The 57671-nt window shown below is 48.4% G+C and carries 53 protein-coding genes and 1 pseudogene (2 of these 54 running past the window's edge); 12 read left to right on the top strand and 42 right to left on the bottom strand.

Annotated features, from left to right (window positions below; translation table 11 throughout):
• Positions 1 to 1499 carry the 5' portion of a murein biosynthesis integral membrane protein MurJ gene (murJ, locus tag ACUUHJ_RS09105; RefSeq protein ID WP_472298734.1) on the bottom strand. It extends 28 nt beyond the left edge of the window, so 1499 of the gene's 1527 nt are visible here — the first part of the coding sequence; its start codon is at positions 1497 to 1499; its stop codon lies off the left edge, out of view.
• 189 nt (positions 1500 to 1688) lie between these two features.
• Here murJ and ACUUHJ_RS09100 point away from each other — a divergent pair, with 189 nt between their 5' ends.
• Genes ACUUHJ_RS09100 through ACUUHJ_RS09090 form a run of 3 tightly spaced genes read left to right on the top strand, consistent with a single transcriptional unit; the run spans position 1689 to position 5395 of the window.
• Positions 1689 to 2951, top strand: coding sequence for an O-antigen ligase family protein (locus ACUUHJ_RS09100; RefSeq protein ID WP_289676983.1), 1263 nt, complete (start codon positions 1689 to 1691; stop codon positions 2949 to 2951).
• Between the two features lie 4 nt (positions 2952 to 2955).
• Entirely contained in the window at positions 2956 to 4584 is a 1629-nt protein-coding gene (locus ACUUHJ_RS09095) for a hypothetical protein (RefSeq protein WP_472298733.1), read from the top strand.
• Positions 4577 to 5395: a hypothetical protein gene (locus ACUUHJ_RS09090; protein ID WP_472298732.1), complete on the top strand. Its 819-nt coding sequence runs from the start codon at positions 4577 to 4579 to the stop codon at positions 5393 to 5395. The genes ACUUHJ_RS09095 and ACUUHJ_RS09090 overlap by 8 nt, the downstream gene beginning before the upstream one ends.
• A 153-nt stretch (positions 5396 to 5548) precedes the next feature.
• On the opposite strand, the gene ACUUHJ_RS09085 is transcribed toward ACUUHJ_RS09090, so the two are convergent.
• Positions 5549 to 6898, bottom strand: coding sequence for a glycosyltransferase family 4 protein (locus tag ACUUHJ_RS09085; RefSeq protein ID WP_472298731.1), 1350 nt, complete (start codon positions 6896 to 6898; stop codon positions 5549 to 5551).
• Positions 6899 to 7108: 210 nt separating this feature from the next.
• Here ACUUHJ_RS09085 and ACUUHJ_RS09080 point away from each other — a divergent pair, with 210 nt between their 5' ends.
• Complete coding sequence (locus tag ACUUHJ_RS09080) at positions 7109 to 8245, top strand: glycosyltransferase (RefSeq protein WP_289676979.1); 1137 nt, start codon at positions 7109 to 7111, stop codon at positions 8243 to 8245.
• A 163-nt stretch (positions 8246 to 8408) separates the two neighbouring features.
• On the top strand, positions 8409 to 9236 hold the full coding sequence (locus tag ACUUHJ_RS09075; protein ID WP_173625353.1) for a M55 family metallopeptidase: 828 nt from the start codon (positions 8409 to 8411) through the stop codon (positions 9234 to 9236).
• Positions 9237 to 9418: 182 nt separating this feature from the next.
• Here the strand turns inward: ACUUHJ_RS09075 and ACUUHJ_RS09070 are convergent.
• The 7 genes and pseudogenes from ACUUHJ_RS09070 to ACUUHJ_RS09040 form a co-directional block, all read right to left on the bottom strand.
• Positions 9419 to 9931 (bottom strand): annotated as a pseudogene (locus ACUUHJ_RS09070) (hypothetical protein); the annotation flags it as partial.
• 250 nt (positions 9932 to 10181) lie between these two features.
• Positions 10182 to 10382 (bottom strand): cold-shock protein, encoded by a 201-nt coding sequence (locus ACUUHJ_RS09065; RefSeq protein WP_012685372.1) that lies wholly within the window; start codon positions 10380 to 10382, stop codon positions 10182 to 10184.
• A gap of 106 nt (positions 10383 to 10488) precedes the next feature.
• The gene (locus ACUUHJ_RS09060) at positions 10489 to 11253 is read right to left on the bottom strand and encodes a DUF4179 domain-containing protein (RefSeq protein ID WP_289676976.1); all 765 of its coding nucleotides are present in this window, start codon (positions 11251 to 11253) and stop codon (positions 10489 to 10491) included.
• Positions 11232 to 11819 carry a sigma-70 family RNA polymerase sigma factor gene (locus tag ACUUHJ_RS09055; protein ID WP_472298730.1) on the bottom strand — a complete coding sequence of 196 codons (588 nt, stop codon included), beginning with the start codon at positions 11817 to 11819 and terminating at the stop codon, positions 11232 to 11234. The genes ACUUHJ_RS09060 and ACUUHJ_RS09055 overlap by 22 nt, the downstream gene beginning before the upstream one ends.
• Positions 11820 to 11964: 145 nt before the next feature.
• Complete coding sequence (locus tag ACUUHJ_RS09050) at positions 11965 to 13263, bottom strand: nucleotide sugar dehydrogenase (protein ID WP_472298729.1); 1299 nt, start codon at positions 13261 to 13263, stop codon at positions 11965 to 11967.
• A gap of 281 nt (positions 13264 to 13544) precedes the next feature.
• Positions 13545 to 13955, bottom strand: coding sequence for a DUF350 domain-containing protein (locus tag ACUUHJ_RS09045; RefSeq protein ID WP_007728502.1), 411 nt, complete (start codon positions 13953 to 13955; stop codon positions 13545 to 13547).
• A gap of 17 nt (positions 13956 to 13972) precedes the next feature.
• The gene (locus tag ACUUHJ_RS09040) at positions 13973 to 16330 is read right to left on the bottom strand and encodes an endonuclease MutS2 (RefSeq protein WP_064200969.1); all 2358 of its coding nucleotides are present in this window, start codon (positions 16328 to 16330) and stop codon (positions 13973 to 13975) included.
• A gap of 245 nt (positions 16331 to 16575) precedes the next feature.
• Between ACUUHJ_RS09040 and ACUUHJ_RS09035 the strand changes: the two genes are divergently transcribed.
• Positions 16576 to 16950 (top strand): phage holin family protein, encoded by a 375-nt coding sequence (locus tag ACUUHJ_RS09035; RefSeq protein ID WP_041749319.1) that lies wholly within the window; start codon positions 16576 to 16578, stop codon positions 16948 to 16950.
• A 94-nt stretch (positions 16951 to 17044) separates the two neighbouring features.
• On the opposite strand, the gene zapA is transcribed toward ACUUHJ_RS09035, so the two are convergent.
• From zapA to pheS, 3 genes are all read right to left on the bottom strand, one after another.
• Positions 17045 to 17320 (bottom strand): cell division protein ZapA, encoded by a 276-nt coding sequence (gene zapA, locus ACUUHJ_RS09030; RefSeq protein WP_289676972.1) that lies wholly within the window; start codon positions 17318 to 17320, stop codon positions 17045 to 17047.
• Positions 17321 to 17402: 82 nt separating this feature from the next.
• Positions 17403 to 19826 carry a phenylalanine--tRNA ligase subunit beta gene (gene pheT, locus ACUUHJ_RS09025; RefSeq protein WP_472298728.1) on the bottom strand — a complete coding sequence of 808 codons (2424 nt, stop codon included), beginning with the start codon at positions 19824 to 19826 and terminating at the stop codon, positions 17403 to 17405.
• 15 nt (positions 19827 to 19841) lie between these two features.
• Complete coding sequence (gene pheS, locus ACUUHJ_RS09020; RefSeq protein WP_087345341.1) at positions 19842 to 20876, bottom strand: phenylalanine--tRNA ligase subunit alpha; 1035 nt, start codon at positions 20874 to 20876, stop codon at positions 19842 to 19844.
• Positions 20877 to 21334: 458 nt separating this feature from the next.
• Between pheS and ACUUHJ_RS09015 the strand changes: the two genes are divergently transcribed.
• A complete protein-coding gene (locus tag ACUUHJ_RS09015) occupies positions 21335 to 22054 on the top strand; it encodes a DUF2225 domain-containing protein (protein WP_199929149.1) in 720 nt (239 codons plus the stop codon).
• 87 nt (positions 22055 to 22141) lie between these two features.
• Positions 22142 to 22399, top strand: a complete 258-nt coding sequence (locus ACUUHJ_RS09010) for a hypothetical protein (RefSeq protein WP_289676970.1) — start codon at positions 22142 to 22144, stop codon at positions 22397 to 22399.
• Between the two features lie 161 nt (positions 22400 to 22560).
• On the opposite strand, the gene ACUUHJ_RS09005 is transcribed toward ACUUHJ_RS09010, so the two are convergent.
• Both ACUUHJ_RS09005 and ACUUHJ_RS09000 read right to left on the bottom strand, forming a co-directional pair.
• The gene (locus ACUUHJ_RS09005) at positions 22561 to 23376 is read right to left on the bottom strand and encodes a TrmH family RNA methyltransferase (protein ID WP_472298727.1); all 816 of its coding nucleotides are present in this window, start codon (positions 23374 to 23376) and stop codon (positions 22561 to 22563) included.
• 4 nt (positions 23377 to 23380) lie between these two features.
• Complete coding sequence (locus tag ACUUHJ_RS09000; protein WP_007728524.1) at positions 23381 to 24034, bottom strand: potassium channel family protein; 654 nt, start codon at positions 24032 to 24034, stop codon at positions 23381 to 23383.
• Positions 24035 to 24204: 170 nt separating this feature from the next.
• Here ACUUHJ_RS09000 and sspI point away from each other — a divergent pair, with 170 nt between their 5' ends.
• Positions 24205 to 24441 (top strand): small acid-soluble spore protein SspI, encoded by a 237-nt coding sequence (sspI, locus tag ACUUHJ_RS08995; protein WP_012685360.1) that lies wholly within the window; start codon positions 24205 to 24207, stop codon positions 24439 to 24441.
• A gap of 42 nt (positions 24442 to 24483) precedes the next feature.
• On the opposite strand, the gene ACUUHJ_RS08990 is transcribed toward sspI, so the two are convergent.
• The 10 genes from ACUUHJ_RS08990 to ACUUHJ_RS08945 form a co-directional block, all read right to left on the bottom strand.
• Positions 24484 to 25614, bottom strand: coding sequence for a GerAB/ArcD/ProY family transporter (locus ACUUHJ_RS08990; protein ID WP_289676967.1), 1131 nt, complete (start codon positions 25612 to 25614; stop codon positions 24484 to 24486).
• A gap of 13 nt (positions 25615 to 25627) precedes the next feature.
• Complete coding sequence (locus ACUUHJ_RS08985; protein ID WP_289676966.1) at positions 25628 to 26758, bottom strand: Ger(x)C family spore germination protein; 1131 nt, start codon at positions 26756 to 26758, stop codon at positions 25628 to 25630.
• On the bottom strand, positions 26751 to 27911 hold the full coding sequence (locus ACUUHJ_RS08980; protein WP_472298726.1) for a GerAB/ArcD/ProY family transporter: 1161 nt from the start codon (positions 27909 to 27911) through the stop codon (positions 26751 to 26753). Before ACUUHJ_RS08980 ends, ACUUHJ_RS08985 begins: the two co-directional genes overlap by 8 nt.
• Positions 27908 to 29449 carry a spore germination protein gene (locus ACUUHJ_RS08975; RefSeq protein ID WP_289676964.1) on the bottom strand — a complete coding sequence of 514 codons (1542 nt, stop codon included), beginning with the start codon at positions 29447 to 29449 and terminating at the stop codon, positions 27908 to 27910. Before ACUUHJ_RS08975 ends, ACUUHJ_RS08980 begins: the two co-directional genes overlap by 4 nt.
• Before the next feature lie 119 nt (positions 29450 to 29568).
• Positions 29569 to 30861, bottom strand: a complete 1293-nt coding sequence (gene kynU, locus ACUUHJ_RS08970) for a kynureninase (protein WP_472298725.1) — start codon at positions 30859 to 30861, stop codon at positions 29569 to 29571.
• Positions 30862 to 30955: 94 nt separating this feature from the next.
• Entirely contained in the window at positions 30956 to 31339 is a 384-nt protein-coding gene (locus ACUUHJ_RS08965) for a DUF1294 domain-containing protein (protein ID WP_041749318.1), read from the bottom strand.
• Positions 31340 to 31342: 3 nt separating this feature from the next.
• Entirely contained in the window at positions 31343 to 31960 is a 618-nt protein-coding gene (locus ACUUHJ_RS08960; RefSeq protein ID WP_012685353.1) for a DedA family protein, read from the bottom strand.
• A gap of 171 nt (positions 31961 to 32131) precedes the next feature.
• The gene (locus tag ACUUHJ_RS08955) at positions 32132 to 32803 is read right to left on the bottom strand and encodes a DNA alkylation repair protein (RefSeq protein ID WP_472298724.1); all 672 of its coding nucleotides are present in this window, start codon (positions 32801 to 32803) and stop codon (positions 32132 to 32134) included.
• A gap of 41 nt (positions 32804 to 32844) precedes the next feature.
• Positions 32845 to 34623 (bottom strand): B12-binding domain-containing radical SAM protein, encoded by a 1779-nt coding sequence (locus ACUUHJ_RS08950; protein WP_472298723.1) that lies wholly within the window; start codon positions 34621 to 34623, stop codon positions 32845 to 32847.
• A gap of 121 nt (positions 34624 to 34744) precedes the next feature.
• Positions 34745 to 35251, bottom strand: coding sequence for a MogA/MoaB family molybdenum cofactor biosynthesis protein (locus ACUUHJ_RS08945; protein WP_472298722.1), 507 nt, complete (start codon positions 35249 to 35251; stop codon positions 34745 to 34747).
• 174 nt (positions 35252 to 35425) lie between these two features.
• Here ACUUHJ_RS08945 and ACUUHJ_RS08940 point away from each other — a divergent pair, with 174 nt between their 5' ends.
• Both ACUUHJ_RS08940 and ACUUHJ_RS08935 read left to right on the top strand, forming a co-directional pair.
• Positions 35426 to 36868, top strand: coding sequence for an aminotransferase-like domain-containing protein (locus tag ACUUHJ_RS08940; RefSeq protein ID WP_472298721.1), 1443 nt, complete (start codon positions 35426 to 35428; stop codon positions 36866 to 36868).
• Positions 36869 to 36954: 86 nt separating this feature from the next.
• Positions 36955 to 38301, top strand: coding sequence for a TrkH family potassium uptake protein (locus ACUUHJ_RS08935; protein ID WP_472298720.1), 1347 nt, complete (start codon positions 36955 to 36957; stop codon positions 38299 to 38301).
• Between the two features lie 71 nt (positions 38302 to 38372).
• Here ACUUHJ_RS08935 and leuB read toward each other — a convergent pair whose 3' ends face one another.
• From leuB to ACUUHJ_RS08885, 10 genes are all read right to left on the bottom strand, one after another.
• Positions 38373 to 39467, bottom strand: a complete 1095-nt coding sequence (gene leuB / locus ACUUHJ_RS08930) for a 3-isopropylmalate dehydrogenase (protein WP_472298719.1) — start codon at positions 39465 to 39467, stop codon at positions 38373 to 38375.
• Positions 39468 to 39546: 79 nt separating this feature from the next.
• Complete coding sequence (locus tag ACUUHJ_RS08925; RefSeq protein ID WP_472298718.1) at positions 39547 to 41085, bottom strand: 2-isopropylmalate synthase; 1539 nt, start codon at positions 41083 to 41085, stop codon at positions 39547 to 39549.
• Positions 41086 to 41142: 57 nt separating this feature from the next.
• Positions 41143 to 42165: a ketol-acid reductoisomerase gene (gene ilvC / locus ACUUHJ_RS08920; RefSeq protein ID WP_012685345.1), complete on the bottom strand. Its 1023-nt coding sequence runs from the start codon at positions 42163 to 42165 to the stop codon at positions 41143 to 41145.
• A 56-nt stretch (positions 42166 to 42221) separates the two neighbouring features.
• Complete coding sequence (ilvN, locus tag ACUUHJ_RS08915; RefSeq protein WP_289676952.1) at positions 42222 to 42728, bottom strand: acetolactate synthase small subunit; 507 nt, start codon at positions 42726 to 42728, stop codon at positions 42222 to 42224.
• Between the two features lies 1 nt (position 42729).
• The gene (gene ilvB, locus ACUUHJ_RS08910) at positions 42730 to 44466 is read right to left on the bottom strand and encodes a biosynthetic-type acetolactate synthase large subunit (RefSeq protein ID WP_472298717.1); all 1737 of its coding nucleotides are present in this window, start codon (positions 44464 to 44466) and stop codon (positions 42730 to 42732) included.
• 664 nt (positions 44467 to 45130) lie between these two features.
• Positions 45131 to 46270: a sulfate adenylyltransferase gene (gene sat / locus ACUUHJ_RS08905; RefSeq protein ID WP_472298716.1), complete on the bottom strand. Its 1140-nt coding sequence runs from the start codon at positions 46268 to 46270 to the stop codon at positions 45131 to 45133.
• The gene (locus ACUUHJ_RS08900) at positions 46252 to 46953 is read right to left on the bottom strand and encodes a phosphoadenylyl-sulfate reductase (RefSeq protein WP_472298715.1); all 702 of its coding nucleotides are present in this window, start codon (positions 46951 to 46953) and stop codon (positions 46252 to 46254) included. Before ACUUHJ_RS08900 ends, sat begins: the two co-directional genes overlap by 19 nt.
• 212 nt (positions 46954 to 47165) lie before the next feature.
• Complete coding sequence (locus ACUUHJ_RS08895) at positions 47166 to 47399, bottom strand: hypothetical protein (protein ID WP_016739055.1); 234 nt, start codon at positions 47397 to 47399, stop codon at positions 47166 to 47168.
• 160 nt (positions 47400 to 47559) lie between these two features.
• A complete protein-coding gene (locus ACUUHJ_RS08890; protein WP_472298714.1) occupies positions 47560 to 47814 on the bottom strand; it encodes a hypothetical protein in 255 nt (84 codons plus the stop codon).
• A gap of 176 nt (positions 47815 to 47990) precedes the next feature.
• Positions 47991 to 48884: a R2-like ligand-binding oxidase gene (locus ACUUHJ_RS08885; RefSeq protein ID WP_256973727.1), complete on the bottom strand. Its 894-nt coding sequence runs from the start codon at positions 48882 to 48884 to the stop codon at positions 47991 to 47993.
• A 213-nt stretch (positions 48885 to 49097) separates the two neighbouring features.
• Here ACUUHJ_RS08885 and ACUUHJ_RS08880 point away from each other — a divergent pair, with 213 nt between their 5' ends.
• Positions 49098 to 49784: a LuxR C-terminal-related transcriptional regulator gene (locus ACUUHJ_RS08880; RefSeq protein WP_289676944.1), complete on the top strand. Its 687-nt coding sequence runs from the start codon at positions 49098 to 49100 to the stop codon at positions 49782 to 49784.
• A 65-nt stretch (positions 49785 to 49849) separates the two neighbouring features.
• Here ACUUHJ_RS08880 and ACUUHJ_RS08875 read toward each other — a convergent pair whose 3' ends face one another.
• The 8 genes from ACUUHJ_RS08875 to ytxC form a co-directional block, all read right to left on the bottom strand.
• Positions 49850 to 50215 carry a hypothetical protein gene (locus ACUUHJ_RS08875; protein WP_041749316.1) on the bottom strand — a complete coding sequence of 122 codons (366 nt, stop codon included), beginning with the start codon at positions 50213 to 50215 and terminating at the stop codon, positions 49850 to 49852.
• 158 nt (positions 50216 to 50373) lie between these two features.
• Positions 50374 to 50733, bottom strand: coding sequence for a 50S ribosomal protein L20 (gene rplT, locus ACUUHJ_RS08870; RefSeq protein WP_289676942.1), 360 nt, complete (start codon positions 50731 to 50733; stop codon positions 50374 to 50376).
• A 91-nt stretch (positions 50734 to 50824) separates the two neighbouring features.
• Positions 50825 to 51022: a 50S ribosomal protein L35 gene (gene rpmI, locus ACUUHJ_RS08865; RefSeq protein WP_012685334.1), complete on the bottom strand. Its 198-nt coding sequence runs from the start codon at positions 51020 to 51022 to the stop codon at positions 50825 to 50827.
• Between the two features lie 30 nt (positions 51023 to 51052).
• Positions 51053 to 51559, bottom strand: coding sequence for a translation initiation factor IF-3 (gene infC, locus ACUUHJ_RS08860; protein ID WP_035984450.1), 507 nt, complete (start codon positions 51557 to 51559; stop codon positions 51053 to 51055).
• Between the two features lie 266 nt (positions 51560 to 51825).
• Entirely contained in the window at positions 51826 to 52845 is a 1020-nt protein-coding gene (gene moaA, locus ACUUHJ_RS08855; protein ID WP_289676941.1) for a GTP 3',8-cyclase MoaA, read from the bottom strand.
• Between the two features lie 212 nt (positions 52846 to 53057).
• Positions 53058 to 55112, bottom strand: coding sequence for a methyl-accepting chemotaxis protein (locus ACUUHJ_RS08850; RefSeq protein WP_234127409.1), 2055 nt, complete (start codon positions 55110 to 55112; stop codon positions 53058 to 53060).
• A gap of 149 nt (positions 55113 to 55261) precedes the next feature.
• Entirely contained in the window at positions 55262 to 57175 is a 1914-nt protein-coding gene (gene thrS, locus ACUUHJ_RS08845) for a threonine--tRNA ligase (protein ID WP_472298713.1), read from the bottom strand.
• Between the two features lie 321 nt (positions 57176 to 57496).
• Positions 57497 to 57671 carry the 3' portion of a putative sporulation protein YtxC gene (gene ytxC / locus ACUUHJ_RS08840; RefSeq protein WP_289676938.1) on the bottom strand. 746 nt of this gene lie beyond the right edge of the window, so 175 of the gene's 921 nt are visible here — the last part of the coding sequence; its start codon lies beyond the right edge, outside the window; the stop codon is at positions 57497 to 57499.

The following is a 57671-nucleotide window of genomic DNA, read 5'->3' as shown; positions in this document are numbered from 1 at the left end:
CGCTTGCGTACTTTTTGCAGCAGCTCTGAAACAAGTGGCTCGCGAACCAAAATGAGCACAACAAGATATAAAAGAGCTGCACCCATAATTCCCAGCGATAAGTACAACCAGACAGGCAAAACGGATAACCATGGATCGACGAACAAAATAGCACCAGCCATGACTGCGCAGCCCAGAATGGTTTTCCCCGTAGTCATGAGAAAATTCGCTCGTACAGGGCTGCCTACTGCCCTCCACAGCAAAATAAACAGCAGGAGTGCTTGACTGATAGCTGAAACCGCATTGGCGAGAGCAATTCCGCCATGACCAAGCAGCGGAATGAGCAACCAGTTGGCAAGGGCATACACACCGATCCCAATCGCCCCGATTATAACGGGTGTCTTCGTGTTTTCCAGTGCATAAAAGGCGCGAGTCAGCAAGTCTCTCGACGCTAAAAAGAAAAGTCCCACGCCGTAAAACGGTAGTGCCCACGCTGTTAAAGCGACAGAATGCTCATCGAACGCACCGCGCTCAAAAGCTAGACGGATGATCGGCTCTGCGTATAGCGCAAGTCCAACTGTCACGGGCAGCAGCAAAATGAGGAGATAGGCAAGTCCCTTTTGCAGGATTTGCTTCATCTCCGTCATTTCCCCCCGCTTGACATGACTAGCCAACAGTGGGAATAACGGCAACGTAAACGCCCCGACAAAAATAGCCAGAGGCAATTGCATGATCTGGTTCGCATTGGCGAGAGCGGAAACGACACCCGTTCCGAGCCCTTCCGCGAAACCTCGCTCCAAAAAGGTAGTCGCCTGAGCAACAACCGCACCAATTAAAATCGGAATGACGCGCTCGCCCATGCCTTTGAGAGCAGCGTCCTCACGCCAAGCGAAGGAGAAGCGCTGCTGATAACCGAATCCGCGCAAAGTCGGGAGAATCGGCAACAGTGCAGCCAAGTAACCGATTGTCGTAGCCATCGCCAAACCAATGGGTCCATACATCGGAACGAGCACATACATGCTGACAATTACCAAAGCACCATTGGCTACCGTGCCGAGCGTCGGTGTAAAGAAATGTTGGTGAGCATTACATATACTCGACCACAACCCTGTTAACCCGATGAAAATAGCTGATGGCCACATCCATTGCAGCATGCAAGCCGTGAGTTCCAGCTTCTCACCTGTCAGTCCAAACATTGCAGCAAGCTGATAAGAAAAGACCACGCCTAAGACAGACAGAGCAACGAATATCCCCAAAATGATCGTGAGCATTTTTTGATACAAGTCAGTCGTCCGCTCTCCTTTTTCCATCATGCCGCGCATGGTCGGAATCAGTACAGCATTGACCGCTCCCGGTATGACCAAGAACAGCGTCAGCGGGATCGTTGCCGCGATATTAAACGCATCTGCCTCCATACCAGTACCGTACAAGTTGGATACATACACACTGCGAAAAAAGCCCAGAAGCCTTCCAACGAGAGTCAGCACGACAATCATGGAAGCAATTTTTAACAAACTCATGTCCACTTTTCTCCTATCCCTATTTGAAACCCTACGTTCCAGGCTTGGTTCTAACCCCTCAAACTACCTAGTTATCATATCTTATTTCTACCGTTCCTACCAACCTCTTTCCCCCCGGCTTGCTACCGGGTTGCCAGATTCATTATAATAGGTAGGTTAATCCCTACCTGTAGGAGGACTACAATAAAAATGAGAGAAACCGTGTTGAAGTGGGGAAGCCAATCAACTACATGGTTGTATTTGCTGTTGGCCTATCCAGTAATTGATTACGTCTTGCGACAGATTCTACCGATTCCAGTCATATCTTCTTTGTGGGATGAAGCACTGCTCATCGTTCTGATGCTGTTTACGTTTGGAGCCTTTTTGCAATCAAACAGAACGATGCCTGGAATCAAACATTGGCTGGGAGCCTTTTTCGTCCTGGGTGTTGCCATCATGGTGACAGACATGGCGAACTGGGAAGCGACTGTAGAAGGATTCCGCTCTGTCTACCAGTACATCCTCGCCTTTTTCATGGGCTTCTATTTACTGAAGTCGATGGAAGACCTGAACAAGTTCATGAAGGTACTAGTGCTGGTTGGTTTCGTAGCGGCACTGTATGGTGTCTTGCAAGTCATCGTGGGCGTCAAAACACCTGAATCATGGGTGCAGGAAGGGGAAGCAGTTACAACGCGTGCATTCTCCTTCGTAACGAGCCCGAACGTATTGGGCAGCTATATGGCGTTGGTTACACCGATTGCCGCTGGTCTGTTCATGACTGCTACTACTCTCAAGCAAAAATTGATTTGGGCCATTGTAGCACTGACCACCGTGCTTGCTTTGCTCTTAACCGGGTCCCGCGGTGCCTGGTTCGCTCTTGCCTTTGCCGTGTTCGTTTGCTTCTACATCTGGAACAAACGAGTAGCAGGATATTTGGTGATCGCAGGGATTATCGGGGTTGTAGCCCTGTTCTTCGTTCCTGATTCAGTTCCGCTTGTCGGAAAAGTAAAAGATCGCATTTTCACGCTGTTTACACCTGAATACTTCGAATCTAGCAGTGAAGGTGGACGCATCGGGCGCTGGGGAAAAGCATACGACAATATGCGTATCGAGCCATTGTTCGGTGTCGGACTCGGTCATCACGGCGGAGCAGTTGCAGCTCGCCATTTCGGTACCATTTATTCAGACAGCTACTTCTTTAAAAGTTTGGCGGAATATGGTCTGATCGGGATCATCCTGTTGATCGGAACCGTGATCACGATGTTCAAATACGGAGCTGGGCTCATCCGCAACATCCAGGGTTCTCCGCACTTTTTTGCGATTCTCGGATTGCTGGGCGGACTAATCGCGGTAGCAACACATAACCTCGTGGAAAACATTTTCGAGGTGCCGTTCGTGGCCCTCTATTTCTGGCTGTTTGGCGGCTTCCTCTGCGCATTATTCGTCGACCAGACACAAAATAAAAGGTGGTGAGGGCATGCGCCGGAATCCTATTCTCGATACGATAAGCTGGGCGCTGTACGCAATTGCCCTGTTTCTGATTTATCATTTGCTCGTGAAACCCGCGTTCCTTGATTTAACGTGGATTGCTGTACTCATTTTCCTGCCACTGCTAGCATTTTGCTACTTTGTGGTACATCCGTCGGAACGTCGACAAGTGCTTGTGTTTACCATCGGCTTCTTGCTCTTGGATCGCGCACTGACACGTGTCGATGTGAAAACGACCGCCGCTCTGTTGATCGGTGGTGCAATCGCAGTCATCGTGATTGCGCTTCTCGTGAAATGGTATGGGCGCCTCAACTGGCGTGCAGTCGGCTCGTTGGTTCTGATCGCCCTTTTGGCGAACGTGACGTTCAACAGAGATACGCTGACTGCACTGAGCCACTTTACCGTGACATACGAATCTGATCGTTTGTACAACGGCGATTGGGTAGATTATTTCCCGATCACGCTGCAAGACGTCAATGGCGATGGCAAGATGGAGATCATTACGTACGGCAATGCCGAGGAGCTTCCACTGCCGGAAAAAATTGAAAAGCCAGAGACGGAAGAAGAGAAAAAAGCAATGGCGGAGAAGCTGCGCCATTTGCAGGCGGAACCTGTTTCTCTTTACGTCCTGACCTGGAAAGATGGTCAAATGGTGCGGATGCCGAATGATCAGATTCCGGCAGAAACCATGAAGATCATCCAGGAAAAATTGCCGACCGATTATCCGGGCTTCCCGTATTACACGATGAAAGACGGTCAATTGGTACCGAATGTCCAACGCCAACCATATGCGGAAGGCATGATGCAAATCGGAACGGCACCGTATCGTGCGTTTATGCTTGATATGGAGAACATCGCAAACCAACTGGCAGATAACGCAGGCAGTATGGACGTACGACAAACATTGGGTTCCAAGTACACGGATCTACACATCAAGGATGGTATGCTGACAGGCAACTACGACGGCAAGCCTTTTGGCGGCACGACAAAAGCAACCAAGCTGATGACCACCATGATGCTGCCAGATGGCCGCGAAGGAATCGTTGTCATGGGCGAGCACCTGAGTGTACTGTCTGTTGAGCCAGATGGTACACTGACAGAATCGTACACACTGACACGCAAACAGGCTGAATTGGCAACTGGCGAGTTCATTCCTGCCGATATCGACAACGACAAGGTTGATGAGCTACTCGTGGCTGGCAAGCCTTCGTACATCTTGAAACCAAAAGCAGACGGTACGTGGGAAATTTTGTGGGCAAGCGGTGACCACGATAAGAGCTTCCGCTTCTCCAACTTTGCTACGATTGGTAACAACGCCAAGCCTGAGATCGTAGCCAAAGCGAAAAGCTGGGTAAGTACCACAGATACTCGCTATTTGGCTGGCTATGACTACACGCCAGAGGGCTTGAAACAAACCTGGCGCATTTACATGCCGCTGATCAATGTGCAAATCGGCGACATCGATGGAGACAAAGAAAACGAAATCGTGGCCAACATGTACAATACGCATCGTATTCTCGTGTTTAAGCAGCACAACATTCCGGTACTCGGACTCACAATCGCGCTATTCGTGGGACTCTTGGGATACGGAGTCGTAAGGAGGTTTCGCCATGCGTAAAGCGACGAAAGCATGGGCATTGCTCGCTGCCATCTGCACAGCCTCCCTGCTCGGTGGCTGCACGTATGAATCAGGGACGAAGGCTTTTGCCACTACCAATTTTGACCAGAAGCCGGATCAAACGACAACGGTCCAAACCGAGTCAGGGGCCGAGTGGTTGAAAACAGCCCTAGAAAAGGGCAAAACGGATAAAGAGGCACAGACTTACTGGTATAAGGGGTATGTAAAAAACACAATCCTGTCTCGTACCACGACGAGTATGTTCAATGGAGCCGTCATCAACGGGAAAGGCTACAATGTGGATGCACGCATCGCGGCCCAGCCTTATTCGTACTATCGAATTAACGACAAACGCTACATCAAGGCAAATGAGCAGTTTGTAACCGCTCCGGATGAGCCGCTAGCATTTGATGTATTGAAAGGCTTCGAGGACTGGCTGCCTCTCATGGACAAGGCCGTTCAATTGCCTGAGGAAAAAGTTATCGGTGTAGTCAGCGTTCCGTTCCAATTGAAAATGACAGGAGCAGAATGGCTGAAAAATAGCCAAAGCCCACTGTTTGAACCATTGAAAAAGCAATTGGGAGAACGCCCCGATCTGGACTATATCTTGAAGGAATCCACGATCAAAACAACGTTTTGGTTCGGTAAGGAAGACCGTCTGATCCACCAATACGAGACCTGGATCATTCTCCCACTCCCTGAAGCCGGAACGATGGACCAGCAAGTGATGTTCAACCTGTTAAAATACGGCGATACTGGTGGCATTCACATCAAGGAACCGGAAGAAGTAGAGAAATATTTGCTGTACTAAAAAAAGCCTGCTACCTTAGCTTGGCAGCAGACAAATCAGTACGAATCAGGACCTGGCGAACATCGTCAGGTCCTTTTATTTTGAAGCAGAAGAAGTATTCCTGCCAAACGAAGAAAAACCCGAAGCCTTCATTGGCTTCGGGGCGATGCTGTACTATTTTTTCACCAGTTCATCCATCAATTCCGCCAATTGCTTCGCCTGTTCACGGCGCTCATACGGTTTCACACGCTCTGCAAAATCAGCTCCGCGTTCCTCGCTACCCGTTTGTCCTTGCGCTTTCCACTCCTGATACAGCTTCAGGTATGCTTGCTTGATCTCGTCTTTTTGCTCAGGATCGGCTACCTGACCGAGACGGAAATCTTCAATAATCTCTGTCGCTTCGCCTCTTTTGTTCAGAGCAAGGATCGGGTTGCCAATCCCCATGTATTCGTAGAGCTTGCCCGGAATATACGCGCCGGCGTCAGCGGACACATCCCCGATCAGCAAGAGGGCATTCGCGCCTTTCATCAGTCCGAGTGCTTCTTTATGCGGCAGGTTCCCCAACACACGAACAATGTCACTCAGCCCCAATGCTTCTACACAGTCGCGATTTTCGGAATACCCCGGGTAATCGAACACCCCGGCAAAGCTGAGCAAGAGATCATTTCGGTCTACTGCTTTTTCATCGATGAGCTCCCTGATGGCTTGCAGGAGAAGGCGTGGGTTGCGCTTTTGGTACAAAATACCTGCGTACACCGCATGGAACTTGTCCGGAGCAGCATGGTTGGGAGCCAGCCCTTGAAAATCAGCCTGATCAAACCCATTGTAGATCAGCTCCATCCGCTTGATGCGGTTCTGATGCTTCTCGCCAAAATTATAGGCGAAGGTCGCAGTGACGGTCGTGATCGCATCCGCTTGGGACATCACCGCCTCCTCCATTCGCTCTTCCATGCGCTCTCTCCATTCAATGCCAGAGGTGTGCATATTTTGCGTCCATGGATCACGGAAATCCGCTACCCATTTGCAACCAAACTCACGGGAAAGCTTTTTCGCAATCAAATGGTTCGTTACTGGTCCCGATGTAGAAAAAATCACGTCGATCTTTTCACGTCGCATGATTTCTCGTCCTAGCTTGAGCGCATTCGGCATCCACAGGATTTGGTCGTCTGGAATCAACAAGTATGGCTTCACTTTTTTCAGCACATTGACGATCTGTTTTTTTACCTTCGCCTTAAATGATGGCTGTGATGGTGTAGACGTTGTATTGGCACTTGCTGATGGGGCTTGTCCCCCTCGATTCGGCAGCAGCTGCCACTCCTTCGCACGGTGAATGGTGACATCACTCGGCAGTTGTGCCAAAAGGGATGGATCGAGCGTCGCATGATAAGCAGGATCTACTGTCAGTACATGGACATTCCAGCCAAACCCCCCCAAATATTTGGCCATTTTCAACGGTCTTGGCACGCCGCCTCCCCCAATAGGAGGAAATATGTAGCATATGATCAACACGTTGTGCGTATTCATTTACGTAACCGTCCTTCTCCATTTCAATTTTCCATCATCAACGATACCATAAGTGCTGTCTTATTGCGAATCTAGCAGGCATCTGCTATAGTGAAAATGGCTTTGTTTATAAATGATCGTTTATTTTTTCGGTACACCGCCTCTATTCGGTCGTGCCTCCATGTACATAACCTCAGTAGGGGTTTTTAATTACGATTCGGGTGAATTCAGATGAGCAAATTACGAGTCCTCCACGTGATTGGCGGGGGGGAATTTGGCGGTGCTGAACAACATATTCTCAATTTGGTCACTACTTTTCCAGTCGACGAAGTAGAAGTCGCAGTCGTATGCTTCTATGATTCTCTTTTTGCGAGTAAATTGCGGGAATCAGGCATCCAAGTCATTACACTGAATCAGTTCGGACGTTTTGACTTACGATTGCTACAGGCTCTGCGGAATGCCTTTACCACATTCCAACCAGCAATCATTCATACGCATGGGATTAAAGCCAATTTCTTTTCCCGACTGGCCGCTCGCGGTATGAAGGTGCCTTTGCTGACCACTGTTCACAGCTCACTCCGTTATGATTATTCAAGCTCCTTGGCCTATGCCATTGTCAGCATGATGGAAATGAGCACGAGACATTGGAACCGTCATTACATCGCGATCAGTGGTGCGATTGCCGATATTTTGCGGGGGCAGGGTGTTCGCTCGTCTGACATTAGCGTGATTTATAACGGAATGGACATGAAGCCTTATCGGCAAAACCATTTACGGGAAAATGACCGCAATCGACTGCGTGCAGAATGGAACATACCAGAGGACGCCTTTTTGTTCGGGACAGCAGCTCGCTTTGTTCCTGTAAAAGGGCTCCCGATTCTGCTCGATGCTTTTCATACGCTTGTGGCGAACACGAAAGAGGCGTCTCCTTATCTCGTGTTGATCGGAGACGGTTCTGAACGTGCAATGCTTGAAGCGAAGGTAAAAGAATTGGGGCTGGAATCGCGTGTTCGCTTTGCTGGATTTCGGCAAGACATTCCTGCGTGCTTGCATGCCTTAGATGGCTTTGTTCACTCTTCCTTGTACGAAGGGCTTGGTTATACCATCATCGAGGCAATGGCTTCGGAGGTTCCTGTCGTAGCAAGCAATGTCGGTGGTGTGAAAGAGTTTGTTTTCGATGGTGAGACGGGGCTGATCGTCGAACCGGGAAATCCTGCTTTGTTGGCGCAAGCAATGGAACGACTTTGGACTTCACCACAATTGCGTGAGATCTTGGTGCAAAACGCGTTGAACAAAGTAGAATCGACTTTTACCATTCAACTCATGACCGAACAAATTGTTGCTCTTTATCGTACGTTACTGAAATGACGAAAGGCACGGTGAAACGCGAACAGCGGGCATCGTGCTTTTTTTATATGATTTATTTGAAGAATCTGTTTTTATGGTTGCCTACTCATGATCAATCTGGTTACATATGAATTGGGACTATTTTGTATAGCAAGCTGCACCAGACAGAAAGGGTGAAAATGAGATGAAACTATTTCTATCGGTAGACATGGAAGGTATTTCAGGCATTGTAGATACGAGCTATATTAACCCGAATTCGGGGGTTAACTATCAGCGTGGACGCCAATTTATGACAGATGATGCCAATGCGGTTATTGAAGCTGCACTTGAGTCTGGCGTAACGGAAATTGTCGTAGCAGACAGCCACAACACAATGAACAACATTCTCTGGGAAAAGCTCCATCCGAAAGCGAGACTGTTGGCAGGTTCTCCACGCGATTCATCCATGATGCAGGGAATCGATGAGAGCTTTGATGCAGCGATGTTTATCGGCTATCATACTCGCCAAGGGATTCCTGGTGTGCTCAGCCATACGATGTCCGGTGTGGTTCACAATATGTATATCAACGGACAAGTCGTGGGTGAGTTCGGCTTTAACGCCGCGATCGCGGGTATGCATAACGTTCCTGTTGTCATGGTGTCTGGTGATAATCTCATCGCCGTCGAAGCACAGGAACTGATTCCAGGCATCCAAACAGCGATCGTGAAGGAAGCGGTATCCCGCACAGCTGCTATCTGTCTCTCGCGCGAAGAAGCGACCGCTGAACTGAAACGCAAGACAGCCAATGCCTTGCGCAACCGGAACAACATCCAGCCATTCCGTACAGCTGTACCTGTAGAGCTGGCGATGGAATTCTCGCACGCAGGACAAGCCGAGATGGCCGCAATTGTCCCGGGCACGCGCTATGAAACAGCAACAAACACGGTCTATTACAATGCAGCCAATCCGCAGGATATGTACAAAACAATGCGCGCTATGCTGAACCTGGCATCCGGTGCTGAATTTTTTTAAAAAGAATAAGGAAGGAACGGAAGGGCTGAAATCAGTTCTTCCGTTCTCCATTTTGGCGGTAGATTATTCAAGCCCGCCCATTCTTCCGTTTCCGCGCTACTTGTGGCCGGAGGCCTCTTTTCCCCTTTCTTGCTTTTGCTTTTCCTTTTGCTTTTCCCTTCACTTTCTCCTTCTGTCTGTTGTTCATTCTTTCGATTGGATGCCCGAGAGCCTGGCCCTCCTCCAACAGCGTGCTGTTGCTCCGTGTTGGAGCTTTCAATCGCAGCATTCGTACCACCTGTACTGTACGTGCCACCCCCACCTGCAACTTGTGTGGCGGAAGCATTTGCAAGGCGTCTTGCCAGCTTGACTACTTGGTCGTTTATCACCACAATGGCTTCTTTTCCATTTTTCTTTTTGCCCTTATGATGACCATGATACTCTGATTGCTTGCTGGCCATTCCCCGATTTCGCGCAATCCCACCAGCTCCCACGCTCTGTTGTTGCAGTGTGTTCGATGAATCGATGGCGGCATCATTACCGGCAGCACCGCTTCGTCCTGCTCCGCTGGCAATTTGGGTGGTGTTTGGGGCATTCGTAAACTGCGTATTTAGTACGACAACCACTCTACTGGTTTCACGCAAAAATGTCTTTACGACTATTCGCTTTTTACCCTTTTGGTAAATGACTGTCAGTTTATCCTTCCGACGGGACATGTGCAGTTCATTCCTTTACATGAGACTACTACATGTAAAGGCGAAAGACGGACAAAGCGTGTTGGACAAATGCTGTGGATTTGCAAAAAATATACTTTTATTCGTATTCCGAAGCGGACAGTCAATCCCCCTTTGGGCTGGGCGTAGGCCGAAGCGCAGACTGGAAATTCACTTCTTTCCTCCACTTTAGCTACTTAAACCCAAATAAAAAAGCAGACCCATTATCTGAGTCTGCTTGTCGTTTCAGCTTTTATAATTTCCGAACGTTCGTCGCTTGAGGACCGCGTTGACCGTTTTCTACGTCAAACTCAACCTCTTGCCCTTCGTCCAAGGATTTGTACCCTTCGCCCTGAATTGCGGAGAAATGAACGAACACGTCATCTCCACCATCACGCTCGATAAAACCGAAACCTTTTTCACTGTTAAACCACTTTACTCTTCCACGTTCCATTTTTGCCTCCTAGCATGTAACCCTTACATGACATTTGAAATATTGTCTTACCTCGGTTACTATTGCCATTTACGAGGCTTATTATACGTGACCGAATTTTTTTCTCCTACTTCGCAGCCTCTGTTGCTTCTTTGGCTTTGCTCTGGTCCACAATAAATTGTCCCTTCCAGTTGCCCTTTGTTTTGCCGATCCGGTTCACATCGATATTTAAGGTGAGTGGTTGTGGTAGCTTGAATTCACGCGAGGTGAAGGCAAGAACGCCCTCTGGCTTGTTATGATCGGCTATTCCCACCTCTACTTCCTTACCGGACTCATCTGTTAAGTAGAAAGGCAAATAACCCTCTTTGCTGGCCCCGAAAAAGCTTAGGAAACTTGTACCTTCCAAACCTTTATCCTGGTACACAGGATTGCCATTTGCTTCGCCTACCACATCTAAACCTGTCGTATCGAATTCGAAAGGCACCAGTTCTCCATTTTGTTGTTCAATGCGATAGTGCAGCAGAACCTTGCTATCTTCCGCATACACTTCCGTAAAATGAATCGTAATCCCCTGATCGGTAATTTTTTGATCGATCGGAATGGACAATCCTTCTGCCGCTGCTCGCTTAACCCCTTCACCCACCAACTTGTTCAAGTCTTTTGGATTGTCTGCAAAATAAGAGGTTCCATTTAAAGCCGCATATACTCCAGTCGGCAGTATAATAGCAGCAATTAACCCCATCATAACTAATTTTTTCTTCATCGATACAGTCTCCTTTTTTTTGTGATAGCGATGAAAGGACTGCCTGACGCGCTGATCGAGTTCATCAGGGATCGTGGTTTCGTCCATTTGCTTGGTGAGTGACTGTTTTATGATTTTTTCGATAGACATATTTGGAGTTCCTCCTCATTCCATTCGACGTCAATCCACTCGCGGATTCGCTTTAATGCTAGATGATTTCTCGATTTTGCTGTCCCCACAGGTATTTGCAGCAGTTCGGCTATCTGGTCGTACGTATAATCGTAGTAATACCGATAAATGACGACGATCCGCAGCTTGAACGGCAGCATTTGGATTGCTTGCTGCATCTCTGTGGCAGACTCCATCGCAAGCATTGGCTCATCCGGCGTTTCGACATATTGCTCTTCTTCCAAGCTCTGTTTTCGTTCTAACAGACGGAATCTTCTCCAAATCTGTCTACGCCAGTTTTTCACCTGTCTAATGACAATCCCATTCACCCAGAAAAGAAACGGACGCTTGCGATCATAAGCAGGCAGTGATCTCCATAGATGATAGTAAATTTCGCTTACAATATCATGAACATCTTCTTTATTCGTGACCATGGCTGCTACGGTACCGTAAATTTTTGTCCGCGTCATGCTGTAGATCACCTCAAAAGCTTCTTGATCTCCATCAAGCAAACGGTCCAGCCACAGTTCTAACATTTGATCATTCATCGGAGGGCCCCCTGAAATTGTATACACCATGTATTGGCTCTCTCGTTCAATATGGTTCACTACTTTATGAAAAAAACCTCTCCAAACGCTTTTACGTGCGTTTAGAGAGGTTTTGGCATTCAAATCAGTGGAACTTGTTCAAGAATTAAATGCGCACCACTGTCGCCTTGCTGACAAGGTCACGCGGGATGCGGTTCTTTGTATCGAAGAGGATCGGTGCGTCAGCCATCTTTTCAGCAACCTGTGCCCAATCTGCCTCAGCAAATTCCGTTTGAACAGCAGTCAGGAACAACGCATCTGCTCCATTCACTGCTTTGTCCAAACTCTCAACCTTGTGATCATACACAGTCGGAACAGCCGGATCGTAGGAACGAACGTCTACTCCTTTTGCCATGAGCACCTTGATCAGGTCGTGGACAGGGCTTACACGGTCGTCATTGGAAAAGTCTTTCATCGCCATTCCCAATACAGCTACACGGCTTCCTGCCAATGTCTTGCCATTCTTCTTCAAAGCTTGCTCGAGCATACCGATCAACACTTCAGGTACCGCATCATTTGTGTTGCGAGCCAGTTGCAGAATCGGCAGGTTTACTTCCAATTCACGTGCCTTAGGCTGCAAGTAGTACAGTGCATTCGGCAAGCAGAAGCCGCCTACACCCGGTCCTGGCGATAACAGGTTTACACGCGTGTGCGTATTGGCAACCTTGATCAACTCGAACGTATCGATGCCAAATGCCTCAGAGAAACGAGCGAATTCCTGCACCATCGCAATGTTCACATCACGCTGGATGTTCTCGATGACTTTTGCTGTCTCGACTACGCGGATATCCGTAATCGTGATGTCGGTCTCACTGATGAAGGACAACAACTCTTTACCTTTTTCAGCGCTTTGTTCATTGATGCCACCCAAAACGAGCGGCATATGGATGAACTCTTCAAAAGCACGCCCCTCTGCAATTCGCTCCGAGCAGTATGTCAGGTAGAAATCGACACCCGCAACAAGACCGCTTGTTTCCTCCAAAATTGGCAGAATCACATCTTCTGTCGTTCCTGGTACGACGGTACTGCGGATCATGATCGTATCGCCTTTTTTCAGTACACGACCGAGCGATTGTGCACAGCTTTTCAGCGGTCCGAGATCAGGATCGCCGTTATGAACAGGCAATCCGACTGTTACAATATAGTTATGGACTTCCGCAGCAGCTTCCTCGTAGGAGGACGTTGCACGGAAACGTTTTGCTTCAATCTGCTCTTTGAGGATCTCTGGCAACGTTTTCCCCTGATAGGACTCCAGGTGATGGGAATGTGCCGCATTGATCTCATCGACGACATGCGGTAAGACGTCAATACCGATGACGTTTGCTCCTTTCATGGCATAGGTAAGCGCCAACGGCAAGCCTACAAACCCCAATCCCACAACAGCTACGCGTACAGGTTGAGTCATTGCGTATCTCCTCTTTCACATTCTCCAAGTAAGGTCCGTATGACTGTAGAAGTCACGCGGCCAACTTGCGTATATTTTTAGGACAGGTAGTAAACACCTGCAGCGATAAAAAGCACACACAATCCGATGAGGACCTTGTACAACGTTTCCAAGGCTGTTCCTCCCCCATACAATCTTGGCTTGTCCTCTTTTTCGTAAAAAGGACGTTGATTGGGCAGAATAGTTTGGTACTCTTTCGCCAAATCAAATTATACTCTCGTTTGAAATATCGTTCAACCCGTCTAACGAGGCAAGGATGCCCCTATGATATACGAAAAACCGATGGACAGGACCATCGCAATAAAGCCAATGGCCCTGTTATCCTTCGCAATTTCCTGATCAACATTAAACGTTGGGGTCATGAATTCAAAAATGAAGTACGCAGACAGCAACAGGAAAAATCCGAATGTCGCCCAAATCAACGCTTCGCCCAAAGACAAATGCGCCTGAATGGAATAACGGAAAATGTTCGCGATCCCAAAAATTTTCCCGCCTGTTGCCATTGCTACTGCCATGTTCCCACGCTTCAATTCTTCCCAAACACGATAACGCGTCACCAGTTCAAAAATGGCTAAGAATAAAACCATCGCCAGTCCAGACACTGTAAAATAAGCTGCAGTTGCAAAATATGGATTGTGTAGAAGGCTTTCCATATGTCCCTCCCGACCTCTTATTTCAATTCGGCAATGGTAGCACCTACGCCGCCTTCTCCTTGACCGCCCAAGCGGAAGGATTTTACATTACGATGACTTCTCAAATACTCATGCACGCCTTTGCGCAGTACCCCTGTCCCGTGTCCATGAATAATGGACACCGAGTGCAAGCCTGCCAGCAGTGCATCATCTAAAAACTGATCGATTTCCCGAATGCTGTCCTCGACGTTGTAGCCGCGCAAGTCGAGATCCATTTTGATATTGTCACTGCGACGCTTCACAGAGGTGTACGGAGCCGCTTGCGGTTTTTGCTGGATGGAGTTTTGTACATGCATATCATCGCGCTTTACTTTCATTTTCATGATCCCGATCTGCACGAGGAATTCTTCATTGTTTACTTTTTCCAGCACGGTTCCTTTTTGTCCGAAGCTCGTCACCATTACCTCGTCGCCCACCTTGATCTGCGTAGCGCGAACTGCTTTTGCCGGCTTCTTCACCTTTTCCTTCTCCAGCTCAAGCACGGCATTACCCAAGCGCTTCTTCGCATCGATGAGACGATGCTCCTTGATTTCCATGCCTTCTGCCATCATTTCGCGCAGCTCGCGAATGATCGTTTCCGCTTCTTCTTTTGCGAGTTGGACTGCAATTCGCGCTTCGTCTTCTGCTCGCTCCATTCGTTTGTTTTTCTCTTCAGCAAATTGGGCACGCTCTTCCTCGAGCTGTCTACGCAGTTCTTCGGCTTCCTGGCGGGCTGCCTTTGCCGCCAACCTGTCTGCTTCCGCCGACTTGCGATTACGCTCCAACGAAGCAATCATGCTCTCGACCTGATTGTCTTCTTCACTGATCGAGCCACGTGCTACATCAATGATGTGTTCCGGTAATCCCAAGCGTCTTGCGATAGCAAACGCGTTGGATCTGCCAGGCACCCCGATGAGCAAGCGATAAGTAGGACGCAACGTCTGTACGTCAAATTCTACGCTGGCGTTAATGACTTCGGGTCTATCGTAGGCATACGCCTTCAGTTCACTGTAGTGAGTCGTTGCAACCAATCTCGCACCGGAATCAATCACATGATCGATGATGGACATGGCCAAAGCAGCACCCTCTGTTGGGTCTGTTCCTGCACCTAGCTCGTCAAACAGCACCAAGCTCTTGTCATCCATTTTCGCTAAGATTTGAATAATATTGGTCATATGACTTGAGAATGTAGACAGGCTCTGCTCGATGGATTGCTCATCCCCGATATCGGCAAAAATGGAGGAGAATACAGTCATCTCGCTCTCTTCCTCCGCCGGAATATGCAAGCCCGCCATCGTCATCAAGGACAGCAGTCCGATTGTTTTGAGGGAAACGGTTTTCCCCCCTGTATTGGGACCCGTCACAACGATCGCCTGATACTCTCCACCTAGCTCCACATCTACTGGAACGACAACTTCACGTGGAATAAGTGGATGACGCGCTTTTCGCATGTTTACGTATCCGCGATCATTGATGCGTGGACAAATCGCCTTCATGCTCCAGGCAAGCTGAGCCTTGGCAAACATAAAATCGAGCTCTGTCAGTGCTTCTGTATTCTCGACCAAAGCCTCTACCGCAAAGGATACTTGCTCCGTCAACACATACAGAATGCGCTCCACTTCCCGTTCCTCACGCAGGCGAAGCTCGCGAAGCTTGTTGTTCATCTCGACGATCACTTCCGGTTCGATAAAGAGCGTCGCCCCGGATGCCGACTGATCGTGAACAATTCCACCAAATACCGAACGATACTCCTGCTTCACCGGAATGACGAAACGATCTCCACGAATCGTAACGATGTTTTCCATCAGCATTTTTTGGTACGTAGACGAGCGTGTCATTTGATCGAGCTTTTCGCGAATGCGCGACTCGAGCTGTCTAATCTCCTGACGTACCTGTCGCAATTCAAGACTCGCACTGTCCAAAATATCGCCGTTTTCATCAACACAGCGACGAATTTCGGTTTCCAACTCGCGCAGGCCCTCAATACGCTCTGCCTGCTGTTGCAATAATGGCAGCTCGTGATCGTCACACATGTCGAGCAAAAACGTTTTGAGCCTGCGTCCGGCCATAACGGTGCTGGCGATATCCAGCAATTCCATTGGGGCGAGCATGGCGTTCAATCTGGCGCGCTGTACGGGGCCGCGGATATCGCGAATGCCACCGAGCGGCACGCTGCCTTTTAAGCGTAACACGGTTGCTGCTTGTTCAGTCCCTTGCTGAGCGGTAATGACTTCATCCAAGCGTAAAAAAGGAATCAGCTCTGATGCTTTTTCTTTTCCATATGTGCAAGATGCCTTGTCAATCAACAGGGCCACTATTTTATCGTATTCTAACGTCTTTAAAACCCGTTGTTCCACTGTGCTCCTCCTTCTTTATCCAGCGGCGACCGTTGTACCGTGCGGGCGGGAGCGACGGTCTATACCGGCAATCATTTCGATATCTCCCCATTATAGCATGGCAGCGGAGCTTAGAAAACTTGGGCAACGGAAAGCTTCGGACAGGCAGCACCGGCGAAGGATAATTTTACACGTTTTCGTTTAGCATAGTTCAGCTCCTTGCGTGAGAGAATGAAAGGTGAAACAACCCTAAAGGAGGAGTACACTTGACGATCATGCGCCATATCGTCCGCTTTATCGTCGCTGCCGTAGTCCTGATGTTTGTCGGCTTTCTGGTCCCCGGCTTTTCAGTTAGCAGTTTTTGGACAGCCCTACTCGCGGCCGTTGTCATCGCACTGATTGGCTGGGCCGTAGAAGCCATTTTCGGAGAGCGAATTTCGCCGTACAATCGGGGTATTATCGGCTTCTTGGTCAGTGCCGTCGTGATTTATCTCACTCAGTTCATCGTCTCTGGCTTCCGCGTAACGATTCTTGGAGCGCTCCTGGCTTCCTTGGTGATCGGGATCATCGACTTGTTTATCCCGATCAAAACCCATATGGATTTGCGCAATGGAGATGCCGGGAACAAGCAGGAGACATAGGCAAAATGCAACAAAGAGCCATCCCATCAAAGACGGGGTGGCTCTTCTCCTTTTACCCACAACGTGAAAAGAGAGGCATTCGCCCCTCTTTTCCTTAATCTATCGGTTTAGCCTTTGCCTCTTCCTGAATGATTTTCAGCAGTTCTTCGTACTCCTGACGCAAGCGGAAGTATTCATCCGCGATATTGACTGCAGAAAGTACGGCAATTTTGGCAGTATCCAGTCGATGGTTGCCGTTTGAGATTTCGTTCATCTTGTCATCAACGAAACCGGCCACCATGCGTATGTGATTGACACTTGCCTTGCCGCTGAGCCGGTATTGTTGGCCAAAGATGTCCACCGTCAAACGATTTTTCCCATCACCTTGCACGAGAGGTACCTCCCTACTGCGACCTTTGCTCTACATTATCCTTTTTTAGGTTACTGAAAATGTCAGATTTCGTCAAGCTGTGTTACACGCGCAATTCAGCACCTGTGTTGTTTTTCAGGGCTTCGATGACAGCAGTAGTCACTTGTTGAATCTCTTCGTCCTGCAAGGTACGCTCTGCGTGACGGAATACGAGGGCAAATGCCATGCTCTTCTTATCCTGGGCAATACGCTCACCCATGTATACATCGAACAGGGTTACGGACTCAAGCAGCTCTCCTGCCGCTTCACGAATCGTTGCTTCCAATGCACCAGCAGCTACACTGCGATCGACAACGAGAGCCAAGTCACGCGTTACCGCCGGGGACTTCGGCAGCTGATTGTAATGTCCAACCTCGGCAGCTACATCAATCAAAACAGCTACATCAAACTGGAATACGTACGTTTCGGACAGATCGTACGCTTTTTCTGTGCCCGGATGAACTTGCCCCAGATAGCCCAGACGTTTTTCTCCTACCCATACCTCTGCGGTACGTCCTGGGTGCATACCTGCGATGTCCTGGACGGCTTTGTACTCGGTAGCTTGGATGCCCAAACGAGCGAAGAGTGATTCCACGATCCCTTTGGTTTGGAAGAAATCAACAGGCTGTTTGGCGCCCATCCAGTTTTGTGTGAGCAGTTGTCCAGTCAATGCACCCGCTACATACAGACGCTCTTCCGGAAGCTGAGTGAGTGTTTCTTCTTTTGTCAAGAACACACGGCCCAATTCGAAAATCGCAACATCGTGGTTTTGGCGGTTTTTATTGTAAGCGACTGTTTCCAAGAGGCTAGGAATCAAGCTCGTGCGCAAAACGCTATGGTCTTCACTCATTGGCATCATGAGCGCAACAGGGTTTACTTTTTCCTGATGCAGACCCGCTACTGCCTCAACACGATCTGGATGAACCAGTGCATAGGAAATCGCTTCATTCATACCAGTACCGATCAGATGATGACGGATCGTACGGCGCAATTGCTGTTCTTTAGTCAGCTGTCCCTGTGTGGTCGAACCAGAAGGCAAGCTGGTCGGAATGTTGTCGTAGCCGTACAGACGTGCAACCTCTTCCACCAAATCCTCTGGTAGCGTAATGTCGCCACGTCTCGTTGGAACGGTTACCGTCCATTTGTCGCTCGCTACTTCATACGGGAATTGCAGACGCTCGAAAATCGGCGATACATCAGAAGCAGACATGTCGGTTCCGAGATGCTGATTGATTTTTGCAAGCGTAACGGAAACAACAGCAGGCGCAGCTTCGCTTACAACAGCAGAGCTGATTCCTTTGGATACTGTTGCCCCAGACAATTGCTGAATCAGCGCAGCGGCGCGCTCACCAGCTTCTTGTACACGTGCTTGGTCAACGCCTTTTTCCCAACGTACGCAGCCTTCTGTACGCATGCCGAGCATACGAGCTGTGCGACGCACTGTTTTTGGCGTGAACCAAGCTGCTTCGAGAATGATTTCACTCGTCTCACCAGTAATTTCAGAGTTCGCTCCGCCCATTACACCTGCGATCGCCAAGCCTTTGGTCTGGTCGGCAATCAGCAAGGTTTGTGCATCCAGCGTGCGCTCTTGATCGTCCAATGTCACGAGCTTTTCGCCCTCGTTTGCCAGTCGAACGACAATAGAGCGATCAGCTACCTGTGTCGCATCGAAAGCATGCAGCGGCTGACCGTACTCGAGCAGGACGTAGTTCGTTACGTCTACCACGTTATTGATTGGACGAATTCCTGCTGCCATCAGGCGATTTTTCATCCATTGCGGAGATGTCGCGATTTTGGCGTTGGTGAAGTGACGACCGTGGTATTGATAGCATTCGTTTGTCGCATCGATCTTAACTTGGATCGGGTTGTCGCCACCGTTTTCGGTCAGCTCGATTTGCGGGAATACCACTTCTTTGCCCAAGATAGCAGCAACCTCGTAAGCAACCCCCAACATGCTCATGCAATCCGAACGGTTCGGTGTCAATCCCAATTCCAGCACGTAGTCATCCAAACCGAGGTACGAAACTGCATCCATTCCGATCTCCGCATCCGCTGGCAGAACCATAATGCCTTCTTGCTGATCTTTTGCCAACAGCTTGTCGTTTAAGCCCAATTCTTTTGCAGAGCAGATCATTCCTTGGGATTCTACACCGCGTAGCTTGGAACGCTTGATGTTCAGACCACCTGGGAGCTTCGCACCGATCAAGGCAACGAGAACTTTTTGTCCCTTGTCTACGTTCGCTGCTCCACAAACGATTTGCAGGTCTTCTCCTTGTCCTGCATCAACCACACATACGTTGAGACGGTCTGCATCTGGGTGCTTGCTGCGTTCTTTTACATAACCGATCACAACACCAGATACACCTTCGTTGCGCGATTCAACTGCGTCTACTTCAATCCCGCTGCGAGTCAGCTTTTCAGCCAGCTCATGGGGCGTCGTTCCACTCAGATCGACGTATTCAGATAACCATTGGTACGATACCTTCATCTTTACCTCTCCTCTCTAGCCTCGATTGAACTGACGCAGGAAACGAACGTCGTTGGTATAAAAATGGCGGATATCCTCTACCGCGTATTTGAGCATCGCAATTCGTTCCACACCCATACCGAATGCAAAGCCGCTGACTTCCTCAGGGTTGTAGCCGGCCATTTCCAGTACGCGCGGGTGTACCATACCAGCACCCAAAATCTCGATCCAGCCTGTTTGCTTACATACACGACAACCGTGACCGCCGCAGTTGAAGCATTGCAGGTCTACTTCTACGGAAGGTTCCGTGAACGGGAAGAAGCTTGGGCGCAGACGAATTTGCTGATTTTCCCCGAACATTTGACGGGCAAACGTCAAGAGGGTACCTTTCAGGTCACTCATCCCGATTTTTTTATCAATCACAAGACCCTCGATCTGCGTGAATTGGTGGGAATGTGTCGCATCGTCATCATCACGGCGATACACTTTACCCGGACAGATCATTTTGAGCGGGGTCTTGCCTTCTTTTTTCAACATTGTACGTGCTTGCACAGGGGATGTCTGCGTACGGAGCAGCAGCTCTTCTGTGACGTAAAACGTATCTTGCATATCGCGTGCCGGGTGATCCTTCGGCAGGTTCAGCATCTCGAAGTTGAAGTGGTCCATTTCAACCTCAGGACCTTCGGCCACCTCGAAGCCCAGGCCAATGAAGATGTCTTCGATCTCTTCAATGATCCGAGAAAGCGGATGCATGGTGCCTGCTGGTACTGGACGTCCTGGCAGTGTCACATCGATCGTTTGAGAAGAAAGCTTGGCAAAGAGAGCCGCTTCTTCAAATGCTTTTTGTTTACCGGAGAACGCTGCCTCCAGCGCTTCCCGTACTTCATTCACCAGCTGACCGACAACTGGACGCTCTTCTGGGGACAGGCTGCCCATGCCGCGCAGCAGCTCTGTCAACTCGCCCTTTTTCCCCAGGTATTTGACTCGTAAATCCTGAAGTTGTGCGGCTTCTGTCACTTGGCTGATTTGGCCCAGTGCGGACTCTTTCATTTCTTGCAACCGAGTTTGCACTTCGAATCGCTCCTTTATTTCTGTTTTGGAAAAAGAAAAACCCGCCCCTCAAAAAGGGACGAGTTACTTTTTTCTCGCGGTACCACCCTTGTTAGACAATTCACTCCCACCCTGTGACAAATCCATGACAATATCACTAGTGGAAAGAGACATTTGTCTCACTTCAGATCATTGGTAACGGGTATGACCCGGCTGCTCCTACTGCGCGAAAAGCGGTTCAGAGTGCGGCTTTGGAGTGAATTCGGCAGCTATCATGTTAAAGATGCTCGCAGTCTGTGGCATCTTCTCCCTGGAAAAACAGATAGGTCCTGCGTACTAGTCTCCGTCATCGCTTTACGTTATAATTGTGACGTAAGGAAAATTATAGCGTAACAAGAGAGAACTTTCAATTCTACAAATGTTACATATCCAGATTGTGTTTTCATGTGTATGTTACCCATTCGAAAGGGGATTTTGACATGATAGATAATGTTTCCGCCCTTTACGATAAGACAAGCAGCTGCCGCCATTGCCAAGCGACCTTTTCGACCAAAAGAATTAGAAGCGGCACGTTGACGATGGTCAACCGCGACAGCGATTTTTATACCACTTTTAAAGAACAATCTTTAAATCCCATTTTATATACCGTCAATGTCTGCCCTGAATGCGGCTTTGCTTTTACGGATCAATTCCGGGACAAGCTCGCCCCCTGGCAAAAACAGATTGTGGATGAACAAATCTCCTCGAAATGGAAGCCAAAAGATTTTGGCAAGGTTCGACACGTACCAGAAGCCATTGTCAGCTACAAGCTGGCTATTTATGCAGCTGAAATTACGGATCAGCCTCATTCCGTAAAAGCGGGTCTATATTTGCGCCTTGCATGGCTTTATCGATACCAAAAAAATGTCACGGAAGAAATGCGCTTTATCGATATGGCCGTGGAAGAATATGAACAATCGTATATTCATTCCGATTATACACGCGGTGACAAAGAAATGACCGAAGTCCGCTTGCTGTACTTGATTGGTGAGCTCTATCGCAGACTCGAAAAGTTTGACTTAGCCATTAAATATTTCGGCAAGGCACTCGCTTTTCGCAACCACACCATTGAGAGCGGCATTATCCGGATGGCGCAGGATCAATGGCAACTCGCTCGTGAAGAGTATAAAGAGAAAAAGAACGAGCAAAAGATCGGCTAGACATGCCGATCTTTTTTATATGCAACAATTGAAATAATATGGTAAAAATAGTATGTTTTATCTATCTGACACAAAGAAGTGATTCTTGTGAAAAAGTGGAATCTTATCACGTCAAGTCTGCTGGCAATTCCATTGCTTTTGACTGGACAAGCTGGTGCAAGTGCTGCCGAGGTTTCGAACAAGCCATCGCAGGCAGTGGTTGCCATGTCAAGCGTTACAGAAGTCAACGTTAATCTGGACATTTATCAAAACCCTATTTATGACAGACTCCCAACCAACAACCATACGAGTGTCATTTCATACGAGTCGACAAGGGGTGGAATCAGCATCGATTCCCAAGGCTGAGTGATTGCATCGTCTCCAGGCTACTATAGGGTTGATGTCTATTACGGTGGCACGCAAGTGTATATCTTCCATTTTAATGTAGGTCCCATGTAATCATTTCGGTGGATCACACAAACAAAGCCGATCATCCTTATTCTTCTCGAGGATGTCGGCTTTCCCTATTATCTTCTTTTGCGCTGTGCCTCATAGACAAATATTCCTGCTGCAACCGCTGCATTCAGCGACTCCGCTCCGCCGTAAAGCGGAATGTGGACGAATTGATCAGCTTTGGCAAACATCTCTTTGGAGACACCTCTTCCTTCATTGCCGATAACCAGTGCCGTCAGACCCGCATAATCAGCCTCGTCATAGGAAACACTGTTTTGCTCCAACGAAGAAATGAGAACTCTCCCTCCCTTTGCCTTCCATTCATCAGCCGTGTCAACTAACGATTGTGTAAAGACCGGGATGCGGAACAGTGCCCCCATTGTTGCCCGTACCACTTTTCCATTGTAAATATCGACACTGCCACTCCCCAGTACGACACCATCGATTGCAGCCGCTTCTGCTGTGCGCAAAATCGTGCCGAGGTTGCCCGGGTCTTGTATTTCGTCCAAAAAGAGGAGCAGTAAGCTTCCTTGTTCCTCTCTCTTCTGATCCACCCATTTTGCCCAATCTGCTGCTGTTTTTTTCACTTCGGCCACAATTCCTTGCGGTGACTTCGTTTCGGACAGTTTCGCCAGCACTGCCTCTGATGCAGCAATGACCTGAACAGCTTCCGGATGATTAGCCAGAGCACGCTGACAAGCAGGGTCCATATCACGCTGCTGATCGTAAATCACCGTGACTACCTCCGCCCCACTTTTTAACGCCTCTTCTACCAGATGCGCCCCTTCCACGAGAAAACGCTGCTGCTCTTCCCGTCCTTTCCGTGATAGCAACTGGTGCAATCGCTTTACCAGAGGGTTCTGTACTGAAGTAATGATTTCATTTGTCATAAACCTATGCCCGCTCCTCAAATTCGCGTAAGTCTTTGTTGTTCCCGATCACCACAAGCACGTCGCCGTATTGGATGACTTCATCCGGGCTAGGAGCGATATTGAATTTATCTCCGCTTTTGATGGCAATCACGTTGACCTCGTATTTTTTCCGAATATCCAGTTGGCGCAAGTTTTGACCGACCAGCTTGGACGACACGACTACCTCCGCTACGCTGTAGTCCTCTGCCAGCTCAATAAAGTCAAGTACGTTCGAAGAGATCAGATTGTGGGCGACCCGAACGCCCATGTCACGCTCAGGGAATACGACACGGTCAGCCCCCACCTTGTACAATACTTGTCCATGACGCTCATTCTGTGCTTTTGCCACGATCTTTTTGACACCCAAGTCTTTCAGCGTCAATACCGTCAGGATACTTGCCTGAATATCGACCCCAATGGCCACGACAACTACGTCAAAATTGCGGATGCCGATTTCCTTCAAGGCGCGTTCATCCGTAGAATCAGCTGCTACTGCGTGCGTAACATACTGAATATTTTCGTTAATGCGCTCCTCGTTCTCATCTATACCCATCACTTCATAATCCATCTCGTACAGCGTTCTCGCCACGCTAGAACCAAAACGTCCCATCCCGATAATGGCAAATTGCTTGGACATGTTAATCTTCCCCTTTACGGAACTTACCAATAACAAGCATTATAGCACAACCAAAACATCCCCCACAAAACGGTCATGAACGTTTTGTACGAAAAGTATGGTATGACAAATCAGCGTTTACAAATACTATTTCTTGAATTCATTCTCACAAGAGAGGTGGAAGCGCGGTCATGAACATTGCCTCACTCAATTTACGTCAAGCGATCATGTACAAAATGCAAGGCTCAGATCCAAACGAAGTGGAAGAGACCATCAGTGATGCTATCTCAAGCGGTCAGGAGAAGACACTGCCGGGGTTAGGCGTTTTGTTTGAAGTTTTATGGCAAAACAGCGATGCTTCCTCACGTCAATCCATGATTACGACTATCGCGGAACACTTGCCTGAGCAAGCCGAAAAGCCAATCTAACCATTTCTTCTTCGAACAGACACGCTACAAAGGGAGGGGCTCCTATGTCCCTCCCTTTTCATTGTTCACTTCTCGGCCTTTGTTGAACTGATTGCGTATGAATTGAGTGATTGCCAGCAAGATCGGGATAATGATGGTGATCAAATATCCTACGTTGGTCAAATGCTGTGTAAAAGAAAACAGCTCCACTATATTTTGCGGCACTAACGTTAGGAAAAAAAGAGGCACCATGATCACAATCGCAGTGATTTGCTGAAAACGAATGCCTTTGCGAAACAAGCGCCGCAATGAAAAAATCGTCGCGTAAAGCATATTCCCGATCGTTGTAAATACGGAAGCTACCCAAATCGCAAGAAAGGCGGACTCAAAGCGCTCCAAAAACCAGCCGGTTTTCTGCGTTACCTTGACCAGTTCAAGTGTAGGCCACATCAGCCTCTGCAATTCTTCATAGCCAAATACAGTAATGCCTGCGACAACTGTAAGAACATAAACGACAAGAGCACAGCTCATCCCTGTCATGCTCGCCACCCCTAGTCTTGCCCCGGGAATAGCGAAGGCAAAGTAAACCATTAACAACTCATACCCAGTGTAGAGCGTATACGTATTCAGCCCCGTTTTCATGACGCTTGTCCATGACTCGAATCGGAATGGCAATAAATTGTACCAATCTGCGTTCATGAAGGAGACGAGTGGAATCAAGAGTGACGGCAACAGGAGGAAGGGAAGCAACAGCTCATTTACCCTTGCCACAACTTCAATCTCATGACAACAAAGAAACACGACCAACAACAGCAGCGTGATGATAATTACTTCCAGTGGGGTTTGCGGCAATACGGAGGTCACGACGACTTCCCCGAACAATCTGGCTGTGATTCCCGCGTTAAGAAACTGATAGAGAATGAAAAGAAATATACACAGGGTACCAATCGCAACACCAAATATCTTCGGCATAAATTCCACAAAGGTAAGCCCGGGAAACTGGTTGCCTAAATAAACGATAGCCGCCACAGCCACGGATGCTATGAAAGCACCTGCAATAGGGCCTATCCACCCCATTTGATGAAGAAGTTCGGTTGCCGTTCTCGGAATGATGAGGATACCCACCCCGATCATTGAACTGATCATAATGCTTGTCAGTTGCCAAGCACCAAAATTACGTTGCTGTTTCTCCACAGTGATCGCTCTCCTATTGCATTTCCATACCAAGACGGCGCAGCTTGATTGTGTATGTAACGCGTATGGGAAAATCCTTGAAATCTTGCTTCCAGTTGTGAGTTTTCCAGTAGTCTTGGTAATGCTTCGCACGCAGTGTAAGGCCCAGTTTCAAAATGTCACTATTGTACTGCTTTTGTAAATGCTGCAAGAGCTTCTTTGCGCGGTTTTCCATTTCTTTTTTAATAAGCGCTTGCATTTGTAAGATGAATTGCTCAGGAGGAATTTTCAGGTTTTCTGTAAGTTCGACAATATCTCCTTGGAGCTCGCATTGATAGGTAGCGGAAGAGGATTTGTGAATGATCACCTTCTTTTTTACAAAATGCGGACGAAAGCTCACATATCCGTTCTTGGTTTTCGGCAACGGAATCACAATGTCTCCACCCGGTTTTTCATTTCGCAGCTGAAGTAATACCCATGACTGCACGTGATCCAATATCCCCACCATCTTGTGTCCGCGAAAAACAGCAACCCCTTTCCAGCTCACCTCATTATTTCTTGCCTCTACATAATTCAAAAACGGCTCCATGGTTAGATTAGAGGTCTGATTGAAATAGTCGCCCAATGTTTGGTCTGGAATTCTTCCTAATTTCATGCCATTTTCGATCAGCCCCATCATATAGACGACTGGAATCGGCTCGATTCTCGGTTTGATTTCCAGCAAGGTAGCCGCCTTGCCCTTCACGACGATCGGCCACAGAAGTCGCCGTATTTGCGGTTCGCGACGAAAGCTGTCCATGATGTCTTGGATTCCCTTTCTAGCGATCTCCTCACTTACGGCAAGAATACGCGTATGCCCAAGAAACAATCGTTGGTTTAGCCGCATTTGCAAGTTGTTGGAAGCATCTGTCACCGTTCTTCCTGTCACGCTCATGATTTTCACGGCATCCGCATTATTTCCTCCGCCCTTCCCGCTACTCCCCGCGATTTTGATGGGAATAGGGATTTGGACGGTCATTTTATACAGATTTTCATTTTCTTCATCCTGATCTATCGCAATGGCCAACACCGATGCGCGTTCTTCCAATTCACGTCTGTCCCAGCACCCTGTCAGCAGGATTGTAGAGATGATCAACAAAGCGAAGTATCTAAGAGACTTACCCATCGATATTCCGCCCCTCTCGTCGGGTCACCATGTCGCGGATGAGGATTGCTACCCAGTAAACGACAGGGATCAGTAAATTAATGACCAGGCTAGACAACCCCAGGAACGACGCCATACTGAATACTTCCGTGATATTTTGTGGAATGAGGGCAAAGAAGAATAAAGGGATGAGAAGGACAGAAGCCACGATTCTTTGAAACCTGATTCCTTTACGAAACAACTGTCTCAATGAATAAACAACTACGTAATACGCATTGGCTACCGTAGTAAAAACAGCCGAAACCCACACTGCCAAAAAAGCGGACTCCAATCGTTCCAAGATCAATCCTGGCACCTGGGTCGTCTTGACCAATTCTAGTGTTGGCCACGTCACCCTTTGCAGCTCTTCGTAACCAAACACCGAAATACCCGCAACCACAATTAACATGTAGAGTGATGCTGCAATCAATAAACTGTACAATCCCGCTAATTCCCTGTTCGTGTTTTGTTGCGCATAGGCGAAAAAGATGAACATAATTTCAAAACCGGAATAGGAATAAATTCCTTCGTACACTCCTTCTACCATTGATCGGATCGACATATGATTAATCGGCAGGAGATTCCCAATTTCCGACTTTTGAAATGACGCAATCGCGATAAAAAGAAGGGGAAAGATAATAAAAGGAAACAGCAGCTCGTTTACTCGCGCTACTACTTCCACCTCATGCATACACAAAAATAGTATCAACAAAAACATCGTGATGAGCATAACTTCCAACGGAGTCTGCAACAGAACGGATGTGACAACTACTTCACCAAATACACGCGAGACGACGGCCGTGGAGAAATACAGGTATACCAGATAGATACAAATCCAAGGAAGGCTGAAAACTTTTCCCACCCAAGGCCGTTTGGCAGATCCCCACACCTTGTGACTGTATTCAATAAAGGTTTCCCCTGGATAACGCTTGCTCAATTTGACAATTAACCATAAGGAGACATACGCACCTGCTGAGCCAATCATAGGGGCGATCCAGCCTGCCTCATATAATTTCGAACTGGTTGTGCGAGGAAGGGTCAAAACTCCGACACCGATTAAGGTACTTGTCATGAGACAAATTTGCTGCCACATCGATAGAGTCTGGTGCCAGCCGTGCCCTTCCCTCCTGTTCATTTCTGGTTATCCTCCTCTCTGATCCGGATTTTATCTTGAACATGAAACATCATCGGTCTTGTTTTCAACATGTGATGGGGTGCCCGTATGAACAAGTCCTTCATTCCATTCAGGTTGAGCGGACTAAGCGGGCTCATATAAGGCACTCCAAACGATTTCAGTGAAGACAAATGAATGAGGATGACAATCAAAAACAGCATAATACCGTATAGACCAAACATTCCTGCCAGAATCATTACCGGAAAGCGGAGCATGCGTATAGCAATCGCTGCACTGTAACTTGGGGATGCAAACGAGCCAATTGTCGTTACAGCCACGATGATCACCATGACAGGACTGACAAGCCCAGCCGTTACCGCTGCTTCCCCAACCACGAGTGCCCCAACAATCCCAATTGTAGGACCGATTGGCCCCGGCAGCCTCACACTCGCTTCCCTCAATATTTCAATGGCCAACTCCATAGACAGCGCTTCGATTAAAGAAGGGAAGGGAACGGTAGATCGTCCTGCCGCCATCGCAATGACCAGTCGAGAAGGGATCATCTCTGGATGAAACGAACTAAAAGCGATATAAAGAGACGGCAACAACAAGGCAATGCTGATACTGATAATCCGAATGAAACGAATCAAGGTCGCGATATAAAACCGCTCGTAATAATCCTCAGGACTCTGATAAAACTGCGAAAAAACAGCCGGAGCAATCAATCCGAACGGAGTCCCATCTACCAGAATGCCTACCTTCCCTTCCAAAAGATTGGCCACTACTTTGTCCGGGCGCTCCGTATTTTGAATCTGCGGGAATGGGGACCATCTCCGATCCTGGATCATTTGTTCGATGTACCCGCTCTCCAGCACAGAATCCACGCGAACATTACTTTCGATTCGCGCAATCACTTCCTCCACCATCGGAGGATACGCAATGCCGTCGATGTACATAACGTAAATGTCAGTCTGTGTTCGTTCCCCGACAACCATATGACGCACTCTTAGATTGGGGTCCTTCAAACGGAAGCGGATCAGTGCTGAATTCACGCACAACGTCTCACAAAAACCATCACGTGGCCCTCGTACGACTGACTCCGTCTGAGGCTCTTCCACCGAACGCCTGTCCCAACCTCTCGTGTTATTCAAATAAGCATTTTGACATCCATCGAGGATCAGTACCGCACATCCAGACAAAATATTTCGGACGATCTGCCTCAGTTTGTCTGTCAAATCCAGCTCATTTGTAGCCGGATCATTATAGGTGATATCGGGAGTCGTCATATAGCGAATAATAAAATCACTGATGACATTTCGATCCACCATGCCATCTATAAAAACGATAGCGGCTTGCGTCTTTGTCTTCGTTTGAAAACGCCGAACGACGAGATCGTCACACTTTCCAAGCTGCGCTTGAATCAATTGGATGTTTTCCTCCACATTTGTCGTGAGCGCAACATCCGATACGCTTTCCATGCTCTTGTCGGAGTGCTGCTCCAACGTTTTTGACTGGAGGGCTTCTTTTCTTTTTTTCCATGCTTGAAAAAACTGGCTCAAGCTGCTCACCCTTATCCATGGAATGTAGAATGTAGACTGTCTACAGGTACGGATAGTGTACCCAATAATGGAAAGGAAATCCCGTAAATGGCGTATTACAAAAGAAAAACAGGTCCAACCTAAGTCGGACCTGTCAAGCGACTACCTCGCTTGTTTTCAAATTTCTCGTAGCTCTTCTCCAGCATGATCGCCTTTAAGATCTGGACACTTTCCCAAACCTCTCTATAAGTCGTATAGAAAGCAACGGGGGCTAACCGGATGATGTTTGGGGCACGGAAGTCAGGAATAATACCCGCTTCCTTCAAGGCCTTGCATATACGTATGGCCTCTTCATGCTCAAGGCTGACATGCCCACCTCGCCGATCGTCCTGCTGTGGGTTCGCAATCGTAAAACCCATGTCTGCCAGCTCCACCTCGATCAAATCCATCATGAACCGCGTTAAGCCAAGCGACTTGGTACGAAGCTTTTCCATGGAAACCTCCTGGAACATTTCCAACGAACCAAGCAATGGGGCGAGACTCAGCATATGTGGGGTACCGATCTGGTAAGCTCCCGCACTTTCGCATGCCTCCAGCGTATGATCCATGTCAAATTGCTTATCCTTTTTCGAGCTGAACCATCCCGCCAATCCAGGAGTCCTGCCAAAATGCTTGCGATTGACATATAGGCTACCCACGCTTCCAGGCCCTGCATTTACGTATTTGTAGTTGCACCAGTAGGCAAAGTCCACTCCCCATTTACTGAAGGAATGCGGGATCGCTCCTACAGAGTGACATCCGTCAAAACCAATCAGAATGCCTCTCTCATGTGCGGCTGCTGTCAACCGTTCGATATCGAGCAGCTGGCCACTGCGATACAGGACGGTAGGAAGGACAACGAGTGCTACTTCATCCGTCATCGCATCGATAATATCCTCTTCTTCAATCAGGCGACCATCTCTTGACGCTACCCGAACCAAATGCTCTTCCGGGTCCAGCCCGTGGAGCTTCATTTGACTCTGGAGTGCGTATATATCGGTAGGGAAATCCAGTTCGGTGGCAACGACCTTCGACCTCTTCCCAACAGGACGATAGAAGGTAGCTGCCAGCTGATGCAGGTTGATCGTCGTAGATCCCGTGACGATCACTTCCTCCGGGCTTGCCCCTACAAGCGCGGCGCTCATCTCTGCCAATTTCTCCGAAAAGAAAAACCACGGGTGACGACCCGTTGTCCAGCCTTCCACACCCAGCTCCTTCCAAGACTGCATCATATCCATGACGCTCTTTTCCGCTCTTTTTGACATGAGGCCAAGCGAGTTTCCATCCAAATACAGGCTCGGAAGCAAATAAAACTCTTCGCGATAGCTCGCGAGTTCGTCCTGTGCATCCAATTGCTGTGCGTACGCTTTCGTTAAGCCGCTCGATTGAGACATAACTACCTCCTCAGCTTGTTCCATCGTTTTTTCCATTATAGGCTGAATTTTCAAACAAGAGAATCCTTTTTACAAAAAGAAAATCCCGTGCCACCTACGACACGAGATTCTTATCCAAATATAGTTGTATTCCCCAAATGACTAGCAAGATTTGCGCGATGCAAAAGAGCGGGAGCAGAATGCGAAAAGAGGTATGCTTGGTCTTATGCCGTTGAATGAGCATACCCTCAAACGCCCCAATCCCTCCTCCTAAAAATGCGACCAAAAAAAGGCTCATTTCTGGAACCCGAAAACCTTTTTCTTTAGCCAGACGCTTGTCTGCCTGCATCAGGTAATAAGCATAGCCATTCACCAGTAAAGCTCCTGCCGCCAGCACCCAAACATTCGAATTGAAGTATCCGACCAAGAGGAGGGCCCAACTAATAACGAGCAGCAACATGAAATTGCGGCGGTGGGCAGCTAATTGTTGATGGTACATTTCTTATTCTCCTTTTGCCCGATATGCCCGATTTGCCATAAACTGCTTGCGTACGAAAAATACCACAGCCAATACAATCACGATCACCAGCAAAGCGTAGAAACCGTATTTACGGATGACCTCGATAATGGCTTCCACATTATTACCGAATACATGGCCGAGAAAGTAAAAGGCAATGGTCCAAATCAACCCGATCGGATATGATAGCACCGCATAACGCCGGAACGTCATACCACCAAGCCCGACCAAATAAGGTACGACATGACGGACAACCGGAAATAAGTAACTGATGCAAAGAGCAGTAGTTCCATACTTCTCCAGCAAGCTCGTTGATCGATTCACGGCGTTCCTCATTTTCTCGGTTTTGCACAGCCACTGCAATATCGGTTTCCCAAAGTACTTTCCAAGTAAAAAGCCAATCGTCAATCCGGAGGCAACCCCTAAATATCCCGCCAAAAAAGAATACCAAGGGTTTAACATGCCAATGGAGGCAAGAAATCCTCCTGTAGCGACAACCAGCTCATCGGGAATCGGCAAGCCTACAATCCCCAGCCAAAGCATGAAAAAAATCGCTACGTAGCCGTATTGCTCTATGATGGACATTAGCAGGTCGACTTCCATGAGGCAAAATCCCCTATCCTTGCCACAGTGCGGTCATTTCTTGACATACTAGCAGCTATGGCATCGCACGATATCTGACTCTATGTATTACGTTATGAACCTCAAAAATGGTACTTGTTTATTTTGCAATAGATGTACGTATTTTATCAAGCACAGATACAACAGACGACCCTATCCTGATAGATGCTTGAGCGCTTCACGCCTGGACAAACTCGCAAGTGGAGTCGCTTCTACAAATTCACGTACGGCTTTGGGATTTGTTTTCGCATACTCTCTCAACGCCCAGCCGATTGCCTTCTGAATAAAAAACTCTTTGGAATCCGCGCATCCTTCCACCAAAGAAAAGAGCAGCCGCTGATCGGTCTTGTCCTTGTACGACAATTGAAATAAAATTGCCGTTCGTTGCAGCCACATGTTGGTCCCATCCATCCAGGCTGTCGTATTCGGTTCGATCAGTTCGGGATGCACGGCGAACAATTTGCCCGTTGTATGGGAAGCCAAATAATCGACGGTATCCCACCACGATTTTGTCGTGATCAGTTCGACAACGAACGGTAGATGGTCAGGGGTGAGACGCTTTTTGGACTTCTCGAGTACGTCAAGCGCTACATACTGGTACTCTCGCGCTGGCAAAGCCCACAAGAAACGAACGACCTGCTCCCAATCTTCGGGTACACCATAATCACGAAAGATTTGTTTGGTCAGTTCTTTGCGCTGTGGTGATTTTATCCCCAGAAAAGGAAATTGATTTTTCATGTACTGCGCCATGGGGCCAGCCACAATCGAATCACCCTGTGCACGCAACCGTTCCTCGACAGCCACCGTATACTCACTCGCGTTCATTCGCGTCTCCTCCTCCCCCCCCCATCTGATCATCCGGTCATTTAGCCTGCTGCTTGGACCTCCTGCTTGACGACAGCAAAAGCATTTTGCTCTTCGTCTTTGTACGGATAATACACGACGAGTGTAAAATCTCCCTCGACAAGCTCACCGGTCTCCATCCATTTTTCAATATCAAAGGTCACCTTGGCAGTCAGCGTGTGCTTGAAATAATCCTTTTCCAACGCGGCATGTGCCGCAAAATCATCGCGGAGTCGCTCACGCTGCTCGGTTAGGACAGCAAACGTTTGTTGCATCTCTTCCTTGTCCATGACATCCTCCCACCACAGCTTGCGCGGGCGATGCTTCTGGTTGCGCAGGAAATCGAATTTCATCATGCTAAGCACATGACCCATACCATCCACTTCCTGGAATTGCAAAAACTTCTGCAAACGTACGAACAAATCCTCTAATTGATGACCGATTCGGCCCCAACCCTGTTTTTCCCAATAATCACCAAATGCCTGGAAGAAGTCAAAAGCCGTTTCGAACTGATTCGCCAAGAGCCATTCCACTGTATAGTCCATCCGGTGCGCGTTCCAGTACTTTTCCAAAATGTCTTCTACACGCTTGATTTTTTGCATGTCATCAAAGGAAAGGACGTTATTCCCCAAAATTTCGTAAGGAGCCTCATCCATAAAAATATAGCCATGATTAGCCGCACGCGCACGAACGCCTGTCCCGCGCAGCATTTTCAAAAAGCCAAGCTGAAGCTCCTCCGGGCGCAGACCAAACACGTCGTTGAAGGTTTTGCGGAAGGACGCATAATCTTCCTCAGGCAAACCAGCGATCAAGTCCAAATGCTGATCGATTTTTTTCGAATCCTTGATCTGTGTCACTGTACGCGCAAGGCGATCGAAACGCTGAATCCGCTGAACAAGGCGGTTGGTCTCATCATTCGTGGACTGAACCCCAATCTCGAAGCGGAAAATGCCTGGAGGTGCGTTCTCTGTCAAGAAGTCGAGTACGTCCGCGCGCAAAATGTCTGCCGTGATCTCGAATTGAAAGACCGTGCCATTGTGGTTATCGATCAAAAACTGAAAGATTTCCAACGCATATTTCTTATTAATGTTAAACGTTCGATCCACGAACTTGATCGTTTTGACGCCGTGATTGATCAAACGCATGAGATCTTCTTTTACTCGTTCCAGACTGAAATAGCGTACGCCGTCTTCAATCGAGGACAGACAGTATTGACATTTAAACGGACAGCCACGGGATGCCTCGAAATAGACGACGCGGTTGTTCAGCTCGTCCAGATGATCCGCGTATGGGGAAGGAATGCTGTCCATCTCTTCAACCTGCGCACGCGGCATGGAAAAACGTACGTACTCCTCTTCGCGATAAGCGATTCCGGCTACATCACGCAAGCGCGGAGGCTGCTTGGTTTGCAGTGATTCCTGGTACACCTGCAAAAGCTCCAAGAAGGTTTGCTCCCCTTCACCAATGCAGATGACATCGATTTCAGGATGCTTCTTCATCCATTCGTCCGCATCATAGGTCACTTCTGGTCCGCCGAGGATAATCGGAACATCCGGGCAAATCTTTTTCAGCGTGCGCATGACACTGAGGGTCTCACGAATGTTCCAGATATAACAGGAAAATGCAACGACATCAGGCTTGCGCTTGTGTATATCTGCTACTATATTTAACGTCACATCGTTGATGGTATACTCCACCAGCTCAATCGAAGGAAATGCTTCCTGCGCATAGCTTCGCAAATAACGCAAAGCGAGTGAGGAGTGAATAAACTTGGCGTTTAAAGTCGATAGTAAAATCTTCATGGATGGGTCTACTCTCCTTGCAAAATTCGGCACCAAAAAACCATCTTCAATCGATGGTTCAGGTCTGACCGATCTTTTTCCTTTCGTAACAGTACCATACGAGGCTAGTAACGGCAAATCGTTAACGGTTTAACTCACGCACCACATGCCCTAGCTCCGGCACGATCAACCGATTCATCGCCAATCGCACCGCACCTGTTGAACCTGGCGTGGAAAAAATCATTTTCCCTTTCCGTGTCCCTGCAATCGCACGACTGAGCATCGCTGCCGAACCGATGTCTTCTGTAAAGCTCAACATCCGAAACAGCTCCCCAAACCCTGGCATTTCCTTATCGAGCAAGCCAGAAACAGCCTCAAAGGTATTGTCTCGGGGCGAAATGCCAGTACCGCCATTGAGAAGAATGACTTGAACGTCTTCATGTGCGATTCCCGTTTCGATCGCAGCAATGACCTGTACAGGCTCGTCCTTTACTATTTGATAAAGCGCAACGCTGTGACCGGCTTCAGTCAATAGTTGCTTCATTAATTGCCCGCTTTTATCTGTATCCTCTGACCGGGTATCGGAAACGGTGATGACCATGCATGTGACTTGCTTGGGCGATAGCGCCTTGTGTTCCTGCGTACTCATCCGTATTTTCCTCATTTCTTCAATATATATCTCTTCTCATGATACCATGTTCCGGTTTCCAATACCCTCGTCGTTCTGGCAACAATTTCTTCACTCCCTATACCCGAGATGCTTCGCTTTCCTATATAATGCTGATGACTGCTATTTTTTTGACAGACAAGGAGGCGTGCGCGAATGCCAGAGCGACCATATTTTTCTTTTCATTTCCACAAACAATCGCACACACCGATCTATGTACAACTCGCTGAACAATTGAAAACAGCGATTCTTCGTGGTGCCTTTCTTGTAGATGGACAACAATTGATATCGCTGCGAGATATGAAAACAATTAGCGGCTGCTCGTTGGAGACAGTCAAAAAAGCATACGATCATCTTGCGTTGGAAGGCTGGCTGGAAGCTGTGCACGGGAAAGGTTATTACTTGACGCAGCTTGCCAAAGAAGCTCGTTTAGAAAATCGCCTCCCGCTCACAGATATTCCGATCGCTTCCCTAGCTGATTCCTCCCCTCGTCCTAGCGAAGAGCTGGTGAAACGATTGCGTGGTGCTTTTTATGAGAGCCTGACCGTCTTGGATGAACCGTCCGCGCAAAAGAAAATCAGGCGTACACAAGCTGCCAAGGTTTTTGCCGATCACCTCGGCCGCCGGGGGCTTCCTCACTCACCTGAGCGCCTCCTGCTTTTTAATAGAAGTACGAGCGGCTTCGCCTTTCTTGCCCAGCGTGTCATGAATTCACGTGATGTCGTCTATGTGGAGGAGTACAGCTATCCCGTATTTCTTCGCTTGTTGAGTCAGTGCGGAATTACCGTTCGCCCGATTCGCATGGATGAAGAAGGCGTTTGTATTCAAGCTCTCACAGAAGAGCAGGAGCATTACCCGGCGAATTGGCTTTTGATTAACCCGCATTATCAATTTCCTACCGGTATCAGCTATTCGTTGAAACGAAAGGAAGAACTACTCGAATGGGCGCAAAGCCATAACGTACGACTTGTGGAAAACGACCATTATGGCGACCTCTGGTTTGAAGAACCGAGTGTTCCGCTGTACCAGATGGCTGCACAGGCAAAAAGCCCTGTGGAGGTCTACTATCTGCATTCGTTGTCCAAAACGCTGGCTCGCGATCTGCAATTGGGCGTATTGATGCTTCCTTCTGATTTATCGGATGACGAGTTGGAACGCTACAGTCAGCTTGTTTCCATGACAGGAGCAGAGCCATCCTTGCTCGTCGTGGAATCCGCCGTTCGCCTCCTCGATGATCCATGGTTTTATGAAGAGTTTCTGACGGATCGTCGCGCCCTGTTCCAGACCCGCTTCCTGCGACTGTGGCAGGAAAGACGCCAGGCACTCCCTGATCATGCACGGATGTACCCCATTTCAGGGGGCTTAAATACGTGGATCAAATGGGGCACGCCAACCGCAAGAGCAACCGAACAAGAAGAGAGAGTCGTCGCTATTCTGCGTGAGGAAGGACTCGAGCTGACTGGCGGTCATGCTTTTCGCGTAGCAGATGAGCCCACCGACATTCTGCGCTGCCCGTCTGTCCGTTTTCCACTCGCTCCACTGGAAGAACGAGAGTTGAAGCATTGGCTTCACCGATTGGGTGCAGCCCTACTTCGGTAAGTTTTCCAAGGGAAATACCATACTAAGAAATGGATTTCCCTCTTTTCCTTTTCACTAGACTCAAAAAAAGCCGAGGTATAACTGCTATGATTAAAAAAATCGTAGAAAAGCTTCACCTTGATCCACCAAAAACGCTTGTTCTTGGGTTTTCCTTGATTATCTTCTTGGGAGCGCTGCTTTTGACACTCCCGGTCGCTACAGTTGATGGGCTTGGTCTGCATTGGCTTGATGCGCTGTTTACAGCCACCTCTGCTACATGTGTAACAGGCTTGGTTGTCGTCGATACCGGAACGACTTTCACTACCTTTGGTCAACTCGTCATTTTATCGCTCATCCAAATTGGCGGACTCGGCTTTATGACGTTCGCTACCTTTTTCGCACTAATCATGCGCAAAAAGATCTCTTTGCGCGAGCGACTCATTCTGCAAGAATCCCTGAATCAGATGTCGATGGAAGGTATCGTTCGTTTGGCCAAGATGATCCTGATCTTTACTGCCCTCACTGAGCTGATCGGCGGTGTGCTTCTCTCGATACGCTTTGCCTTTGATTTCCCATTGCCTAAAGCGATCTACTTCGGCTTTTTTCATGCAATTTCTAACTTTAATAATGCTGGCTTTGATTTAATGGGGGATTTCGCCAGCTTGACAGCCTACGTAGATGACCCGGTCGTCACGCTTGTTGTCTGTCTGCTGATCATCCTCGGCGGGATCGGATTCATGGTTGTGAGTGAGCTGTACGATTACCGTCAAACGCGCCGTCTTTCGCTACATACGAAGGTCGTTTTGTCTACGACCGGGATATTAGTTGTCGCAGGAACTGCTCTGATCTTTATTTTGGAGTATGCGAATCCGAAGACCTTGCAGCCTTTGTCTATGATGGGCAAAGTGCTTGGCTCTCTTTATCAGTCAGTGACAGCACGTACGGCTGGTTCGAACACCTTGAATATCGGTGACATGTATCAGTCATCCCTATTCCTCATTATTCTGTTAATGTTCATCGGTGCTTCCCCTGGATCAACGGGTGGCGGTATCAAGACGACGACATTCGCCACACTGGTTGGTGCTGTTATCGCCCAAATGAAAGGAAAAGAAGACGTGATCTTCTTCCGGCAACGCATCCTGCCTCACATGGTCTACAAATCGCTGACATTGACGATGATCTCCTTGTTTATTGTCCTTGTCATGACAATGGTGCTTTCCATTACAGAGACAAGTGCCCGATTTGAGATGATCCTGTTCGAGGTCACTTCTGCGTTTGCTACGACCGGATTGTCCATGGGGCTAACTCCTCATCTGACTCCAATCGGGAAAATCCTGATCGTATTGACGATGTTTGCCGGTCGGGTAGGGCCTCTCACCATTGCCTTTGCCCTCGCACAACGCAAGCAAAAGGAGTACTTCCGCTATCCAAAAGGGAAGATTACAATCGGATAAGTCGTATCATAATGGAGAAAACCCTGCCAGAGCACCGAAGGACTTTGGCAGGGTTTCGTTTTGTGTATGATTTATTGTGTTTGCCACTGTTTGGACAGCTCGTCGCGAACCAGTTGGCCCATCTCGATTGTACCAATCGCTTTGCTTCTGTCTGCTGCGATATCGCCCGTGCGATGCCCTGCTTCCAGTACGGACCAAACCGCGTTTTCCACCGCTGCTGCCGCTTCATCCATTCCGAGAGAGAGACGAAGCATCATCGCTACGGACAGAATGGTTGCCAGCGGATTGGCAATGCCTTTTCCAGCAATGTCAGGGGCAGAGCCATGAACCGGTTCATACAGGCCAAAGCTGCCAGCTGCCAGACTCGCCGAGGACAGCATCCCAATCGAACCAGTCAGCATCGCTGCCTGATCACTCAAGATGTCGCCAAACATGTTTTCTGTCACGATGACGTCAAACTGTTTGGGTTCACGCACGAGTTGCATCGCGCAAGAGTCTACCAACTGGTGAGACAACTCTACATCTGGATAGTCAGCCGCTACTCGCTCGGCTACCTTGCGCCAGAGGCGGGAGCTTTCGAGGACGTTTGCCTTATCTACAGATACGAGACGCTTATGGCGTTTGCGGGCAATGTCGAAGCCAACTCGAATGATTCGCTCGACTTCCGCTTCATGATAGATGCACTGATCTTCTGCGACTTCACCGTTTGGACCGTCATAGCGTTTTTTCTCACCGAAGTAAATCCCCCCGGTCAGTTCACGTACAACGATCAAGTCAACGCCAGAAACGACTTCTGGCTTGAGGGTGGACGCATCCACCAGAGAGCTGTGCATGGTAGCTGGGCGAATATTCGCAAACAATCCAAGTGCTTTGCGAATGCCGAGCAACCCTGTTTCTGGACGAAGATGCCCAGGATTCTGATCCCACTTCGGTCCGCCAACGGCTCCCAAGAGCACAGCATCCGCTTGCTTTGCCAACGTTACCGTTTCTTCTGGCAACGGTGTTCCATCCGTATCGATTGCGATCCCACCGATCCGGCCTTCTTCACATGTAAAAGTGACACCTTCAAGTTCCCCTACGAGTGTAAGGACTTTGACCGCTTCCTGCATGATTTCTGATCCAATACCGTCTCCAGGAAGAACGGCGATGCGATAGTTTTTCTTCATCGTTTATCCCGCTTTTCTATACGTAATGGTTTCCGAACGCTGCTGGTTCCTATGATCCTATCCACTTTAAACCCTATCTTTATATCGTTGCACTGACAGGAGTAGGCTCGCCTCGCCGCTCCATGATCTTGTTGACTGCCCGTACATAGGCAATGGCACTTGCTTCCAGCACATCCGTACTCACACCGCGTCCTGTTACGATCAGATCGTCCTGTTGAAGGCGTACGAACACTTCACCCAACGCATCTTGTCCATGGGTAACAGAAAGAATTTTGTAGTCGACGAGGGAGACTTCTTCTCCGGTAGCGCGGTCAATCGCTTTGTAGATAGAATCAACCGATCCATTTCCACATGCGGCTTCTTCGCATACCGATCCGTCGGCACGAACCAGTCGCACACTCGCTGTCGGAACGGAAATGTTGCCGTAAGCGAGCTGCACGGATTCCAGCTGGAACGCTTCAGGTCCGCGAACCATCTTGGAATCGACTAATGCGAGGATGTCATCATCCGTGATTTCTTTCTTCTTGTCGCACAATACTTTGAATGCTGCAAACGCTGCGTTTACCTCTTCTTGCTCCAGGTGATAACCCAGATCAACCAACTTTTCTTTGAAAGCATGGCGGCCAGAGTGCTTGCCGAGAACCAGTTTGTTTGACTTGAATCCAACCGATTCCGGACGGATAATTTCGTACGTAGTGACCTCTTTTAACACACCATCCTGGTGAATACCGGATTCGTGCGCAAACGCATTTGCACCTACGACTGCTTTATTTCCTGGCACGATCATCCCTGTCAAACGGCTTACCAGCTGACTGGTCCGTGCGATTTCTTTCAAATTCAGCTTGGTCGTCGCCTGGTAGTAATCCTTGCGTGTCTCCAACGCAAGCGCCACTTCTTCCAGAGCAGCATTTCCTGCGCGCTCTCCGATTCCATTAATGGTACCCTCTACTTGCGTAGCTCCACCCTCGACAGCAGCAAGACTGTTGGCGACTGCCATCCCGAGGTCATCATGGCAATGGCAGCTCAGGCGAATCAGATCAGTAGATGGCACGCGCTTTTTCAGCTCTCGGAAAATGTTTCCGTATTGATACGGCGTCATATAGCCAACCGTGTCTGGAATATTAACCGTGGTAGCCCCTGCCTTGATAACCGCCTCTACAACCTCTGCCAAAAAATCGATCTCGGTACGCGCCGCATCCTCTGCGGAAAACTGAACTTCCGAAAAATACTTTTTCGCATAGGTGACCGCTTCCACCGCCCGAGCAAGGACTTCTTCCTTGCTCATGTTCAGCTTGAACTGACGGTGAATCGGAGATGTTGCGAGAAAGACGTGGAGGGAAGCGTTTTGTGCGTTGCGAAGCGCTTCGTATGCCTTATCCATGTCGTCTTTTACGGCACGAGCCAGACTGACGACGGTTGCATTCTTCACCCGTTTTGCAACTTCGGCCACAGACTTTTGGTCACCAGGGGAGGCAGCAGCGAAGCCCGCCTCCATTCTGTTTACGCCCAGCTTCTCGAGTTGAAGGGCGATCTCCACCTTTTCGTTCGTGCTAATATTGACGCCCGGAGACTGCTCCCCATCGCGCAGAGTCGTATCAAAAATCTCAATGGTCCGCATGAACTTTTCACCTCCACATTTTTCCCTACATTATATATACATTTTTTACACACTTATTTATTGACCAATTTTCACTTCTTCTTTTTTCGTATCTTTGTTGATCCAAGACATCATGCCACGCAGCTGCTCCCCTACTACCTCGATACCATGTTCGGATTCCAGACGGCGACGGGAAGTGAAGCCAGGACGGTTTGCTTGGTTTTCCAAGATCCAATTGCGAGCAAATGTACCGTCTTGGATTTCTGCCAGTACTTTTTTCATTTCTTTGCGAGTCTCATCTGTGATGATGCGACGGCCTGTGCTGTAGTCACCGTACTCAGCAGTATCACTGATGGAGTAGCGCATACGAGCCAAGCCACCCTCGTACATCAGGTCAACGATCAGCTTCAGCTCATGCAAGCACTCGAAGTAGGCAATCTCAGGAGCATAACCTGCTTCCACCAATGTATCGAAGCCTGCTTTTACCAGCTCGCTTGCGCCACCGCACAATACTGCTTGCTCACCGAACAGGTCTGTTTCTGTCTCTTCACGGAAAGAAGTTTCGATTACGCCTGCTTTTGTGCAACCGATACCGCTGGAGTATGCGAGTGCCAGATCTTTCGCGTTGCCAGTTGCATCTTGGTAAATGGCGATCAAACCAGGTACGCCGAAGCCTTCTTGGTATACGCGACGAACCAGGTGACCCGGGCTTTTTGGAGCTGCCATGATTACGTCTACATCAGCTGGTGGCACGATTTGCGCGTAGTGGATGTTGAATCCGTGTGAGAAGCACAGTGCAGCGCCGGATTTCAGGTTTGGAGCGATCTCGTCGCGGTATACTTGTGCTTGACGCTCATCTGGCATCAGGATTTGTACTACGTCAGCGCGTTTGGTTGCTTCTGCTACAGTCAAAACTTCAAAACCGTCTTTCGCTGCGACATCCCAAGATTTCCCTGGGCGAAGACCCACCACTACTTTATAACCGCTGTCGCGCAGGTTTTGTGCTTGTGCATGACCTTGGCTACCGTAACCGATGATTGCGATTGTTTTTCCGCGCAGTACCTCTTGTTTTACGTCCGCTTCATAATACATTTTTACCATTTGTATAGCCTCCCTAAAAATGTTTAGTTTGAATTTCTATTCTGAAATTTTTCATTTTAAACCGTTGCTGCGGCTGTTGCTGGAACAATACTGCGCGCCATCGCTACTGAACCTGTTCTTGTCAATTCAATAACGCCGTAGCTTTGTAATAGTACGAGCAGCGCATCAATCTTTTCGGTGTCACCCGTTACTTGCACGATCAGTGAGCTAGGACCCACATCGACGATCGCGGCACGGAACGGCTCGACAATTCCTTTTAACTCTGCCAGCTGGCTGGGCGATGCCGTCACTTTTATCAGTGCCAGTTCCCGTGAAACAAAAGGGTTCTCACTGAGATTCGTGACTGAGATGACATCGATCAGCTTGTGCAATTGCTTCATGAGCTGGTTGATTTGGCGGTCATCTCCCCCGGTTGAAATGATCATCCGAGACAGCCCCTGTTCTTCCGTGCCTCCCACCGTAATGCTGTCGATGTTGAAGCCACGTTGGCCGAACAGTGTCGCTACTCTAGTCAAAACCCCTGGTTGGTCGTTGACGAGTACGGAAATGGTATGTTGCTGCATCCTAATCGTCCCCCAATTCCATCTGATCTAGTGTGTTGCCTGATGCAACCATCGGATATACGTTTTCTTCCTGTGCAACTCGGAAGTCCACCACGACTGGTCCATCATGCGCAAGTGCCTCTGCCCAAACTACTTCGGCTTCCTCTGGCGTGTGTGCTCGCAAGCCTTTAACGCCATATGCTTCCGCCAGTTTGACAAAATCCGGGCTGCACGTCAGATCGATTTGGCTGTAGCGGTTATCGTAGAAGAGCTCCTGCCATTGACGAACCATTCCCAAGCACTGGTTGTTCACAATCGCTACTTTGACCGGAATGTTGTATTGGGAGACGATTGCCAGCTCCTGGTTAGTCATCTGGAATCCGCCATCCCCTACGACGGAGATTACCGTTCGATCTGGGTGAGCGATCTGTGCGCCAATTGCTGCCGGGAAGCCGAAGCCCATCGTGCCGAGACCACCGGAAGAGATAAAGGAGCGCGGGTGCTTGAACTTATAGTATTGAGCTGTCCACATCTGGTGTTGTCCAACGTCTGTTGTGACGATCGCTTCCCCATCTGTGGAGTTGTACAAGAGTTCAATCACTGCTTGTGGCTTCAAAACGTCGCCATCTTTTTTGTACTTGTACGGATATTGTTCTTTCCACTCTTTCAACTGACTGATCCAAGCTTCTGAATCACAAGCTTTTGCGAGCGGAATTGCTTTTGCCAGCGTACTCTTCACGTCGCCTGCTACTGTTATCGCTGTGTCTACGTTTTTCCCCAGCTCTGCTGGATCGATGTCGACGTGTACGATGCGGGCTTTTGGTGCGAACTCCTTCGTGCGACCCATCGTGATCCGGTCATCAAAGCGTGCTCCCAGACCAATCACACAATCCGCATTCAAGAGCGCTTGGTTCGCTGTGTAATTTCCGTGCATCCCCGGCATTGCCAACGATAACTCGTGTGTTCCGGGGAAACCACCCAATCCCATGAAGGTGTTGATCACCGGGATGCGTGTTTTTTCAGCAAAGTCGCGCAATTCTTTTTCTGCTTGAGCTGCAATGATTCCCCCGCCCGCCAAAATGACTGGACGCTTCGCTTCACTAACGGCTTTGACAAACTCTTGTACTTCTTCGTCGTTTGGTACGAGTGAAGCGCGGTAGCCGCGAATTTCCACTTTATCCGGGTAGGTAAAGGGTGCCTTCTCATTGGCGACGTCTTTTGGAATGTCGATCAATACTGGGCCAGGACGGCCAGTTGTCGCAATGTGGAACGCTTCCTTTACAATCCGCGGGAGATCGCGAATATCGCGGACAAAGTAGCTGTGCTTCGTAATCGGGATGGTAATTCCCGTAATGTTTGCCTCTTGGAACGCATCGGTACCAATCAGTGACTGTGCCACGTTACCCGTGATGCAGACTAGCGGAACCGAGTCCATCTGAGCGGTTGCAATCCCTGTTACAAGGTTCGTTGCTCCCGGACCAGAAGTGGCGATACAAACACCCGGTTTGCCAGTCGCTCGGGCATATCCGTCAGCAGCGTGGATAGCGCCTTGCTCGTGGCGAGTCAAAATGTGCTTGAAGTAGCTCCCGTACAGAGAGTCATAAATGGGGAGAACCGCCCCGCCTGGATAGCCGAAAATGTATTCGACCTCCTCCAGGATCAAACAGCGAAGCAGTGTTTCTGCTCCTGTCACCTCTTCCCCGAACTGAATCGGTGGAATGCCGTTCTTTTTCTGCAATTCGGCCATTTCAACACTCATTGCTCTCTCCTCCTCCCAATTCCAACAGGTATTGAAAATAACTATAGACACATAGAAAAACCCTTTCGCCCCGACACGGTTCGATTTCCATGTCTTTTGGGGCGAAAGGGTTCGCGGTACCACCCAACTTTATCGGCGCCTCGCGGTCAGCCGATCTCAGCCAGTCACAACAAATGTGGACTGTAACACGTTAACGGGTGTTAATCGGTTTGGCCTACTACCTGCAAAGCAAGTTTCAGCAAAACGGCTCGGAGGTGAGCAATGCGACGTACCCTATACCCGTTTCTCAGCATCAGGGCTCTCTGTAAAAGGGGAAACGCGCACCGTCCTCGTCATAGCCTGCTATTTAAAAAATATTTTCAATATTGTTGTTGTCAGAATAAAGTGTTACGTCTGATTATAGCTAGGCACCTAGGGGGTGTCAACGAAAACAAAAAGATTTTACTGGACTTTCGTCCGAACGAATGCTCAGTTGGAAATGGCTTTACAGCGCGGTTTTTGCGTGAAAGCGGATACAATAAAGCGGTCAAAACCGTTTTGTTGACCGCAAGCGGTCGCGTATACTTTTATGAAAAACGTCGAGACGTTATCACCAAACTTGTCCAGTTTTTGCAACGGAAAAAGAACAGCTTTGCCGTCCCTCTCCTGCTCTTCCGGTTCCGTTTTATTGCGGAGCTTTTAATCCCTCAATCAAAATCATTGCGACTTCCGGACGTGTAAATTCCGGAGGTGGCGTCATCCCGTTTCTCAACATTTCCCTCACTTTTGTTCCCGATAACGTCATATGAGAATCTCTGTCATGTGGGCATGTCTTGGTCGTCGCCATCCCTTGGCAGACGTTGCAGTAAAAGCTGTGCTCAAAAAAGAGCAGCTGGATACCGAGCTCGCCAGGCGCAAACTCGGAAAAGATGTGCTGCGCATCATACGTGCCGTAGTAATCGCCTACCCCTGCGTGATCACGGCCGACGATAAAGTGTGTACAACCGTAATTTTTTCGTACCAATGCGTGGAACACCGCCTCACGCGGACCTGCATATCGCATAGCAGCCGGAAAAGCACCGAGCAGTACACGGTTGTGTGGATAGTAATTTTCCAGAAGGGCGAGATAGCTTTTCATTCGTACTTGTGCAGGAACATCGTCAGATTTCGTTTCCCCCATCAATGGGTTGAGAAAAAGGCCATCGACAATCTCCAATGCGGCTTTTTGAATATACTCATGCGCCCGGTGAACGGGATTGCGCGTTTGGAAACCAACCACCGTTTTCCAGCCATTTTCTCGAAATCTTTTTCTGGTTTCTGCCGGCGTCAAATAAAAATCAGAGAAGCGCTCAGGCTGTGGCTTTTGCAGAATTTCTACAGGCCCACCCACGTATAGGTTTGGCTTTTCAAACAGCTTTTTCACACCGGGGTGAGCGAGATCCACCGTGCGAAAAACGAGCTCTGCCTCACGCATTTTATCTGGCACAAAGCAGCTTTTCACGTGCAAAATCGCATAGTCCACGCCATCTTCCCCACGTAACAGAATGCTGTCGCCAGGCACAAGATCGTCGTGCTCATCTGCATCGACAGCCAATGTCACCGGCAACGGCCAAATCGCTCCATTGGCCAGACGCATCGTTTCCACGACCGTGTGGTAATCCTCCTCTTCCATGAAACCAGTCAACGGCGAAAATGCTCCGATGGCAAGACATTCGATGTCCGACAGGGTCCATTTGTCCACGATAATGGTTTTTTTGATCCCGTGCGGCAAAATCGCTTGCTTCACATCTTTCCCTCCTGCGCTGTTCATTTGTGCAGACCGCATTCGGTCTTTTCGAAGCCAGCCCACCGTCCCGACCGGGAATCTTGGCCAGGCAGGACAGCGCGCGTGCATACTCGGCAGCCAATGCTTGGATAGTTCCGGTCGTGCAATGGATTGTAAGGGACATCATGTGCATGGATATATTCCCACACCTGGGCCTCCGTCCAATCTGCTAGCGGATTGAATTTGACCAGGTTGAATTTTTCGTCCCACTCCACTTTTTTTGTATTCGCTCGAGTAGGTGATTGCTCGCGGCGAATGCCTGTAATCCACGCCTGATAGTTGGACAGGACGCGCTTTAATGGCTCTACCTTCCGAATCTCGCAGCAAAGATTCGGTTCTCGCTCCCACAGTTTGTCACCGTGTTTTTCTGCCTGCTCGGCTAACGTCACCTGTGGCTGCACTTGAATAAACGTCGTGCCGTACCTGACTTGCAGCTTGTCACGCGTATCGTACGTTTCAGCAAAATGAATGTTGGTATCGAGGTAAAATACAGGAATCGTGGGAGCCAATTTGTGCAGCATGTCGATTAAAACGACATCTTCAGCACCAAAGCTGGCAGCTAGAATCAGACTCGCTGCATAGTTTTCTACGGCGTTCACAAGCACGTCTTGGGGCGCTTGAGTCTCCAGTCTGCTTGCCCATTCCTGTAATTCCTCATCCGCCATTTTCTGGCGATTGCTCATCAGCGAAACTCCTCTCTTGCTAGGATTCACCCACCATCATATGCCTAGTGACTGGAAGTGGCGCATCGTCCACCTATATCCAACTCGCCCAAACCAAACGGTCATGATCGTTTGATTGAATGCAAGCGGGCGATGTTTCGATCCCCAGATGAGAGAGGACGCTTTTCACAGGAAAAAAGCCGCCAGACAGGGTCTGACAGCTTTCTTCTGCTTTATTTCTCCTCTTTTTCGTTTACGGTGGGGGCGAAAATAAAAGAGGCCCCGGTTTGTTGCGTGTTTTTGACCTCGGTTTTTTGAACCGTTGGTACGGCGTATGAACCAGGGGTTACCAAGGAAGGTAGTACCGTGTAAGAATCATCCTTGTCTTTTGCAAACGCTCCTGGCACGAGCAATGCTGAACAGACAACTGCTGTTACACCCATCATCATCCATTTTGGTTTTCTCATCTATGTCTCTCTCCCTATCCAATGTTTTCCTGTAACGCTTTTTATTGTATGGCAGTAGGGAGTCTGCTCGACACGGACGAAAGATTGTTTTTTTTCTCAGACTTGAGATGGATTCGTTTTTTCTAAAAGAAAAAGCATCCTGTTCGGATGCTTTAACCCATTAGTTTTTTTCTTTTTCGTTTACATTTGGAGCGAAAATAAATGCACTTCCTGCTGTTTGCGTACCTGTTGTTTGTGTACCTGTTACGGTATCTGTTTTCTGGGCTACTGGTGCCGTCGTGTTCGGAGCTGGGGCGAAGAAAGCATTCGTCACGGAATATGCGTCTTCTTTCTCTTTGGCAAACGCCCCTGGCACGACCATCGCCGAACAAACAACTGCTGTAATTCCTAACATCATCCACTTTTGTTTTCTCATTTTGATCTCTCTCCCTATCCAATGTTTTCCTCTTATGGCTTTATTGTAAGGGATCAGCCAGGCTGTCTAACACGGACGGAAGGTTGTTTTTTACTCAGACCTTGGGCGGATTCCGCTTTAGGACCATAGCCTAGTTCTATAAACAACGACGCGAATATGTTCGATCGCATTTTTGCTTACACATCAATCGTTGTCCTTGTATGTTTATACAGCTCTTCAATCGTCTGTCCTTTTGCTCGGGCAAGTACCTCCATGCGCACACTCAGTTGCTTTTTCGCAAACTGCTGCAAATCAGTGATCTTCACTCCGAATGCACTCACCCCTTGTGGGTCATCCATCCAGTCGTACAGATGAGTTGCCATCGGAGCTAACTCATCCATCTTTTTGGCAATGACATCGTAAATATGCGGATGCTCACAGATCAATCGCTGTAGCAGGAATGTTCCGTAGCTGATGTGCCGCGATTCGTCTGTCTTCAAATACCCTATTCCTTGCATCAAACCAGGCATGAGCCCCGTTTTGCTGAGTGCTTCGTAAAACGCATAGTAACCTGTCTCAGCGAGCACGCCTTCCACAAACATGTTGTAGACAGTAGAAGCTTCTGCGATGGCTTCGGGGCTTTTATCCGTCAATAGACGATGGAGTGCGTTCGGCAGGATCTCATGGAAAATTCGCTTGTACACATCATCGTGAAAATGATGCAGGTCTCCTGACTCGCCGATGTTGTCGAGAACCAACCGGAAAAACTCCGTATGCTTGGCCTCTTCAAAGAGGAAGGTCGTCAAAAACATTTCTTCCTCCAGTCGCCCTTCCTCTGCAATGACCATGATCAGAGGCAAAAGATCGAGGGTGACAGCCTCTTCCCCACCAAGAAAACCAGCAATCCGTCCCAAGGTTTCTTCCTTCTGCTCTGGATTCATATTCGCGTAATCTTCGCGGTCTTGTGTAAAATCAATGTCCTGCGGGTTCCAAATGCCGTATCTCTTCGCTTTTTGATACAACTGGTATGGCAGTAGCTCCTGATCTAATCCTTTTTGGCTGATCGAAACAAAACCATTCCTCATCCCCATCCAACCTTTCTTTTTTCTGATACGCCTTCTATTTCGAATGAATGAAAGAAGTTGTGAAGTTGTTGATTTATACCAATTCTATTCTTTACGCTCCAATCTGCGGTTTGATAAAATGAAGGCGCTGTAGGTTGATTATAGGTCAGGCTGAACGGTCGTTCATATCCCCAAAAATCAGGGGGTGTTTATCACTCAAATGGAGGTGGCAATCACTCCATGGTCAGTCCAGAGCTGAACATGTACATCGATCGAATCCAAGAAACGGCATATTACGAGGAGAAACTAGTGCTTGCTGTACGCGGTTTCGTGGATCTCTTTCCTTTTACGGGAGCCATTCTGTGCAATTACTCCACGCTCAGTCAAACAGGTGAGGGACTATGGTCGATTCTTGACCAAGAGTTATGCTCCATCCGAAATATCCGGGTAGACTTGCGCAATATGCCCCTAATCCAGCAGGCGATCCGTGAACAGAGAGCCGTACTACTAGATTCTGAGGCGATTCGTGAGTTACCGCCCCATTTAGTGTACGGCGCCCCTTATGCGCTCATTCTCCCTATCAGCTATGGGCCTAACGTACTCGGCTACGCCGGTATTTCCTGGCATCAGGATGGTTGTTCTGGCATCAACCGTCCTTTGGTACAATCTTTGAGCGCATACTGTTCGATGCTGGGCAAAGTATTGGCAACCGACTCTCTTCGCCCTAAAACCGCCAAGCTCTCACGCCGAGAAGTCGAAGTCATGCAGCGAATGTCATGGGGCGAAAGCGTTAAGGAGATGGCGAACTGGATGGGAATTAGTGAGTTTACCGTACAGGATTACATCAAGTCCGCCTTAAAAAAGCTCGGTGTACAAAATCGCGCACAGGGTGTGGCAGACGCTATTCGCCAACGAATCATTTGTTGAATAGAAATAGAAAAAACAACCGAATGTGAGCTCGGTTGTTTTTTCTTTGACTCAAACTTCTCTTTCTACGTTCTGATTTCTACCACGTTTCTCGGTGCTGTTCTCGTCCGTTGAATCTCCCTGATTTGAGAAGTAGTCAGATTGCGTCCCACAAAAATGAACGACGAGGTACGATTGTTGAAGCCAAAATTACCGAGGTTGGCAATATCTCGATTCCCCCGAAAGACACGAAAATCGCCTTGATAAGCGGTTCCTGAAAACAGAACGAGTGTCACTCGGCCATTATTCCCTGCTCGTAATCGAAAACTCGACAGTACGTCATTGAATTCAAGAGCCTGACACTGTCTAACTGCTACCCCACGTCTACGAAAACGAATACGACGAGCTTCAAAGTTTCGACCTGCCCATAGGCTTACTCGTAATTCTGCCATGCCACTCACCTCCTTCTATCTTTGCTATAAGATATGACAAGGAGATTGATAGCGTGTGGACAGGTGTAGGATGCTATTCGTTTGATTTTGCGCTCCAGACCACAACAAAAAAGCCGACCCTGCCCTCAATCGGGAAGATCGGCTCTTCTATTCAAAAATTAAGCGTTCAGTTTGCTTTTTGCAACTGTTGCCAGTTCGTTGAACGCAGTTTTGTCGTTAACAGCCAAGTCAGCCAGCATTTTGCGGTTAACTTCGATGCCAGCAACTTTCAGGCCGTGCATCAAACGGCTGTAGGACAGACCGTTCATGCGAGCTTGTGCGTTGATACGAGTGATCCACAGTTTGCGGAAATCACGTTTCTTTTGACGACGGTCACGGTATGCATACAGCAGGGATTTCATTACCTGCGCATTAGCGGATTTAAACAGGCGATGTTTGGAACCGAAGTATCCTTTCGCCAGCTTCAGGATTTTCTTATGACGACGGCGTGTAACAATGCCACCTTTTACTCTTGGCATACTAAACTCCTCCTGGTCTTTCCAGCATGGCGGCCTACTACTAGGCGCTTAGGGAGCTCATGCTGCGTAATGGTGTGTAATAAAGAAAAACTTACAGGTAAGTGAGCATTTGCTCAATACGTTTTTGATCGCCTTTGGAAACGAGTGCAGCTTTACGCAGGTGGCGCTTAGCTTTCGTCGATTTGTTAGCGAACAAGTGGCTACCAAACGCACGGTCGCGCTTCAATTGGCCGCTTCCAGTCTTTTTGAAACGTTTCGCAGCGGCCTTGTTGGTTTTCATTTTAGGCATCTGAAAAATCCTCCTGTCTAAACTACTATCTTACTGCTTTTCCGCTTTCGGAGCCAGAATCATGATCATGCTGCGGCCCTCGATCTTCGGCTTGCGCTCAGGCGTAGCGAGATCTTCACACTGGGCAGCTACACGTTCCATAACGCCTAGTCCAATTTCGGAGTGGGTGATTTCACGTCCACGGAAACGGATCGTACACTTCACCTTGTGTTGATCCTCCAAGAACTTGCGGACGTTGCGAAGCTTTGTTTGAAAATCGTGTTCCTCGATGTTAGAAGAAAAACGCACTTCTTTCAGCTCGATGATCTTCTGGTTTTTACGCGCTTCTTTTTCCTTTTTCGCCTGCTCGTATTTGAACTTTCCATAGTCCATGATACGGCATACAGGCGGCTTGGCTGTAGGAGCAACGTTTACCAGATCCAATTCAGCTTCCTGGGCAATGCGCAATGCTTCCCTAAAAGGTACGACTCCCAATTGGCTCCCGTCAGCACCGATTAAACGGACTTCACGGGCACGGATCGCTTCGTTAATTAACATTTGATCCTTGCTAATACTTGCCACCCCCGTCAATTTCGAGAAGGAACAAAAATGTGCGAACGCATTCTGCGCCCGCACATATCTCACCTAAGCAATTTCATCAGATCCGAGGATCCTTGCGTAAGAGTTACCTGTCAACAGTCGTATACGACGTCGACCCAGGTGAGAAGCTGGGCGCCTCTGCTTGTTCTCGAAGTATGAAGTGTTGTTTATACACGCAATTTATATTACAAGGTAGCTTGGGTTTTGTCAAGGCTAATACCTAATTATCCCCCGATATGGGACATTTCGACCTTTTCACGCTTGGCGAGACCAGGCGTTTCACTTAGCCGTTCCTCCGAGTAGCGCACGTCACGCCGCTCCCAGATCGCACGTATCAGCTCGCGAATCTCTTCATCCGAGCGTCCATCGCGGACTGGTTCGCGCAAATCATCTCCGGATGAAGCGAAGAGACAATTGTACAATTTCCCTTCTGCCGACAGGCGAGCCCGGGTACAAGTGGAGCAAAAAGCTTGGGTCACCGATGAGATCAACCCGATCTCCTGGTCCGATCCCTCATAGCGATAGCGAGAAGCCACTTCTCCATAGTAGTTCGCTTCGGCCGCTACCAACGGCATCTCTTCATGGATCATACGCACAATTTCACGGGAAGGTACGACTTGATCCAGCCGCCAGCCGTTACTGTTTCCCACATCCATGAATTCAATAAATCGAAGGGTGTGCCCTTGCTCACGGAAGTACCGTGCCATCGGCAAAATATCTTGATCATTGACTCCGCGCTGTACCACCATGTTGATCTTGATCGAAAGCCCGGCATCTGCTGCAACACGAATCCCATCCAGCACAGCATCGACCTGATAGCCTCTTCCATTCAACATCCCAAAGCGCTCATTATCCAAGCTATCCAGGCTGACCGTGACCCGATCCAGACCCGCTTCTTTTAGTGCTTGCGCATGGCGGGACAAGAGAGAGCCGTTAGTCGTCATCGCAATATCTTGAACGCCTTCTACTTCACGTATCATTCGAATCAATTCAGGCAAATTTCGGCGCATTAATGGCTCTCCGCCGGTAATGCGGATTTTCCCGACTCCAAGCGAAGTAAAGATCTGGGTCAAACGGGTAATTTCCTCAAAGGTCAGCAACTTGCTTTGCGGCAAAAACTCAAAATCCGGTCCAAAAATATCAGCAGGCATGCAATAACGGCAACGAAAATTACATTTATCGGTGACAGATATTCGTAAATCTCGGAGAGGACGGTTCCGTAAATCAAGCACTTTATCTGGCATAGCTGTTCACTCTCCTTTTATCTATAGGACGACTTTTCCTTTTCCCCTTCATCTTCATCATACCGTATTTCGACTTCGTTCCAGTCTATTATCTTAAATCGAAATCGCCAAATTTTCAAACGCAAACAGCACATTGTGGAATAAATGGGTTCGCTTTGCAAAAAAAGAGTACGAATTCCTCCTGACATTCGTACTCTTCCCGCTATGCATTCTTATATCTTAAATTTGCGAATCATTCTTTCCAGTTCGCGAGCCATCTGGTTCAATGATTCAAATGAAACGGCAAACTCTTCCATTGTGGCCAACTGACCTTTGGAGGAAGCCGCCAGATTTTCAGCATTGTGCGCTGAAACCCTTGCAATTTGGGCAGTCTCGTCCACAGATGCTGCTACTTGTTCCGATCCAGCAGACATCTGTTCAGAGACAGCAGATACCTCTTGAATTTGATCGGTTATCTGTTGAATTTCTTGCAGGATGCGTTGGAAGGCTTCTCCTGACTCCAGTACAGTAGACAATCCAACCTGAACATCCTGATTGACGGAATCCATCGAGTTGACTGCCATGTTCGTATCTGTTTGGATCTCCTGAATCAGGTTGGCGATTTGTCGAGCAGACTCATCAGATTGTTCTGCGAGCTTTCTCACTTCATCTGCTACGACAGCAAAACCTCGTCCATGCTCTCCCGCACGAGCAGCTTCAATGGCTGCGTTCAGAGCAAGCAGATTCGTTTGAGAGGCAATTCCTGTTATCACGTCAATGATTTGCACAATTTCTTTGGAACGCTCACCCAATTGCTTGACGACGGATACAGAATGCTCCACAGAGCCACGGATGGAGTCCATTTGCTGGATAGCCTTTTGGATCGACTGGTTTCCTAGCTGCGCTTCATCCGCCGTACTTGTAGATGATTCCGAGATAATGGAGGTTGTCTCCGCCACACGTTGGATGCCAATCGACATTTCTTCCATCGCTCTTGCGGATTCTTCCGTACCTCGGAGCTGATTTTGCGCCCCGCTCGCTACTTCCTGTATCGTGGTAGATATTTTATTCGCAGTATCTACATTGTCCGCCATGCGAACCGATATGTTGTCTGACGAAGTAGAGAGGGTGTTCACCGCTTTTTGGACTTCTCGAATAAGTCCTTGGATGGATACTTGCATCACCTGAATGCTATGACCAAGCATGCCGATTTCGTCTTTTCTATCCAAAAGGTTTTTGGGCAATTCCGCGGTAAAGTCACCACGACCGATCTGTGCAATCTGGTCAACGATGGCAAGTAATGGCTTGGTAAATTTGTGCGAGAAAAGAACGGAAGCAACAGCCGCTAGTAAAGCAAACAAAATACTTAATGCCCCAATGGTGAAACCGATTTGATTGGCTTCAGCAGAGAGCTCAGCTTTTTCGATAAACGAAATATATTTCCAACCGGTTTTGTTGGAAGTAAAGACGTTCGCCAAATACTCGGTATCGTTCATCGTGACCGCAAAGCTGCTGGGGGTATTCTCTGCAATAGCGGCCAATTCAGGAATTTGCGTATCTTTCAGGTTTTTCGAGTTGAGCTCGGGGTTCTTGGGATCAGCTAAAATCGTTCCGTCTTTGCCCACCAGCATGAGATAACCCGTTTTCCCAATCTTAATTTCTTTCAAAATATCGGTAAGCCCTTTTAAATTCACATCCAGTCCAACAACGCCCAATGGTTCACCTTTGTCATCCTTTAATGTCGTCACGTTACTGATCACGATACTGTTGTCGCCCAAATAGAGATAAGGATCTGTTGTAATCACTTTTCCGGGATTTTCCATTGGTTTTTTGTACCAATCCCTTGTACGCGGATCGTAATTCGCGATGACATCATCTGTCGGCCACTGTATGTATCCCCCGTATTTGGTCGCTAAATAAATAAAGGCAGTATTCGGATGAGAATCGACAAATCGCAGGAAATCTTGAAAAATAGCGGCCTCTACCCCGCCATTTTGCAGGGGGGTATGCTTGGTTTTGGTTGGTTTGTCCATATACGTCGTGATGGTGTTATCTGCACTCTTTAGTAAGGGACTGCCTGCTATCAGGTTGACGTTTTCACGAATCGAGTCGAAATACAAGTTAATCGCGTTGTCTACCTGAGCCACTTCTTTAGTCGAGGATTCAATAAAATAAGACTGGATTCGCTCCTCCATACTGACGTATACAAATGAGCTAATCACCCCAATCGGAATTAAAATAATGGCAAGAAATGCTGCTATCAGTCTTTGCTTAATGCTTACCCGCATGGGAATCCCCCGCTGTTCTTCTTGATGTCGATTAGGATACTTACTCTACATCCTTTTCCCGTTCTTTTTACCTAGTAAACGTGTCAAGTAAACGTTTACTGAAAAAAAAGCCGCCCGAAACTTCAGGGCGGCTCTACTTCTAAACGCTCTTACTTCATTTCATTGATTTCAGCGCGGATTTTCTCTACAAACGCATCCACTGTCATCGCGCCTTCATCGCCCACTCCGCGTTTGCGGACGGACAGTGTACCGTCAGCCACCTCTTTTTCACCGATGACCAGCATGTACGGGATTTTTTCAACTTGTGCTTCACGGATTTTGTAGCCGATTTTCTCATTGCGGCCATCCAGTTCTACACGAATGCCAGCTTGTTGCAGTTTTTCTCTTACTTGTTCTGCATATGGCATGTGCACTTCGCTGATGTTCATGATGCGTGCTTGGATTGGTGTCAGCCAAATCGGGAATGCACCTGCGTAGTGCTCGATCAGGATACCGATAAAGCGCTCCATGGAGCCGTACATCGCACGGTGCAAAACAACTGGACGATGCTTCTCATTGTCTTGACCAACATAAGTCAGGTCAAATTTCTCAGGCATTTGGAAGTCCAGTTGGATCGTTCCACATTGGTGACGGCGTTTCAGCGCGTCGGTAATTTGGAAGTCGATCTTCGGTCCGTAGAACGCACCGTCTCCGTCTTTGATTTCATAGGCCATACCAAGCTCTTCCAACACTCTTTTCAGAGAGCTTTCTGCTGCTTCCCACAGCTCATCAGAGCCCATGGAATCTTCTGGACGAGTGGACAGAGCCACACTGTATTCGAAGCCAAATACCTTGTAGATGCTGTCAATCAAAGTGATCATGCCTTTGATTTCGCTCGCGATCTGATCAGGACGGACAAACACGTGCGCGTCATCCTGGCAGAAGGTACGCACCCGCAGCATTCCATTCAACGCCCCGGAGTACTCATGACGGTGAACTTGCCCGAACTCAGAGTAACGGATCGGCAGGTCACGGTACGAATGCATCTCGTTTTTATAGATCAGCATGTGACCTGGGCAGTTCATTGGCTTCAAGGCGTAAGTCGCGTTATCTACTTCAGAGAAGTACATGTTCTCTTTGTAGTGATCCCAGTGACCGGATTCTTTCCAGAGGCGCTCGTTCATGAGGAACGGAGAGCGCACTTCTGTGTATTGTGCCAATTGTTGCAGACGGCGGGAGAATTGCTCCAGCTCGTTGCGAACAGTGAAGCCTTTTGGCAGGTAGAACGGCATACCTGGTGCTTCCTCGGAGAACATGAACAGGCCCAGTTCTTTACCCAATTTGCGGTGATCGCGCTTTTTCGCTTCTTCGATGAAGTGCAGATATTCATCCATGTCTGCTTTTTTCGGCCAAGCTGTACCATATACGCGTTGCAGAACTTGGTTTTCTGCTTTTCCGCGCCAGTATGCACCTGCCACGCTCATCAGCTTGAATGCTTTGATGTAGCCAGTAGACGGCAAGTGCGGTCCACGACAGAGGTCGAAAAATTCGCCTTGCTCATACAATGTGATAGTCGCATCCTCTGGCAGGTCGCGAATCAGCTCCAGCTTCAGATGATCGTTCAGTTCTTGGAAAATCGCAGTTGCTTCTTCGCGGCTTACAACTTTGCGACGAATCGGCAGGTCTTCCTTCACGATTTTTTCCATTTCTGCTTCGATTTTGCCCAAATCCTCCGGGGAAAGGGAAACCGGAATATCCATGTCGTAGTAGAAGCCATCTTCGATCACAGGACCGATTCCGAACTTCACTTCAGCGCCGTAAATACGTTTTACCGCTTGAGCGAGCAAGTGAGCTGTACTGTGGCGGTATACTTCCAACCCGTCGGCAGAATCGAGGGTAACGATTTCAATCGCTGCGTCATCTGTGAGTTCTGTGTACAGATCAACAACCTTGCCGTCTTTTTTACCAGCTACTGCCTTTTTCTTCAGGCTAGAGCTAATGGAGCCTGCGATGTCTTCGATAGTAATCCCAGCGTCGTATTGACGAACGGCGCCATCTGGGAAAGTAACATGAATTTGTGCCACTGTGGATTCTTCCTTCCTGTATCTGTTTTGGTTGAGAAAATAAAAAAACACCCATCCCCAAAAAGGGACGAGTGTGTTCTCGTGTTACCACCCTACTTCAAGTCTGCTCACAAAAACAGACTCCTCATTCCATGTAACGGTATCTAACCGGCATACCGATAGTAAAAGCCTACGCTTCGTTCCCGGCAGCTACTCGAAGGTGGTAGATCAATAACAGTTCGCAGCGAGCTTCCAGCCTGTGGCCCGCCTCTCTAGAGCGTCCTAACTATTGTCTGTGTCCTTCTCATCGTATTTATAAGCGATGTAAAGTTGTTGTTGCTATTATAGTTTAGAGGGATTATTCCCGTCAAGTACACGTCGCTCGGATAGACAAAGGGAACAAGAGTGGCAAGTAATGAGCCGACCGTCAAAAATACTGCGGATCGTCTGTACAAGCCCAGGCTTTTCCGAAGCCATATGGAGCACGATACTCTCAGGAGCCAGTGTAACCAAAGCA

The organism is Brevibacillus schisleri (assembly GCF_055685845.1).
Note: the sequence above shows the minus strand (reverse complement) of the source record. Positions and strands in the feature narration are given on the sequence as shown.

Coding starts and splice junctions, on each gene's coding strand:
- ACUUHJ_RS09080 (WP_289676979.1), top strand. CDS start 7,109: ATGAGCAAATTACGAGTCCTCCACGTGATTGGCGGGGGGGAATTTGGC.
- ACUUHJ_RS09060 (WP_289676976.1), bottom strand. CDS start 11,253: ATGTCTATCGAAAAAATCATAAAACAGTCACTCACCAAGCAAATGGAC.
- ACUUHJ_RS08925 (WP_472298718.1), bottom strand. CDS start 41,085: ATGCGGACCATTGAGATTTTTGATACGACTCTGCGCGATGGGGAGCAG.
- ACUUHJ_RS09090 (WP_472298732.1), top strand. CDS start 4,577: ATGCGTAAAGCGACGAAAGCATGGGCATTGCTCGCTGCCATCTGCACA.
- ACUUHJ_RS08950 (WP_472298723.1), bottom strand. CDS start 34,623: ATGAAGATTTTACTATCGACTTTAAACGCCAAGTTTATTCACTCCTCA.
- ACUUHJ_RS08985 (WP_289676966.1), bottom strand. CDS start 26,758: ATGGGTAAGTCTCTTAGATACTTCGCTTTGTTGATCATCTCTACAATC.
- moaA (WP_289676941.1), bottom strand. CDS start 52,845: ATGCCAGATAAAGTGCTTGATTTACGGAACCGTCCTCTCCGAGATTTA.
- infC (WP_035984450.1), bottom strand. CDS start 51,559: ATGTTAATTAACGAAGCGATCCGTGCCCGTGAAGTCCGTTTAATCGGT.
- ACUUHJ_RS08955 (WP_472298724.1), bottom strand. CDS start 32,803: ATGAACGCGAGTGAGTATACGGTGGCTGTCGAGGAACGGTTGCGTGCA.
- ACUUHJ_RS08900 (WP_472298715.1), bottom strand. CDS start 46,953: ATGAGCAATCGCCAGAAAATGGCGGATGAGGAATTACAGGAATGGGCA.
- sat (WP_472298716.1), bottom strand. CDS start 46,270: ATGCGGTCTGCACAAATGAACAGCGCAGGAGGGAAAGATGTGAAGCAA.
- ACUUHJ_RS08875 (WP_041749316.1), bottom strand. CDS start 50,215: ATGGCAGAATTACGAGTAAGCCTATGGGCAGGTCGAAACTTTGAAGCT.
- ACUUHJ_RS09005 (WP_472298727.1), bottom strand. CDS start 23,376: ATGACAAATGAAATCATTACTTCAGTACAGAACCCTCTGGTAAAGCGA.
- ACUUHJ_RS09050 (WP_472298729.1), bottom strand. CDS start 13,263: ATGACTCAACCTGTACGCGTAGCTGTTGTGGGATTGGGGTTTGTAGGC.
- ACUUHJ_RS08945 (WP_472298722.1), bottom strand. CDS start 35,251: ATGAGTACGCAGGAACACAAGGCGCTATCGCCCAAGCAAGTCACATGC.
- ACUUHJ_RS08980 (WP_472298726.1), bottom strand. CDS start 27,911: ATGAACAGGAGGGAAGGGCACGGCTGGCACCAGACTCTATCGATGTGG.
- ACUUHJ_RS08965 (WP_041749318.1), bottom strand. CDS start 31,339: ATGTACCATCAACAATTAGCTGCCCACCGCCGCAATTTCATGTTGCTG.
- rpmI (WP_012685334.1), bottom strand. CDS start 51,022: ATGCCTAAAATGAAAACCAACAAGGCCGCTGCGAAACGTTTCAAAAAG.
- rplT (WP_289676942.1), bottom strand. CDS start 50,733: ATGCCAAGAGTAAAAGGTGGCATTGTTACACGCCGTCGTCATAAGAAA.
- ACUUHJ_RS09065 (WP_012685372.1), bottom strand. CDS start 10,382: ATGGAACGTGGAAGAGTAAAGTGGTTTAACAGTGAAAAAGGTTTCGGT.
- sspI (WP_012685360.1), top strand. CDS start 24,205: ATGAACATTGCCTCACTCAATTTACGTCAAGCGATCATGTACAAAATG.
- ACUUHJ_RS09075 (WP_173625353.1), top strand. CDS start 8,409: ATGAAACTATTTCTATCGGTAGACATGGAAGGTATTTCAGGCATTGTA.
- ilvC (WP_012685345.1), bottom strand. CDS start 42,165: ATGGTAAAAATGTATTATGAAGCGGACGTAAAACAAGAGGTACTGCGC.
- ACUUHJ_RS08935 (WP_472298720.1), top strand. CDS start 36,955: ATGATTAAAAAAATCGTAGAAAAGCTTCACCTTGATCCACCAAAAACG.
- ACUUHJ_RS08885 (WP_256973727.1), bottom strand. CDS start 48,884: ATGGGGATGAGGAATGGTTTTGTTTCGATCAGCCAAAAAGGATTAGAT.
- ACUUHJ_RS08850 (WP_234127409.1), bottom strand. CDS start 55,112: ATGCGGGTAAGCATTAAGCAAAGACTGATAGCAGCATTTCTTGCCATT.
- ACUUHJ_RS08895 (WP_016739055.1), bottom strand. CDS start 47,399: ATGAGAAAACCAAAATGGATGATGATGGGTGTAACAGCAGTTGTCTGT.
- ACUUHJ_RS09015 (WP_199929149.1), top strand. CDS start 21,335: ATGATAGATAATGTTTCCGCCCTTTACGATAAGACAAGCAGCTGCCGC.
- ACUUHJ_RS09045 (WP_007728502.1), bottom strand. CDS start 13,955: ATGGAAAGCCTTCTACACAATCCATATTTTGCAACTGCAGCTTATTTT.
- ACUUHJ_RS09000 (WP_007728524.1), bottom strand. CDS start 24,034: ATGTCCAAGCAATTTGCCATTATCGGGATGGGACGTTTTGGTTCTAGC.
- ACUUHJ_RS08940 (WP_472298721.1), top strand. CDS start 35,426: ATGCCAGAGCGACCATATTTTTCTTTTCATTTCCACAAACAATCGCAC.
- leuB (WP_472298719.1), bottom strand. CDS start 39,467: ATGAAGAAAAACTATCGCATCGCCGTTCTTCCTGGAGACGGTATTGGA.
- ilvB (WP_472298717.1), bottom strand. CDS start 44,466: ATGAGTGTTGAAATGGCCGAATTGCAGAAAAAGAACGGCATTCCACCG.
- ACUUHJ_RS08960 (WP_012685353.1), bottom strand. CDS start 31,960: ATGGAAGTCGACCTGCTAATGTCCATCATAGAGCAATACGGCTACGTA.
- ACUUHJ_RS08880 (WP_289676944.1), top strand. CDS start 49,098: ATGGTCAGTCCAGAGCTGAACATGTACATCGATCGAATCCAAGAAACG.
- pheT (WP_472298728.1), bottom strand. CDS start 19,826: ATGAAGGTATCGTACCAATGGTTATCTGAATACGTCGATCTGAGTGGA.
- ACUUHJ_RS09095 (WP_472298733.1), top strand. CDS start 2,956: ATGCGCCGGAATCCTATTCTCGATACGATAAGCTGGGCGCTGTACGCA.
- ACUUHJ_RS09100 (WP_289676983.1), top strand. CDS start 1,689: ATGAGAGAAACCGTGTTGAAGTGGGGAAGCCAATCAACTACATGGTTG.
- ilvN (WP_289676952.1), bottom strand. CDS start 42,728: ATGCAGCAACATACCATTTCCGTACTCGTCAACGACCAACCAGGGGTT.
- ACUUHJ_RS08890 (WP_472298714.1), bottom strand. CDS start 47,814: ATGAGAAAACAAAAGTGGATGATGTTAGGAATTACAGCAGTTGTTTGT.
- ACUUHJ_RS09085 (WP_472298731.1), bottom strand. CDS start 6,898: ATGAATACGCACAACGTGTTGATCATATGCTACATATTTCCTCCTATT.
- ACUUHJ_RS09055 (WP_472298730.1), bottom strand. CDS start 11,819: ATGAATGATCAAATGTTAGAACTGTGGCTGGACCGTTTGCTTGATGGA.
- kynU (WP_472298725.1), bottom strand. CDS start 30,861: ATGTCTCAATCGAGCGGCTTAACGAAAGCGTACGCACAGCAATTGGAT.